General features: G+C 34.4%; 37 protein-coding genes and 1 pseudogene. 11 read left to right on the top strand and 27 right to left on the bottom strand.

Annotated features, from left to right (window positions below):
* The 5 genes from ACTF54_RS12660 to ACTF54_RS12680 all read right to left on the bottom strand — a co-directional run.
* Positions 1-226: hypothetical protein (locus ACTF54_RS12660; RefSeq protein ID WP_438969510.1), on the bottom strand; the 226-nt coding region annotated here is incomplete at its 3' end.
* Between the two features lie 195 nt (positions 227-421).
* Entirely contained in the window at positions 422-1504 is a 1083-nt protein-coding gene (locus tag ACTF54_RS12665; protein WP_438969511.1) for a hypothetical protein, read from the bottom strand.
* A gap of 686 nt (positions 1505-2190) precedes the next feature.
* A complete protein-coding gene (locus ACTF54_RS12670; RefSeq protein ID WP_438969512.1) occupies positions 2191-2508 on the bottom strand; it encodes a helix-turn-helix domain-containing protein in 318 nt (105 codons plus the stop codon).
* Positions 2505-2852 carry a type II toxin-antitoxin system RelE/ParE family toxin gene (locus ACTF54_RS12675; RefSeq protein ID WP_438969513.1) on the bottom strand — a complete coding sequence of 116 codons (348 nt, stop codon included), beginning with the start codon at positions 2850-2852 and terminating at the stop codon, positions 2505-2507. Before ACTF54_RS12675 ends, ACTF54_RS12670 begins: the two co-directional genes overlap by 4 nt.
* Positions 2853-3092: 240 nt before the next feature.
* A complete protein-coding gene (locus ACTF54_RS12680; RefSeq protein WP_347195224.1) occupies positions 3093-4835 on the bottom strand; it encodes a sodium:solute symporter family protein in 1743 nt (580 codons plus the stop codon).
* 116 nt (positions 4836-4951) lie between these two features.
* Here ACTF54_RS12680 and pfkA point away from each other — a divergent pair, with 116 nt between their 5' ends.
* From pfkA to ACTF54_RS12695, 3 genes are all read left to right on the top strand, one after another.
* Positions 4952-5938, top strand: a complete 987-nt coding sequence (gene pfkA, locus ACTF54_RS12685; RefSeq protein WP_438969514.1) for a 6-phosphofructokinase — start codon at positions 4952-4954, stop codon at positions 5936-5938.
* Positions 5939-6074: 136 nt separating this feature from the next.
* On the top strand, positions 6075-7079 hold the full coding sequence (gene gap, locus ACTF54_RS12690; protein ID WP_347195225.1) for a type I glyceraldehyde-3-phosphate dehydrogenase: 1005 nt from the start codon (positions 6075-6077) through the stop codon (positions 7077-7079).
* Positions 7080-7148: 69 nt separating this feature from the next.
* Positions 7149-8012, top strand: coding sequence for a BadF/BadG/BcrA/BcrD ATPase family protein (locus ACTF54_RS12695; RefSeq protein ID WP_438969515.1), 864 nt, complete (start codon positions 7149-7151; stop codon positions 8010-8012).
* Positions 8013-8083: 71 nt separating this feature from the next.
* Here the strand turns inward: ACTF54_RS12695 and ACTF54_RS12700 are convergent, their stop codons facing one another.
* The 9 genes from ACTF54_RS12700 to ACTF54_RS12740 form a co-directional block, all read right to left on the bottom strand.
* The gene (locus ACTF54_RS12700) at positions 8084-8602 is read right to left on the bottom strand and encodes a CIA30 family protein (protein ID WP_347195227.1); all 519 of its coding nucleotides are present in this window, start codon (positions 8600-8602) and stop codon (positions 8084-8086) included.
* A gap of 116 nt (positions 8603-8718) precedes the next feature.
* A complete protein-coding gene (locus ACTF54_RS12705) occupies positions 8719-9420 on the bottom strand; it encodes a hypothetical protein (protein WP_438969516.1) in 702 nt (233 codons plus the stop codon).
* 79 nt (positions 9421-9499) lie between these two features.
* A complete protein-coding gene (locus tag ACTF54_RS12710) occupies positions 9500-11665 on the bottom strand; it encodes a DUF349 domain-containing protein (protein ID WP_347195229.1) in 2166 nt (721 codons plus the stop codon).
* Between the two features lie 64 nt (positions 11666-11729).
* Positions 11730-12521 carry a shikimate dehydrogenase family protein gene (locus ACTF54_RS12715; protein WP_438969517.1) on the bottom strand — a complete coding sequence of 264 codons (792 nt, stop codon included), beginning with the start codon at positions 12519-12521 and terminating at the stop codon, positions 11730-11732.
* Complete coding sequence (locus tag ACTF54_RS12720) at positions 12496-13515, bottom strand: DUF368 domain-containing protein (RefSeq protein WP_438969518.1); 1020 nt, start codon at positions 13513-13515, stop codon at positions 12496-12498. The genes ACTF54_RS12715 and ACTF54_RS12720 overlap by 26 nt, the downstream gene beginning before the upstream one ends.
* On the bottom strand, positions 13516-14475 hold the full coding sequence (locus ACTF54_RS12725) for a DUF368 domain-containing protein (RefSeq protein ID WP_347195232.1): 960 nt from the start codon (positions 14473-14475) through the stop codon (positions 13516-13518).
* Between the two features lie 68 nt (positions 14476-14543).
* Positions 14544-15815, bottom strand: a complete 1272-nt coding sequence (locus ACTF54_RS12730) for an adenylosuccinate synthase (protein WP_438969519.1) — start codon at positions 15813-15815, stop codon at positions 14544-14546.
* A 2-nt stretch (positions 15816-15817) separates the two neighbouring features.
* On the bottom strand, positions 15818-16282 hold the full coding sequence (locus tag ACTF54_RS12735; RefSeq protein ID WP_347195234.1) for a Fur family transcriptional regulator: 465 nt from the start codon (positions 16280-16282) through the stop codon (positions 15818-15820).
* A gap of 4 nt (positions 16283-16286) precedes the next feature.
* Positions 16287-18488: a RelA/SpoT family protein gene (locus ACTF54_RS12740; protein ID WP_347202368.1), complete on the bottom strand. Its 2202-nt coding sequence runs from the start codon at positions 18486-18488 to the stop codon at positions 16287-16289.
* A gap of 342 nt (positions 18489-18830) precedes the next feature.
* Here ACTF54_RS12740 and ACTF54_RS12745 point away from each other — a divergent pair, with 342 nt between their 5' ends.
* On the top strand, positions 18831-21275 hold the full coding sequence (locus tag ACTF54_RS12745; RefSeq protein WP_438969520.1) for a zinc-dependent metalloprotease: 2445 nt from the start codon (positions 18831-18833) through the stop codon (positions 21273-21275).
* 156 nt (positions 21276-21431) lie between these two features.
* Here ACTF54_RS12745 and ACTF54_RS12750 read toward each other — a convergent pair.
* The 5 genes and pseudogenes from ACTF54_RS12750 to ACTF54_RS12770 form a co-directional block, all read right to left on the bottom strand.
* A pseudogene (locus tag ACTF54_RS12750) lies at positions 21432-22169 on the bottom strand (transposase).
* A 207-nt stretch (positions 22170-22376) separates the two neighbouring features.
* On the bottom strand, positions 22377-23105 hold the full coding sequence (locus ACTF54_RS12755; protein ID WP_347196817.1) for a head GIN domain-containing protein: 729 nt from the start codon (positions 23103-23105) through the stop codon (positions 22377-22379).
* Positions 23106-23144: 39 nt separating this feature from the next.
* A complete protein-coding gene (locus tag ACTF54_RS12760) occupies positions 23145-24242 on the bottom strand; it encodes a hypothetical protein (protein ID WP_347196816.1) in 1098 nt (365 codons plus the stop codon).
* Complete coding sequence (locus ACTF54_RS12765) at positions 24226-24804, bottom strand: hypothetical protein (RefSeq protein WP_438969521.1); 579 nt, start codon at positions 24802-24804, stop codon at positions 24226-24228. The genes ACTF54_RS12760 and ACTF54_RS12765 overlap by 17 nt, the downstream gene beginning before the upstream one ends.
* Positions 24805-24812: 8 nt before the next feature.
* Positions 24813-25403, bottom strand: a complete 591-nt coding sequence (locus ACTF54_RS12770) for an RNA polymerase sigma factor (protein WP_438969522.1) — start codon at positions 25401-25403, stop codon at positions 24813-24815.
* 231 nt (positions 25404-25634) lie between these two features.
* On the opposite strand from ACTF54_RS12770, the gene lon reads away from it, so the two are divergent.
* Positions 25635-28088, top strand: coding sequence for an endopeptidase La (gene lon / locus ACTF54_RS12775; protein ID WP_347196818.1), 2454 nt, complete (start codon positions 25635-25637; stop codon positions 28086-28088).
* A 488-nt stretch (positions 28089-28576) separates the two neighbouring features.
* Here lon and ACTF54_RS12780 read toward each other — a convergent pair whose 3' ends face one another.
* The 8 genes from ACTF54_RS12780 to dnaK form a co-directional block, all read right to left on the bottom strand.
* Positions 28577-29011: a hypothetical protein gene (locus tag ACTF54_RS12780; protein ID WP_347197112.1), complete on the bottom strand. Its 435-nt coding sequence runs from the start codon at positions 29009-29011 to the stop codon at positions 28577-28579.
* A 57-nt stretch (positions 29012-29068) separates the two neighbouring features.
* A complete protein-coding gene (locus tag ACTF54_RS12785) occupies positions 29069-30904 on the bottom strand; it encodes an ABC transporter ATP-binding protein (protein WP_438969523.1) in 1836 nt (611 codons plus the stop codon).
* Between the two features lie 87 nt (positions 30905-30991).
* On the bottom strand, positions 30992-31894 hold the full coding sequence (locus ACTF54_RS12790; protein WP_438969524.1) for an aldo/keto reductase: 903 nt from the start codon (positions 31892-31894) through the stop codon (positions 30992-30994).
* Between the two features lie 232 nt (positions 31895-32126).
* Positions 32127-32846 (bottom strand): 3-ketoacyl-ACP reductase, encoded by a 720-nt coding sequence (locus ACTF54_RS12795; RefSeq protein WP_438969525.1) that lies wholly within the window; start codon positions 32844-32846, stop codon positions 32127-32129.
* Between the two features lie 45 nt (positions 32847-32891).
* The gene (locus tag ACTF54_RS12800) at positions 32892-33413 is read right to left on the bottom strand and encodes a hypothetical protein (RefSeq protein WP_347197108.1); all 522 of its coding nucleotides are present in this window, start codon (positions 33411-33413) and stop codon (positions 32892-32894) included.
* Positions 33414-33447: 34 nt separating this feature from the next.
* Entirely contained in the window at positions 33448-33987 is a 540-nt protein-coding gene (locus ACTF54_RS12805) for a hypothetical protein (RefSeq protein ID WP_438969526.1), read from the bottom strand.
* A gap of 288 nt (positions 33988-34275) precedes the next feature.
* Positions 34276-36576, bottom strand: a complete 2301-nt coding sequence (gene katG / locus ACTF54_RS12810; protein WP_438969527.1) for a catalase/peroxidase HPI — start codon at positions 36574-36576, stop codon at positions 34276-34278.
* A gap of 497 nt (positions 36577-37073) precedes the next feature.
* Complete coding sequence (gene dnaK, locus ACTF54_RS12815; protein WP_347197105.1) at positions 37074-38969, bottom strand: molecular chaperone DnaK; 1896 nt, start codon at positions 38967-38969, stop codon at positions 37074-37076.
* Between the two features lie 331 nt (positions 38970-39300).
* Here dnaK and ACTF54_RS12820 point away from each other — a divergent pair, with 331 nt between their 5' ends.
* From ACTF54_RS12820 to ACTF54_RS12845, 6 genes are all read left to right on the top strand, one after another.
* Positions 39301-40746: an L-serine ammonia-lyase gene (locus tag ACTF54_RS12820; protein WP_438969528.1), complete on the top strand. Its 1446-nt coding sequence runs from the start codon at positions 39301-39303 to the stop codon at positions 40744-40746.
* A gap of 129 nt (positions 40747-40875) precedes the next feature.
* The gene (locus ACTF54_RS12825; RefSeq protein ID WP_438969529.1) at positions 40876-41385 is read left to right on the top strand and encodes a PH domain-containing protein; all 510 of its coding nucleotides are present in this window, start codon (positions 40876-40878) and stop codon (positions 41383-41385) included.
* Positions 41378-42955 (top strand): PH domain-containing protein, encoded by a 1578-nt coding sequence (locus ACTF54_RS12830; RefSeq protein ID WP_438969530.1) that lies wholly within the window; start codon positions 41378-41380, stop codon positions 42953-42955. Before ACTF54_RS12825 ends, ACTF54_RS12830 begins: the two co-directional genes overlap by 8 nt.
* Positions 42956-43777: 822 nt before the next feature.
* Positions 43778-44251 (top strand): MarR family winged helix-turn-helix transcriptional regulator, encoded by a 474-nt coding sequence (locus tag ACTF54_RS12835; protein ID WP_347202074.1) that lies wholly within the window; start codon positions 43778-43780, stop codon positions 44249-44251.
* A gap of 12 nt (positions 44252-44263) precedes the next feature.
* A complete protein-coding gene (locus ACTF54_RS12840; RefSeq protein WP_347197100.1) occupies positions 44264-44896 on the top strand; it encodes an NAD(P)H-dependent oxidoreductase in 633 nt (210 codons plus the stop codon).
* Positions 44897-45019: 123 nt separating this feature from the next.
* A complete protein-coding gene (locus tag ACTF54_RS12845) occupies positions 45020-45697 on the top strand; it encodes a type 1 glutamine amidotransferase domain-containing protein (RefSeq protein ID WP_347197099.1) in 678 nt (225 codons plus the stop codon).
* Positions 45698-45850: the final 153 nt, after the last annotated feature.

Below are 45850 nucleotides of genomic sequence, written 5' to 3' on the forward strand. Positions count from 1 at the left end.
TTACTCTTATTTTCTCTCTTAATAGTTCAATTTTTTCATCAAGTAAAGTTTCGTCATTTTCTTTGAAAGAATTCCTAATTGCACTTAAACAGCTAATCCAATAATCGCCTCCAGAACTTTCTTCCGATTTCTTTTTTTCTTTCTTGAGATTGTGAACAAAAGTTAATTTAGTTCGTTTATTTTTTCCTCGAAATTCGATTAAGTTCTTTACTGTTACTTTTTTCATTTCAAACGATTTATTTTATTCAGTTCTTCATTCAGCGGAATCTTGGTTTAAATTGCAGGTAACGGTCTCGTATAACCGTCAGTTACGGGCTTAAAGTTACTATTTTTCGGTTAAGCACTGACGCTCGCAATTCCGAGTGGATTCGGACGTAGTCGAATCCGCCGTAATTGCGGTTATACATTGTTGTATGTAGTTTTATTTTTTCTTATTCAAATCTGTTAAACTGGTATATAGTATTTCATCATAGTTTTTATAGAGCCTAAGCATCAAGCTTTTAGAACTTGTCGTTTCGACATTATTTTCTATCATATAAAGATGCTCTCCGTTTTGAAATCGATAATCAAAACCAGAACCATATTTCGTTTGTTGTTCAACCTCTCCATTATACAAAACTAAACTTGGTCTTTCATTTGCGGTTTTTGGTTTGTTCCAAGACATATATCTTATAGTGCCATCCTTCAGTCTGTCTACTTTAATTAGAAACTTTTTATTTTCCGCTTTTACAATATTTTTTTTAAACTCATTATTATACGTAATTCGTTTATCTTGTATCTTAAATTTATAATATTCTTTACCATTACTTGCATAGAAACTACTATTCGAGACCCAATATGCTTTAACAAAAGATCTAAAATTAAATTTATATTTTTCTTCTATTTCCCAATCTGTTTTAAGAATTGGATATATTTTCTTATCCATTATTTGATACAAAGAAATTCCTTCAACAAAAGCTGGGCTATAAATGAAATTTAAGTTTGGCGAAAATATAAGTTCATCTCCGTCAACGTAGGTAATTGCTCCGTTATCTAAATTAATTACTTTATTACTTAATGTGGGCACCTCAAACCATTCTTCTGATATAACACAACTATTTAGCTTTTTTATGAAGCCACTATAATATATATTAAGAAGTTCATCATCACCATCTAAACAAGTTTTTACGGTCTTAATTGGTGTCTCGACAGTATAACAAGATTCAGTCAAATTTACCTGAGAAGGAATTATAGTTTTGTCTAATAATTGAGTAGTTTGAATTTTTCTTGCTTCTTCATAATCCGCCTTTTTTATCTTCGTTAAGATTATATCATAATTTTCGTTTCCTCTAATCAATAAATCAAAATTTTTATTATTTGGTTTGATTGTGTCTACAGTCTGTTTATAATAGAGTGAAGTTTTTGATTTTATTTCGAGGCTATCTTTAATGTTATTAAATATTCGATATTCTTTAAATGAAATACTAAGTAATAAAAGATTAAGAATTATAGTCGTAAATTTCATTTTTAGGTGTTTATTTTAATTACATACAACGTGATCGGATATGACAAGTGGCGGTTCTTTTCACAACGATTGTTAACCGCTATTTGTTATATCCATAGTTGTGTTATGTAAATATACCTAATTCTTGCAGCACCCCATTAAACATTAGAAAGCATATTTACGCAGTTGTCCGCATCGAAAATTAAAGAAACACCTTTGATCTCTATTTTATTATTATTGACTATATCGTTTCACGGCTCGATATGGTCAGTTATAAGGAAATAGAAAAATATAAGCTGGGATTTAATAGATAAAATGATACACTACCACGAAAAGTAAGCCTAATGTTTGCATATCTGCTTCCATAAGTCTAACTTTTATCTCAAGTTTTTTGAGCTTTACTTAGCTCATTTAAGAGTGAACTCTTATTCGACGTGTCGCTAAACTTGATAAAAATATGATCTGATATCATCTTTTTTTTCGTGATACCTACTATCAGTTTATTAATCTCAGCATCCTTTTAATATCCTTAAGATCAAAGTGTCTACTACGATCGGATTATTGAACACAACGTTGTTGTGTAAGGAAAGTTGCGTGTTTTAAGCAATAAAGTTAGTAAATAAAACACAAACCAAGAAAATCCGCGAGGATTTTCGTAAGTAGGCTTTTACCAGCAATTTTTTTTACACGGTGTTGGGTGTAGTGCTTTATTCAGTTGCTAAATCCATTTTTTGATTTAACAATTCTACATTAAAATTAATTTTTGCATTTAAAGCTCTAAAAACTTTCAAAATTGTCTCAAATCTTGCGTCAGTTAAATTGTTCTCAATTTTTGAAATTTGAGCTTTTTTTACGCCAATAAGTTCTCCAAGTTGTGTTTGCGTTAATTTTCGGTCTTTTCTTGCTTGTTTAATTGCTTCTCCAATTAAGTCAAGTCGTAATTCGTTTTCATAAGAATCTCTTTTAGAAGTTCCTTTTTTTCCAATGTATTTATCTTTTACTTCGTCGAGTGTATATGTTTTCATTTTTTCTTGTTTTTATATTCAAAGTACTTTTTCATTAATTCGGTTGCTTTGTCAATTTCCTTTTTTGGTGTTTTTTGAGTTTTCTTTATTATTCCGTGTGTTGCAATAACAATTGTTATTTTCTTGTCAGTTTTGTCCCAAAATGCAAAAAGTCGATATTGTTTCTTATTAAATAATGTCCGAAATTCCCATATATCTGAAGTCAGTTTTTTAAAAAGTGTATTATCGGATTTGACTTTTGCTTTGTCAATATTGAAAAGTATTTTTTCTCTTGCCTTTTCGTCCAATTCATCAAGAAATTCAAAAACTTCTTTTAGAAACTCAACTTTAAATTTTTCTGTCATTCATATTTGTTTGTTGCAAAGATATAAGTTTCCTTTTTAGTAAACAAATTTATTTTTATGACGGATTTTTTTTGCATTACACCCAACTTGTTATATCTACCCAAATATACTTTTTATCCCTTAAAAATTTACGGGATAAACGCATATTTCTGTTGTTATTATCCTTTTATGATTCGTATACTGTGTAGCGTTAAAATTTATTTTTAGATGGTACTTTCTCTCTTTCGCGAAAGCGAAACTCTAAAACAACTTTTTCCTCATTCCTAATATTCCTGCTGTGCAAGCTATAAAAACGGTGAGCAATGCTAGACCTATTCCCAGCTCGCCATAAAGCAGTTTACCAGTGGCAAATAACAAACTGTAAATACCTACAATGCCTAGAAGAAAACCAATGGTTTTAAACTGGAAGTTATAAAACTTTGATTCTTGTCCAAATATGGCTGCATGAAAGGTGTCAATGGTATTGAGCTCACTTTTTTCAGTCAGGTAAGTGACCACTAACCAAGCAATACTGGTGATAAGTACGTTCATACATATCATTTCCCAATTTTGTAATTCACCTAATAGCTGATTTTCTAGGCCTAGAAGCTCGCTAGAATTAATAAAGAAAACTACAGCCATGGTAAAAGAAACTGCCATCGCAGTAATTTCTGACCATGGATTGATGCGGTACCAGAACCATCTTAATATAAATAGCAATCCAGATCCTGCGCCTATTTGTATGATGAGATCAAAGGCAAATTTTGCTTCTTCTAAAACAAAGGAAAGTAGAGCAGCAGCTGCCATCATGGCTATCATAGAAAGTCTACCTATAATAACTTTTTGAGTTTCGCTAGCTTCTTTATTAATAAAACGCGCATAAAAATCATTTACTACATAACTAGAACCCCAATTTAAATGGGTAGAAATAGTACTCATAAAAGCAGCTACTAATGAAGTCACGACCAGACCTAATAATCCTGCTGGTAAATAGGTGAGCATGGCTGGATAACTTAAATCATCTTTAATAAAACTTGCGTCTAGATCTGGAAAAGCGGTGGCTAGCGATTCTAGATTAGGGTAAATGATCAAAGAAGCTAGTCCTATGATAATCCATGGCCATGGTCTAAGTGCATAATGTGCTAGATTAAAGAAAAGTACAGCCCATGTGGCATTTTTTTCATCTTTTGCAGCGAGCATACGTTGTGCAATATAGCCACCGCCGCCTGGCTCTGCACCAGGATACCAGGTGCTCCACCATTGTACGGCGATAGGGACGATAAAGATTCCCATCAATAAGTCTGTGTTAGAAAAATCTGGAAAAAAATCTAGTTTATCTTGAACGTTAGGATGTGTAATAAGGTTTGCCATTCCATTAATTTCTGGAAGGTCTAGTATGTACCAGGTCGCCCAGATAGAACCTACCATAGCAATGATAAACTGGACAAAATCTGTAATAAGCACGCCTTTTAAACCGCCTAATAAAGAATAAGCTAATGTGACAAGAGACGCATAGGTTAATGTGGTGGCAGCACTAAAACCAAACATTACATGTCCTATTTTAATGGCGGCCAGACAAACGGTTGCCATAATAATGATGTTAAAGACTACACCTAGATAAATGGCTCTAAAACCACGTAGGAATGCAGCACTTTTACCGCTATAGCGCATCTCGTAGAATTCAAGATCTGTAGTAATGCCGCTGCGGCGCCATAATCTGGCATAGAAAAAAACCGTAAGCATACCAGTAAGTAAAAATGCCCACCAGACCCAATTACCAGAAACACCATCAGAACGTACGAGTCCAGCCACCAGATTAGGCGTGTCTGCAGCAAAAGTGGTGGCGACCATGGAAACACCTAATAACCACCATGGCATGTTTCTACCAGATAAATAAAAGGAAGAACTGTTTGCAGAGCTCTTTTTTGACACAATAATTCCTATGGCGAGTGAGACCAAAAAGAAGGCAATGATGATGCAAATGTCTATGAATTCTAATTTCATAAATAAAAGTTATTAACGATAACGTTTGAATTTTCTTGAAAAGCTAAATATAGAATAAATCACTACTTACAATGGCAAAACTTTAATAGATTAGCATGGTTATTATTAAAAACGCAATGAATAGCAATATAAATAAAATAGGTGTCATGACTTCTGGAGGCGATTCTCCAGGAATGAATGCTGCCATAAGAGCGGTAGTTCGTACCTGTGCATTTCATAAAATTGAGTGTGTTGGGATTTACCGTGGTTATCAAGGTTTAATAGAAGGAGATTTCAAAGAAATGAACGCGCGTAGTGTGAATAATATCATCAATAAAGGTGGTACGATTCTTAAAAGTGCGAGATCAAATGAATTTAGGACTAAGGAAGGTCGTAATGCCGCTTTCGCGAAAGCAAAAGAAGAAGGACTAGATGCTATTGTAGTAATAGGTGGTGATGGTAGTTTTACTGGAGCCATGATATTCTCGCAAGAATTCAATATTCCAGTAATGGGAATACCAGGAACTATCGATAACGATATCTACGGAACTACACATACATTAGGTTACGACACTGCTTTAAATACGGTGGTAGAATGTATTGATAAAATACGTGATACAGCCAGTTCACATAACCGTTTGTTTTTTGTGGAAGTAATGGGTCGTGATGTAGGTCACATTGCATTAAACGCAGGAGTAGGAGCAGGAGCAGAGGAAATTCTAATCCCAGAAGAAGATTTAGGAAAAGATCGATTACTCGAAAGCTTAAAAAGGTCTCGTTTATCTGGAAAATCTTCCAGTATCGTCGTTGTAGCCGAAGGTGATAAAACAGGAGATAACGTTTTTGAACTAAAAGATTATGTAGAATCAAATCTACCAGAATATGAAGTACGTGTTTCAGTATTAGGTCACATGCAGCGAGGTGGTTCTCCATCTTGTTTTGATAGAGTACTTGCTAGCCGTATGGGCGTAAAAGCGGTAGAAAGCTTACTGGAAGGAAAAACCAATTATATGGTGGGAATAAAAGACACTAAAATGGTTCTTTGTCCTATTGATCTTGCAGTTAAAGGAAAAACAGACATCGACCTAGAATTATTGCGTGTTAGTGATATTATGACTACTTAATGAAAGTAAGAATATCAATTCAGGAATTTGGATTGATGTTAATAGTAAAAGAAGTAATTGAAAAGCTTTGTAATAAAACAATCAACCGCTGTAATCATGCAGCAATTCATATTAATAAAAGTAAAACAAGAATAAGATGAGTAAAAAATTAAGATTAGGAATCAACGGATTTGGACGTATAGGACGTATCGTTTTTAGAGCTACGTTGAAGAGAGAAAATGTAGAAGTAGTAGCGATCAATGACCTAGTGGACGTTGAGCAATTAGCTTATTTGTTAGAGTACGATTCTGTTCATGGTCGTTACGGTGGTACTATAGAGATTAAAGATGGCAATCTAATTATAGATGGTGTTACAGTAAGAGTAACTAGCGAGCGCGATCCTAAGAATTTGAAATGGAACGAAGTAGATGTAGATGTGGTTGCAGATTGTACAGGTATCTTTACAGATCTTGATAATGCACAAGCCCATATCGATGCAGGAGCAAAGAAAGTAGTGATATCTGCTCCATCAAAAACAGCTCCTATGTTTGTAATGGGTGTTAATGATGCTGAATTGACAGCCGATCATACGATAGTTTCAAATGCATCTTGTACTACTAACTGTCTGGCGCCTATGGCAAAGATTCTTAATGATAACTTTGGTATTAAAGAGGCATTAATGACTACAGTACATGCTGCAACAGCAACACAACAAACTGTTGATGCACCTAGTAAGAAGAATTACCGTTTAGGCCGTAGTGCCATGAATAACATTATTCCAGCAACAACTGGTGCTGCTGTGGCAGTAACAAAAGTAATACCAGAATTAGTTGGTAAATTAACTGGTATGGCCTTCCGTGTTCCTACGGTAGATGTATCGGTTGTAGATTTAACCGTAAAATTAGAAAAGGAAACCAATCTTGAAGAAATCAACGCTGCCTTTAAAGCGGCTTCTACAGGAGCGATGAAAGGTGTTGTGGGATATACTGATGAGGCTGTGGTATCTCAAGACTTTGTAAGCGACGATCGCACAAGTATCTATGATGCTGGAGCAGCTATAGAATTGAACTCTACGTTCTTTAAGTTAGTAAGCTGGTATGATAACGAATTTGGTTACTCTAACAAATTAGTAGATCTAGCAGAAAAAGTTAATTCTTTATAGTCATATCAAAAGCGTTGTGATCCATTACATCACAGCGCTTTTATTTTTCACAAACCTTAATTAACCTTTATGATTCTTATAACAGATAGTGGTTCGACAAAATCTGATTGGATTGCTCTCGATGATAATGGAGATCAATTATTTAAAACACGTACTCGTGGGATGAATCCTGCGATACTTTCTACAGAACAATTGCAAGAACGTATTCTTGAGAGTGAAGAATTAGTATCTCATAAAGATCAAATAAAAGAAGTATTCTTTTATGGTGCAGGCTGTGGTACAGAAGCACCGAGGAAAAACCTCGAATTACTTTTAGCTAGCTATTTTTCTAATAGTAGTGTTATGGTTAAGGAAGATACTGCAGCAGCAGTTTATGCAGCAGTAGGCGATGAGCCTGGTGTAGTATGCATTTTAGGAACTGGTTCTAATTGTTGTTTTTCTGATGGTCAAAATATTGAACAGCGTGTAGTCTCTCTGGGATATACACTTATGGACGAGGCTAGTGGAAACTGGTACGGAAAAAATCTTCTAAGAGATTATGGTTTTAGAAATATGCCTAAAGATTTGATGAAGAAGTTTGAAGATTCTTATAATATGGATCCAGATTACATTAAATTCAATTTGTACAAACAACCAAATCCAAACGCATTTCTAGCTCACCACGCAGAATTCATTTTTCAAAACCTTGAAGAACGTTATATCAAAAAATTATTGAGAAAAGGCTTGCGTAAGTTTTCTCGTAATATGATTTTACAATTTAGTGAAGAGATCAAATCTCATGAAGTTCACTTTGTGGGTAGTATTGCTCATTTTGCACAGGCTAGAATTAAGCAAGTCGCTGCAGAATTTGGATATGAAGTAGGTAATATTGTAAGGAGACCTATTGAAGGCTTAGTAGATTACCATAGAAACAAATTAAAAGCTTCCTTTTAATTTCACTTATCTAGCATATTGAAAAGCCGTTTCAGGTAATTGAAACGGCTTTTTTTATTCTATAATTTATTTTAATAAAATTGTATGTATTCTATTTCTAAGTTAAAACTTCCAGTAGATTTCCTAGTCACATAAAAATTATATCTTAAAATATGATTTAGTACACTGGGATTGAGATCTTGTTTAAGGTTTTTTCCAAATTGTATATGTTGAAAGTTTTCGAACTTTAAATCTACTACGTTCCATTGATCAGGTATTGCTTGTATCAAGCAACTACATTTTTCATCTTGCCAGCCCTGGTTATATTCCATTTGAAAGGAATAGGTATTTTTATCAGGTTTTAATTTTATTTTTAGTCCTTTATATCCACTAATGTCTTGATCTAATTTATTTGATCTTAAACAACTCCAAGAAGAATTATTTAGGTTTTTGATAGTTCCACTGTATTTAATAACTGATTCTCGTTGCTCCATCAAACTTAACGATCTTCCTCCAATTAGATGATCATCAAACGTATTCCATTTAAATCGTGACTCATCTTCACCAAACAATATCGTAGATGGTATATATTTTATTATTTTTCTGAACATCGATTAATTTTAAAATACGTACTAATTTGATCCATAAGCTAATATAGTGCAAATTAACAAATATAATTAGCTCAATTATTTAGAGATAATTTTTTATGATAAATTCATCTCATTTATTAGTCTCTTTGCTCTATAGTTTTGATTTCTTGTGTTTTAGGATCTTTAAAAAAGTAGACTGAAAATTTTTTATCATCTATTCTATACTCCATTAAATATTTTAAATTCTTTATTTTTCTAAAGTCTATATTATTGATACGCCATTGCGGATAGCCTCCCAAAATAATATTTCTATCAGTAATTTTATAGTCCGTTACGGCTTTTTTATAAAGTGTCCATGGATTTTGAGGATTCAAAGAAAGGATAAGTTGATGAATCTTTGGAAATCGATGAATTATTTCTTCCCATATGGGTACCGTATCAAAAACACTTGCATGTGACTGATTCAAAATTATTTCATTGTTTATTAAAAAGTCATCTGATTTTTTAATGGTTAAACAATAGTTGGATGAATCCTTGATGACCTTTTCTTCATTTAAAAAGAAAAGTAAAATTTCGTCACCAACAATAAAAGTTCCTACTAAAGGTAAAGATTCCTTTTTTTTATTCTTTGGTACAGTTAGACTATTTTTTAATTCTATGGATGAATGGTTAACGGTATCAATTTTATAAGTAGTAGCAGGAACAACATAAGGTGTCAGTGAATTAATTATGCTTTGTATATCAACTTCTTTAACTGTAAAGTTTTCAGCTTTACTAGTCATTAAGGTTTCATAATATTTTATGGGTTTTCCTAGAATTCTTTCAAGATACTTAAACATGGTTCATTTAATTAGTTGTTAAAGCTAAAAAAAGCGCTGAAGTAAATCAGCGCTTTTTAAAAATTATTTGATGGAAACCTTACTCGGGCTTTTCAACATCTTCATTCTCACTAGCTACTTCACTCTCGGCAGCAGCTGCAGCAGCGTCATCTTCTTCCTTCTTTAGCTGTCTTTGAAGAATGTTTAATTGCTTTTGCTTTTCTTTAATAACGTCCAGTTCCTTATTTAACTCTGCAATATTCTTTTTAGTTTGAACTAAAAATGGATTTTTATCATCCTTTGCATTAATAAATTGAAGATTGTTGTCTAATTGTCTTACTTCGTCTTGAATCTCGTCACGTCTTTTTCTTAAGTAGAAACGTTCATTTTTGAAGTCACTTTCATTACCATTTTTCAAGCTAGCTAATTTGTTTTGATATTTCAACATCTCAGCATCTACAGCGCCTAGTCCGGCTGCTTTCAACTTTGCGTGAAGTAACTTTTCAAACTTTTCTTGGATCATACGTTTGCTATAAGGTACACGACCTATAGCTGCCCAGTCTGCCATATGTTTTTCAACATCAGCTAGCATCGCCTTCTTATCATCTTGAGGGATCATTTCTTTTAATGCATCATAGACTTTCATCTTTTTGTCAAAGTTTTCTACCTCTTCTTTACTATCTTCTTTTTTCTGAGCTGTTTTCTTCTCAAAGAAACCATTACAAGCCTTCTGGAAGCGTTTCCAGATCTTGTCACTATCTTTTCTAGGAACATGACCTATTTCCTTCCATTCTGCTTGAATGCGTTTCATTATTTGAAGTCCTTCGGCAAAGTTTTCATTGTCTTGATGCTCTTCAGCAATAGCAATCAATTTCATTTTTGCATCAAGATTATCCTGTTGCTCTTTTTTAAGCCCTTTATAATAATCATTTTTTGCTTTATTGAATTCCCTGGTTACCGTTCTAAATTGATTCCACAATTCATTATTTATAGCTTTAGGAGCAGGACCGGTAGAAGTAAACAATTCTCTTAAAACATTAATTTCTTCTAACCTATCTTGCCATTCTTTATGATTCTTTGCACCTGCGGCTGTAATCTTTGCAATTTCTGCAACTATATTTTCTTTAACCAGCTGGTTGTGTGCACTCTTTTTATCACGCTCATCATAATAAGCTTGTCGTTTATCATGAATGACTTTAGTTGCAGCACTAAACTCATCCCAAATAGGATCTCGTTCTTCTTTTGCTACTGGTCCAGCATCTTCTTTCCACATGCGGTGAAGTTCTTGTAATTCTCTAAGAGCTTTATGTATGTTTTCTTCTGCACCTAATTCAACAGCACGAGCAATAATCTTCTTTCTAAATTCTAGATTACGCTCAAAATCTTTATCTCTTAGTTCTTTACTAAGGTCTATGTAGTCATAAAAATTTTGAGTTGCCAGGCGGTAATCTTCCCACGTAATGTTATATGCATCATGAGGTATGTTTCCTGTTGCCTTCCACTGGTCTTGAAGACTATGAAACTTCTTGAAGGTAGTTCCAATATTTTCTTCTTGATTGATCAATTGCTTAATTCCTTCTATAATATCACGGCGCTTGGCAAGATTTTCTTCTTGCTGTTTACGCTTGTCTCTTTGAAATTGACCTTTTTGTTTTCTATATAAAGAATGTAAGTCATAAAACTCTGTTGCATGCGCATTTTTATATTCAAATTGTGGTGCAAGAGCATCATCACTAGGCGGATTTTCTTCTGTAAATTTTTCTAGAGCTTCTTTCTTTGCATCAGCATCTGCCGTTTCAAAGGCTTTCTTGATATCTTCTGCCTGTGTTCTAAAGCTATTGATAGGAAATTCTTGCATTAAATACCTTAACTCTTTAACTAGAGTAGGCATATCCATAGAGTTATAATCCTTCTCTGGTATTTCTTTTACGCTATCATCTTCTGGCTCATTATCATCTTCATCTTCATCTTCATCTACTTCTACAATAGTGTCTTCCTGTTTTTCAACGGTTTCTTTTTCTTCAACTATAGCGTCTTCATGTGTGGTGGACTCATCTTCTACTTTCTCAGTAGTTTTATTAGTTCCTTCCTTAACAGGTTCGTCTTTTTCACCATCACTATCTGTAGTTTCTTGGCCTTCTAGTGATTGTTTCACTGCAGACTCTTCTACCATAGCGTTTTCTAGAGCATCTTGTGCTTCCTTATTCACAGGATTAATATCTTGTGATTTTCCGTCTGCATTGTGCAGGTTGTCATTCTTTTCCATTTTCTATTTTTTAATAGGATGGCAATATAATTAGTTTCTTGCTCAACCACAATTCTATTATAGCTTACTTATTCCAAAGTTCCCATGCTTTTTCTGCCTGATGTACTAGCATTTGATAACCATTAGTCACTTTTGCTCCTTGCTGTTGTCCTAATTTCATGAATAAAGTGAGAGAAGGATTGTAAACTAGGTCATATAAAATGTGTGATTCATTTATCAATTCGTAAGGTAAATCTGGTTTCAAATGCACATCAGGAATGACTCCTAAAGGTGTGGTGTTAATAATGAGACTTACCATATCCATCACTTCTTTATTGATCGATTTGTAGTCTATCGTAAATTCATCTTTAGGATTTCTACTAACAAACAAATACGGAATTTTTAAAGCCTCAAGGGTATAAGCGATAGCTTTAGAAGCACCACCAGTTCCCAGAATCAAGGCATTTTTTTTAATAGGCAAGTAGGACTCTAAACTTTTCCCAAAACCATAACAATCCGTATTGTGACCGGTCCAGATATTATCTTCTATAGTAATGGTATTTATCGCACCTATAACTTTAGCTTCTTCACTTAGTTCATCCACTATTTCAAGTACATCTTGTTTGTATGGAATAGTTACGTTAAGACCTCTGATAATTTCATTTTTACCATTAGTTGTTCTTAGATGTTTGTTATAGGTGACGCTTTCGCGAAAGCGGGATAACAAAAAATCCCTACTCATTTCAAAGTTTTTATAACTGTGATCATCTAACTTTAATTTTTCAAATTTCTCATTAAAATAAGCTCTTGAAAAACTATAATCCAGTCGCTCACCTATCAATCCAAAAACACTAGATGGGATTTGCTTTGTTTCCATAATGATCTAATATATAAACACTTAAAAACCCTATAAGGATCATGAAAAGTGCGATCCACGTATGTGAGTCTGTTATTTCTGGCCAGTAACGGCTGTAATTTTCTAAGATTTTATTTCCGCTTTTATCAAGAGCAAAAAGCCCTGATTCTGTAAGTTGAAATACTTCCTTTTTCCATGGCCATACGACACCTAGTGAACCAGTTATAAAACCTATAATCACGGCATTAGTCTCGTTGCGATAATGTTTTATAGTCCATCCTAAAAGATGTGATAAACTAATTAATCCGACTATAGATCCTAACACAAAAGCAGTAAGAATACTTAACATTTGCATATGACCAGGATCATTCCACCAGGAGAAATCCAATTGCATAACGGCGATCATGGTATCAAAAAAAGCGTTGATACTATCTACTAATAGAAGTACATAATTACCTAAGAGGATCAAGATAAAGCTACCACTTAAACCAGGTATGGTCATTCCTGAAATACTTACCATTCCACAAAAGAATACAAAAATAAGGTTAGGATTTTCAGTTGCAGGATCGAGTAGGGAAGTGCCTACTCCTATAGTAATCCCTGCGATCAGTATAAAAATATTATTACGCGTCCATTCTCCATAACTTCTAGATATGTAATAAATAGAACCTAGTATCATACCAAAAAATAGCGCCCATACTAGAATAGGATAATATTGAATTAATATATCAAAGCCTTTGCTTACTGTAAAATAACTTAAAGCTTCTCCTAGAATTAGTAAACCTAAAAATTTTCCATTGATATAAGAGAAAAAGCTATCAAATCTGCCAGAAATTAATAGTTTAAAAGCTTTAAGATTTAGTTTTTGTAAGGAGTAAATAAACTCTTCATAGAATCCACCTACATAGGCTACTACGCCGCCACTAATGCCAGGAACTTTGTTTGCAGTTCCCATAGCTATTCCCTTTAGGATAAGGAATAATTTATCAGTAAAACTTCTAGTGGCTTGACGCAATTATACTTGTTTTTTATGGGCCCATTTTTCAAGAGCAAGGATCAAAACAAATCCTGTGACAGTAAGTAAACATACATACAGTATTTGTGGATCACCCTTAAAATCAAACGGTGATATACTTTTTTCTAAAAATGGAACTTCGATTCCGTGACTATTAGTTCGATATTTTATGATATCCTTCCACGGCCATAATTTATTTAATGAACCGATCATAAAACCTGTTAATAAAGCCAAGGTTAAGTTTTTTTGATTTTCAAATAACCATGTCAAAACACGAGAAAATACTTTAAGACCTATCACACAGCCTATAGCAAATAGCAATAAATTGCTTAAATACGTCCATGCTAGAGACCAATTCCCTTCTATTACAGCTTCTAAAAGACCAGAAATAGAGCCTAAAACTGTTTTGTAACTACCTAGTAGTAACAATAAAAATGCTCCAGAAACACCAGGTAAAATCATAGCAATGATAGCAATGAAACCAGAAAATAGGATATACCACCAGTTATCTGGAGATCCCAAAGGTTCTGCAACGGTTATGTAATAAGAAATTAAGGTTCCAACTATAATTGCTATAATAACAGCTACATTCCATTTAGAAATTTGTTTACCTATGTACAAAACGCTCGCTAGGACTAGTCCAAAAAAGAAGGACCATAATAAAACAGGATAGGTTTGTAATAGATAGGTAAGCAGTTTGGATAGACTTAAAATACTGATTGCAATACCAAAGAGTAAGGAAAGTAAGAAACCTAGATTATATTTTATAAAAGTAACTTTGATCCCTACTTTAAAAAGGTCTTTTAGTAATTGAAAGTCAAGGCCATCAATAGTTTTTATAAGTTCTTCATAAATCCCTGTGATAAAAGCAATGGTACCGCCAGAAACTCCAGGAACAACATCTGCCGCGCCCATGAGCATTCCTTTAATAACAACGGTTATATTCTTTCTTAATGGCATATTACTATTATTTAAACATCAAATCCCAAGCTTTTGAACTTGGGATTTGTAATTTAGTTACTTGAGTCTTATCTGTGAATGGTCTGTGTTCTATCTGGACCAACACTTACGACTTTGATAGGAATCTCTAATTCCTTTTCTAAAAAGTCAATATAAGCATTCAATTCCTTAGGAAATTGAGAAGCTTCTCTCATTTTAGTAAGATCCTCTTTCCAGCAATCAAACTCAGAATAAATAGGTGTCACGTTTTCAGGCTCAATGTTGTATGGTAAATGCGTGATCTCTTTGCCTTTATATTTATAAGCGGTGCATACTTTTAATTTGTCAAAACCAGACAGTACATCACCTTTCATCATCATTAGTTGGGTTACACCATTTACCTGGCATGTGTATTTAAGAGCAACTAGATCTAACCATCCACATCTACGTGCACGTCCAGTTACAGCGCCAAATTCATGACCTACTTTTGCCATTTCTGCACCTACTTCATCAAATAGTTCTGTAGGGAACGGACCACTTCCTACACGAGTAGTATATGCTTTAAAGATACCATATACTTCACCTATTTGATTAGGTGCTACTCCTAAACCTGTACAAGCTCCTGCAGCAGTGGTATTAGAAGAAGTTACAAATGGATAAGTCCCAAAGTCAATATCAAGTAAAGATCCTTGAGCACCTTCTGCAAGTATGCTTTTACCGTTTTTTTGCGCTTGTTGTAAATATTCTTCAGAATCAATAAAAGTCAATTCTTTCAAAATCTCAACAGCTTTGAAAAACTCTTCCTCCATTTCTGGAAGATTGTATTGTATATCTACATTGTGAAAAGCGATAAGCTCTTCATGTTTATTAGCAAGTGCACGGTATTTTGTTTTCCAAGAGTCCAGTTCTAAATCTCCAACTCTAATACCGTTGCGACCAGTTTTATCCATATACGTAGGACCTATTCCTTTGAGAGTAGAACCTATTTTTGCTTTACCTTTTGAAGCCTCAGAAGCTGCATCTAACAATCTATGGGTAGGAAGAATTACATGAGCTTTTCTGGAGAGAATCAATTTACTTTTGTAATCAATATCAAATTGCTTCAACCCATCTAATTCTTGAATAAAAACCACAGGATCGATTACAACACCGTTACCGATTACGTTTATGGATTTATCATGAAATATTCCTGAAGGAATTGTTCTCAAAACGTGCTTTATTCCGTCAAATTCTAAAGTATGTCCAGCGTTAGGTCCACCTTGAAACCTTGCGATGATATCGTAATTTGAAGTAAGTACGTCAACTATTTTACCTTTTCCCTCGTCGCCCCATTGAAGACCGAGCAATAAATCTACTGCCATGTTTACTGTTTTTCAGTTTTGTTTTTAACGCCGTAAAAGTATAAAGAATGATTGGTAATCTTAACATCAAAAACCTCTTCAATTGTCTTTTTTATTGACTCTATTCTTGGGTCACAAAATTCAATAACTTCGTGCGAATCTGTGAGAATCAAATGATCGTGTTGTCTGTCAAAATAAGACTTCTCATAATGTGATTGATTTTGACCAAATTGATGTCTTCTAACTAGTTTACACTCTAATAATAATTCAATCGTGTTGTAAAGAGTAGCGCGACTTACACGGTAGTTTTGTTCCTTCATTTTGATGTATAAAGACTCTACATCAAAGTGCTCTTCGCTAGCATAAATTTCATCTAAAATAGCATAGCGTTCTGGCGTTTTACGATGCTTCTTTTCACTCAAAAATTGAGTGAATACATTCCTTACCGTTTCTTGTTCTTTTTCAAGGGTGTTAATAATTTCACTCATATATTTAAGATCTGGTTACCTTATCGATACCATTTAATTTATTAAGGTTCTGAATTAATGAAGTCAGTAAATTTTTATTAGGTACAATAACGGTAATTTCTCCTGTAAAAATACCGTGATTACTATTAAAAGAAATATTTCTAATATTTACGTGCATATTTTCAGATATCAGTCCTGTCACTTCTTGTACAAGTCCCATTCTATCAATTCCTGTCAACTTCAACTCTGCTTTGTATTCTCTTTGGGTAGAATCAATCCACTTTGCACTGATGATTCTATAAGCAAACTTACTTTGTAGGCTTATCGCATTAGGACAATTATTCTTATGAACCTTTATTCCTTCACTAACAGTAGTGAAACCAAAAACAGAATCTCCTTCAATAGGATTACAGCACTTGGAAAGTGTATAATCTAATGTCGCCCCTTCTTTACCAAAAACAATGGCGTCGTAATTTTCTGTTACTTCTTCCTTATGGATATCAGGGTTATCCTTAGGTTTACGCATTTTACTCTTGATAAAAGAGTATAAAGCATTACTTCTACTATTAGCATATTCTTTTATACCTTTATTATCAATAGTTCCATTTCCAACTCTATAAAAAAGATCATGACTGGTCTTAAGTTTAAAAAAGGTAACCATTTGATTAACTGTTGTTTCATCAAGAGATATTTTTTGAGATTTTAATTTTCTCAATAAAACCTCTTTACCATCAAGAGCTATTATTTTTTGATCTTCTTTTAAGGCACTTTTAATTTTTGACCGTGCTCTTGCTGTTGTTGCATAATCTAACCAGTTCTTTGTAGGCTTTTGATTATCAGAAGTAATGATATCTACTTGATCACCACTCTTTAATTCATGAGATAATGGCACTAACTTTCCATTTACTCTTGCACCACGTGTGTGCATACCTACTTCTGTGTGAATGGCAAAAGCAAAATCTAGTGGAGTAGAAGCTTTAGGAAGTGATTTTAATTCACCGGTAGGCGTGAATACAAAAATCTCTTTACTATATAAATTAAGTTTAAACTGCTCTACAAAATCGACAGCATTACCATCTTGATTTTCCAGTGCTTCTTGCAACCTATTAAGCCATTCTTCCAGACCGTCTTCTTTACTGCCTTGTTTGTATTTATAATGCGCTGCATAACCTTTTTCGGCGATTTCATGCATGCGTTCAGATCTTATTTGTACTTCTACCCATCTACCATCTGGTCCCATAACCGTGATATGTAAGGCTTCATAACCAGTAGATTTAGGAGAACTGATCCAGTCTCTCAATCGTACCGGATTAGGAGTAAAGTGATCTGTAACTACAGAGTATATCTTCCATGCTAGAAATTTCTCATTTGCACGATCACTTCTAAAAATAATACGGACAGCAAACTTGTCATAAACCTCATCAAAAGAGACATTTTGTTTTAGCATCTTGCGACGGATAGAAAAAACAGATTTAGGTCTTCCAGAAATTTTATATTCTAATCCTTCTCGCTGTAAACTATCATCAATCACAGAGCTGAAATCCTCAATATATTTCTTTTGCTCTTCTTTACTTTCTACAATAGACTGTTGGATATCGTTAAAAACCTCTGGTTCGGTATATTTTAAACCTAGATCTTCAAGCTCTGTTTTTATGTTATACAATCCCAATCGGTGCGCGATAGGGGCATAGATATAAAGTGTTTCACTAGCAATTTTCACCTGTTTATAATCCGGCATGCTATCCATGGTTTGCATATTGTGCAAACGATCTGCTATTTTAATGATAATCACACGTATATCATCATTAAGAGTCAGTAGCATCTTACGGAAATTCTCTGCTTGTTGAGAAATATCTGCATCCTTTTTAAGATGGGCAATTTTAGTTAGTCCATCTACAATTCTAGCAATGGTTTCACCAAAAAGTTGTTCTATGTCTGACAATGTATAAGAAGTATCCTCTACAACGTCGTGTAGCAGTGCAGCGGCAATCGCGGTAGCATCTAAACCTATTTGCTTCGCAACAATCTTTGCAACAGCTATAGGATGAAAAATATACGCTTCACCAGATTTACGACGTTGTGGTGCATGTGCTTCTACAGCGACATCAAAAGCCTTTCTAATCAGCTTTTTATCCACGTCTGTAAGCATCTGATAGCTTATTTTTAAAAGGTCTTTATAGCCTTTGGCTATTCTCTTATTTTCCTCTATAGTCTCTACTTCGGTCATATAAAGTAAAGTTACGCTACTTTGTCGATATGAGCAATAATTTTAAGAATTCAAAAGGCTATTTTTATTCCGCTTCCGCGAAAGCAAGAGAAAAAGCATTTATTACCTCTTTTTTGTATTATAAATGATTTATGGACTTTTCATTATTGATGTATTGCTCTACGGTATTTTACTTCATCATATTCAAACTTAAATACAACTTGTATGATTACCAATACTAAAAATAGTTTTTTAAATTGATTATTAAGGATTCTCTTAGAGTTTTGTTAAGCTTTTATGAGCATTAAAAAATCTATCTTTTAATTTTCTATTTTGTGGCAATCAATTAAGAAAATTAATCCAATGAAAAGAACCATTTTCGCAAGTGTTTTACTTTCTACAACCTTGTTACTAGGTAGTTGTAAAACCACTCAAAAAGCTGTAGCTCAAAAAGAAAAACAATCAACAGAAGCCTCAAGCAAAAAAAAGTCAAAATTTAAAAGCTACAACAAGGTAATTACAAAAGACGCAATTACTGATGAAGGATTGTTTAAAACGCATCAAGTAGATGATAATTTTTTCTACGAGATTCCAAACAACTTACTTGAAAAAGATATGTTATGGGTCACGCGTATTGCGCAAATACCTTCTAATCTAGGTGGTGGATACATGAATGCTGGTAGTAAAACTAACCAGCAATTAGTGGCTTGGGAGCGTTTTCAAGATAAAATTTTAATTAAAGTAAAATCATATTCTGAAGTAGCTTTGGATGAAAATGCAGCGATTAATAACTCTGTAAAAGTTAATAACTACGAACCTACCATATATGCCTTTGACATTAAGGCATTCAGTCAGGATTCTACGGCTGTAGTTATTGATGTAACAAAATTTCTAAGCTCTGATGTTCCTTCAATTAGTGGTTTAAGTCCAGGATTAAGAAGAGCCTATAAAGTAAGAAGCCTGGATAGAGATAGAAGTTTTATCAATTCTGTAAAATCATTTCCAGAAAACATAGAGGTTAAACAAGATTTTACATTTACCGCAGCAGAGCCACCATCAAATAGATCAGTAGGTTCTATAAGTATGCAAGTAAATCAATCCATGATTTTATTGCCAGAGGTTCCTATGACACCTAGACTATTTGATTCTAGAGTAGGCTTTTTTACGGTTAATCAAATTGATTATTCTAGTAAAGCATTAAAAGCAGACGAGAAAACCTATATACGCAGATGGAGGTTAGAACCTAAGGATCCAGAAGCCTATGCTCGTGGTGAACTAGTAGAACCGGTAAAACCTATTGTTTATTATCTGGATCCAGGAACTCCTGAAAGCTTAAAAGAATATATCAAACAAGGAATTGAAGACTGGCAAAAACCATTTGAAACGGCAGGATTTAAAAATGCAATTATAGCGAGAGATGCACCTTCAAAAGAGGAAGATCCAGATTTTAGTCCAGAAGATATACGTTATTCTGTGGTACGTTATGTAGCCAGCACAACTCGTAATGCGGTAGGACCATCCGTAAGCGATCCACGTAGTGGAGAAATCATAGAAAGTGATATTATCTGGTACCACAATCATTTAAGATCTTATAGAAATAGATATTTACTAGAAACCGGAGCGGCAAATCCTAGTGCAAGAACACTGGATACAGAAGAAAAGGAAATAGGAGAGATGATGCGTCAGGTGATTGCACATGAAGTAGGTCATGCCTTAGGGTTTCCTCACAACATGGCAGCTAGTTATGCTTATGATGTAGAAGATTATAGAGATGGTGATTTTACTCAAGAAAATGGTATCGCAGCTAGTTTAATGGATTATGCTCGATACAATTACATTGCACAACCTGGAGATGAAAATATAAGATTTGTACGTCAGATGGGTCCTTACGACCATTATGCAACTAATTGGGGTTACCGTGTAATTCCTAATGCAACTACACCAGAGTCTGAAGTAAACACCTTAAACAGCTGGATCATGGAAAAAGCTGACGATCCTAAATATAAGTTTGGACAACAAAGAAGTCGTTTTGATCCACAATCTCAAACAGAATCTATAGGTAATGATCCAGTGAAGGCGAGTACGTATGGAATGAAGAATTTAAAAATAGTTGCAAAGAATTTATCAGATTGGACCTCAGAACAAACTGATAATTATGAAGATCTAGGTGAGTTATATGGTGAGTTATTAGGAGTATGGTCTAGATATGTAGGTCATGTGGTAACCAATGTAGGTGGCGTTAATGAAGACCTTAAAAAGCCTACTCAATCTGGAACTGTTTACAATGTTGTAGACAAGAAAACCCAAAAAGAATCAGTACAATGGATCAAAGAAAATGTGTTTGATACTCCTAATTGGTTGATCGATAAAAACATCGTTCAGAATATCAATCCAGATGGTTATTTTGATGTACTTAGATCGGTACAAACACGTCATTTAAATAGTTTGTTAAGTTTTGACCGTATCGGTAGATTGATCAATTCAGAAACTGTTGGTAGTAATTACTACAGTGCATTAGAGATGATGCAAGATGTAAGAAAAGGTATTTTTACGTCTCGTAAAGTAGATATTTATAAGAGAAATCTTCAAAGAGCTTATGTCGACAGACTGGAATATTTAATGACAGAAGATCCTAGCCGTAGCAGTTTTAACATCAATCAAAGTGATTTGAGAGCTTTAGTTAGAGGAGAGTTGAAAACGCTACAATCTACGTTGCCTAGTAGAAGAAATTCTTCTTCAAACCAAGTAAATAGATACCACTATGAAGATCTTTTGGCACGTGTAGATGTAGTCTTGAATCCACGATAAGAAAGAGGTTGTCCAGTCCTAAATAACCGATACGTAAAGCATTAAAATTATTATTTAAATCTCAATGAAGCTAGCTTCATTGAGATTTTTTTGGACACTATCCCCTAAACAGTGTAAGTTAAAACAGCTTGGGTTTGACTTTAAATGAGTTTATAATTAGCCCCTTTCTTTATAAATGGTTAGCAACTGATAGAGTACAATACTCGAGTTTTTGATGGGCATAGACCATTTTTTAGTCGCTTCCCTTACTGCCCATTATATAGATTTCATAACGGCATCATCTGTTGGAAAGGATAATTTGTTTTTGCTGTATTTTCTGATTTCTTAAGGGAACTCAAAGAAAACGGTAAGGTCTTTCCAGTTGTCATAGCATCTTTTGACAGCGTAAGAGTACTTGTCTTCCCATTTATCTGCAAAGTCTTTTAGAGCAGCTTTTGCGGCTTGTTTTGTAGGCGCGTTATAAATCTGCTTCATATCTCAGTAAAAAGCTTTCATATTAGTAAGCACATTCACTTTTACCATTCCTACAAAACCCTACAGCTGTGTAAACGATTTTATGAATCACTTTAGAGTTGCACCTTAAAGACAATACAATAGCTTTCATACCAACTAGATATACCGGCTCCAAAGGTCTCTTCTGCTAGGCAACAAATATGGGGTTAAATGAGGCATCACGATCTCTGGAAACTTTAATCTCTGACTCACCAAAGATAGTCCTCACCTTTTTAGTGCCGTATCCTTTACGTTTATTGTAAGTTGGACTTTGTTTCATGTGTTTAAATAGTCTAAGTGAGCATCAAGCTAGCCTTTTAGCATTTTTTCAATACCTCGCTTTTGAAGTTGCTTTAAGAAATCAGTGAGTTCATCTCCCGTTTTGAACTGTTTAAAAAAAATCGTCCTTGAATAAACCTTATTGGTTCATATCTGTGTGAAATTTAAAATAAAAAAGGCTTGGGTCATCACCTAAGCCTTTTTTAACTACTTATACAGTTAATGAGATACTACCAAAATAACCTTTTGTAATTGTAAAAGAATAAAAATTCCCAAATTAACTTATTGATTTAGGAATTTTATTTTTCATCAAACTTTTGATATTATTCTTTACATTTTTGTGATTTCCCCACTACCCATGATGTTTTTCTTTACTTCACTAGTAGTACCTTTATATCGTAAATCTCCGGAACCTACGATAGAGGCTTTCAATTTTCCACCGGTACAGTAAACAGATACGTCGCCACTTCCTGCGATGGAGGCATCTACATGATTTGCTTTTAGATCAAAACCACTGATCCCACCACTTCCTGCAACGCTTGCATCTAGATATTCTGTACGACCACTTATTTTTACATCTCCACTTCCTGCAATGCTTACATCAAGCTTTTCAGATTCTACAGCGACTGCTATATCGCCACTTCCTGCAACAGAAATTTGCATATCCCTAGATTTTAAAGTCATATTACTTTTTATATCACCACTTCCTGCCATACTCAAACTAAATATTTTTTCCACTGGAACCCTTACTTTAATTCCCTTTCGCGTATTGATATTATATCCATCTTCAATTCCTATTTCTAATTTATTACCGTTAACTTCTATTTCTAGATGTTCCATAATATTAGACTCTGCCTGGACAGTTATAGTTCCTTCTTTTCCTTTAACCAATGTAATATCAATACTATTACTACCGGATATTTTATCATAATCACTCGTGTTAAAAGTTTTTGAGATCACTTCTCCATTGCCTTTCACGCGTTTATTGCTTTTCCACCATTGCGCATTAACATTGTTAAAGCCTAGTAGTATAACTAGAAGTACGATTGTATTCTTCATATTTTTGATTTTAATAGTTAGTTGTTGATTGAAAATAAATTAGTTTCTCTTAAGACTTACACCGCCAAAACTAGATCTAATGTTAATGGTAGTAAGCGCATCTTTATTGCCGTAATATCCAGAACGTTGCTTATCTGTGGTATCATTTTCTGATCGAGTAATCGTAAGATCATCAGATAGTTTAATACTTGCAAATTCTGTATCAATGTCAAATTTAAAAGAAGCATTAGGGTGGAATCCTACTTTTATACCTGTATATTCTGATTTAATTGCAGCTGTCAGTATATCAGCACTTAATTCATTAATATGAATGGAACCAAAATCTGTATTCAAATCAACACTTTTTTGAATAGTCCCTATCTTAATAGTAGAGTAATCACCACGTCCTATTATTTTTATTACAGCATCTACCTGTATAGTAGAAAAATCTCCATTAAAATCTAATTTTTTTACATCTTCAAATTTTGCTTTAGTATAATCGCCTTTGTAATCTACTTTTTCTGATCCATATAATTCAAAACTGCTGAAATCTGCTCTAATAGTTCCTGATTTCATATAATCAATATGTGAATTATTAGTGTAATCAAATCTCAGCTCATTATTATTGCCCAAAAGTTGACCAATATCTAATCTGCCAAAATCACATCTGATTTTTGCATTTCCTTCTAATCGATCTAGTACTATTGTTCCATAATCGTTAGTGATGTCTAATGTAGCCGTAATAGGCATCTTAACGATATAATTGATCTTCATATTAGAATTATTACTAGAATCACTATTAAATAATGTGTTCCATAAACTACCGTTACTAGAAGATTTTTGTTCAGCATCAGTTCTAGCACTTACTTTAGAAGCTGAAGCATTAAAATCTACGTCTATCTCTCGTAACTGGCGATCCACACGCTCTTCATTATTGCCACTTACTTCCACGGTAACATCTATAGATACGGTAGGCTGATCCCATGTGGTTATGGTCACATTACCAAATTCGTTCTGTATATCCACCATACAGTTTTTGTTTACCGTAAAAGATTTATTGAGTTTTTTAGACTTGGTATATTTTCCATAACCAGGACCTGCGGCAATTAGTGCTGGTAGTAAAAACAGCAATATGCTAAATTTATATAATTGTTTCATTGTCTTGTTCTTTAAAATTCTTCAGTTGTTCAATTTGCTCTAAAGCAGTTTCTAATAAATCGATTCTATTTTGAAAATTTTGAATCATTGCAGCGATCACTGCTTTACTATCATTATTTATTTTAAAGTCTGCCTTGATCGACTTGTAATCTGCTTCTAGCTTATTCAACGCATTTTTTGCATCAATTATAATACGTTCTGTATCTGGTGATTGTTCTTTATTTAATTTTTCTAATTCTAGATGGATCGTATTAGTAAAGAAATCTTGAGCCTGCGCCATTTCTGGTGAGACACTAGAAAGACCATCATTCATAGTGGTTTTGATAGTGAAATTAAATCCAGCAATGCCTATTAAAAGTGCCAGTCCGGCCACTAGCGACCATTTCAACCAAGAGTTCATAGAAATGACCTTTTTATCTTCATCTGTTCTATCAAGATCATGTTTATCTATGATACTTACATCTTCTTCACCAGCAGCATTTAACTTTTCTAAAAACCTACTTCTATGGCCACTAGGCAATGATTCTGTATTAAAATCTTGTTCTGCAAACCAATCTTTCATGTGCTTTTTCATATCAGTTGCATTTTATTTCTCAAACTCTCTTTTGCCCTAGAAATGGTCGTTCTACACATCGCGTTAGAAATTCCCATAATCTGGCTTATTTCTTCATTATCCATACCTTCAATTAAGCTCAATGTTAAAACCTGTCTGTAATTATCTTTAAGAAGGTTCATTACTTGAAGTACTTTTTTTGCTGTCATTCCAGCTGCCTCCATATCAATTTGCTCATCTACTTGATTCTCCATTTCATAAGCAACATCATCATAAGCAACTTTAGGCATTCTCTTTTCTTTCTTTAAATGTGTCAGGCTATTATTGACAACTATTCTTTTTAACCAACTGCCGAATGTTGCTTCTCGGTTCCATTGCTTCATTTTAGCAAACGCGGTGATCATACTTTCTTGCATAATATCTTCGGCTTGTGTTGTGTCTTTTACGATTCTTAATGCAACATGGTACATACCTATTGCATATTGATCATAGACGCGCATTTGTGCCTTGCGATCACCTCTTTCACAGAGGTTATAAAGTTCTATTTCGGTTATGGTTAAGGTCACTTGGTTAGTGTTACGCTTTAAAGATGCAATTAATTCCATCATGTTACACTTAATGGCAAGGAATTTGAATTTTTATATAAATAGTATTTGTTAGCAGGTGTAAAAACCTTCTAGTTGACGAGTTAGTAGGTTGTTTAACGTGTTGATATGTAATATGTTGATTGTTTAAATTCCGCTTTCGCGAAAGTGATACACTTATCAAGCTCGTTCAAAAAATAAAATTAAAAAATTAATGCCATCCGTCTATATGACATTGTGGCGACTGAAAAAGATATGTTTAAACCAAAGAAATTTTCAATAGACAACTTGTCACTTCAAGAATTTGATCAAGACGCGGAATTTATTCCTCTTTTGAGCAGTGAAGACGAGGAAGAAATGAATAACGAAAGTGTGCCTGAAACCTTGCCTATATTACCATTGCGCAATATGGTTTTATTTCCAGGTGTTGTAATCCCTATTACTGCAGGACGTGATAGATCTATAAAATTATTACAAGACGCAAATAAAAAAGGTATTGCAATAGGTGTTGTTGCACAAAATAATGAAGAGGTAGAAGAACCTTCATTCGAAGATTTACATAAGACTGGTGTGGTTGCAAAAATCCTGAAGACATTTAAAATGCCAGATGGAAATACCACAGTCATCATTCAAGGTAAAAAACGCTTTGAAATGGGTGAAATCGTTACAGAGCAACCTTTCATTACGGCAGTAGCAAAAGACACCCCAGATGTAAGACCTATTAAAAATGATCCTGAATTTAAGGCTATCATTGAAAAAATTAAGGAGTTAGCTTTAGAAATAATTAAAGAAAGTCCTAACATTCCTACAGAGGCTTCTTTTGCCATCAAAAATATAGAGTCTGATTCTTTCCTTGTGAATTTTGTTTCTTCAAACATGAATTTGAAAGTAGAGGAGAAGCAAAAAGTTCTTGAAATCAATGACTTGAAAGAAAGAGCATTAGAAACCTTGCGCTTTATGAATATAGAGCGTCAGAAACTGGAGCTTAAGAATGATATTCAGTCTAAAGTACAGACAGATATCAATAAGCAACAACGTGAGTATTTCTTGCACCAGCAAATGAAAACTATTCAGGATGAATTAGGCGGCGTTTCTTCTCATCAAGAACTGGACGAAATGCGCCAGCGTGCAAAAAAGAAGAAATGGGACGATAAGGTAAAGGAGCATTTTGAAAAGGAACTTTCTAAGATGCAGAGAATGAATCCGCAAGTAGCGGAATACTCCATACAGCGCAATTATTTAGATCTTATCCTTGATTTGCCTTGGAACGAGTTTTCTAAAGACAACTTTGATCTAAAACGTGCGATGAAAATTCTAGATCGTGATCATTACGGTCTAGAAGAAGTAAAGAAACGTATCATAGAGTATCTAGCTGTTTTAAAACTGCGTAATGATATGAAATCTCCTATTTTGTGTCTTTATGGACCTCCAGGAGTTGGTAAAACTTCATTAGGTAAATCTGTTGCAGAGGCTTTAGGAAGAGAATATGTACGTATTTCTCTAGGTGGATTGCGTGACGAAGCAGAAATACGTGGACATCGTAAAACCTATATAGGTGCGATGCCAGGACGTATTATACAAAGCATCAAAAAAGCAAAAACTTCTAATCCTGTTTTTGTACTGGATGAAATCGATAAGTTAAGCAGCTCGCATAATGGTGATCCATCAAGTGCAATGCTAGAGGTTCTTGATCCAGAGCAAAACAACGCTTTTTATGATAATTTCCTAGAAATGGGATTTGATTTAAGTAAAGTCATGTTTATCGCCACTAGTAATAGCTTAAACACTATACAACCAGCATTGCGCGATCGTATGGAAATTATTAATGTAACCGGTTATACGATTGAGGAAAAGGTTGAAATAGGTAAACAACATTTACTGCCTAAGCAGCTGAAAGAGCATGGTCTGGATAAGTCTCATATTAAAGTGGGAAAGCCACAAATAGAGAAAATTGTAGAAGGTTACACACGTGAAAGTGGTGTCAGATCTTTAGACAAGCAAATCGCAAAAATGGTGCGTTATGCAGCCAAAAGCATTGCGATGGAAGAAGAATACGACCTTAAAGTGACAAATGATACAGTTATCAACGTCCTAGGAGCTCCTAAAATGGAGCGTGATAAGTACGAAAATAACGAGGTTGCTGGTGTAGTTACAGGATTAGCTTGGACTAGAGTAGGAGGCGATATTCTTTTTATAGAATCCATTCTTTCAAAAGGAAAAGGAAACCTTACGATTACTGGTAATCTAGGAAAAGTAATGAAGGAAAGTGCTACCATCGCAATGGAGTACATCAAATCAAATGCTGATGAATTAGGAATAGACAGTTCTATATTTAATAATTACAACGTGCATATTCATGTTCCAGAAGGCGCAACACCTAAGGACGGACCTAGTGCAGGTGTAACGATGTTAACTTCTCTAGTTTCTCTGTTTACTCAAAGAAAGGTAAAGAAAAGTATCGCGATGACTGGAGAAATTACACTTAGAGGTAAGGTATTGCCTGTAGGTGGGATCAAAGAAAAAATTCTTGCTGCAAAGCGTGCACGAATTAAAGAAATCCTTCTTTGTGAGCAAAACCGTCGAGACATTGAAGAAATCAAGGCAGATTATTTAAAAGGTCTTACATTTCATTATGTAAGTGATATGAGTAATGTGTTAGAACTGGCGCTTACTAAGCAAAAAGTAAAGAATGCAAAGAAATTAAGTTAATATCTCAATTTCAAAATCATAAAAAAAGCTCGAGAAATCATTCTCGAGCTTTTTTGATTTAGACTATTTCAACAACTGTTAAATCAGATGGATCGATTATTTTTAAAGCGATATTAAATAATTCTTAAGATGAGTACAAAATATCAGACCAGCATTTCTCTTTGAAAACAGAAAAAAGTAAAGAAGCGACAGCGATGATCGCCAAGTGTTTGCTTTGATTTTTTTCATTAAAGAATTTTAGTAGAAATTTTCCAGTATTGCAAAACCCCTTATTTAATTCGTAGACGAATTAAATTTTCCCCTTTGAAAAAGGGAAACGCTTTTTTACCCTTATGTTTTAATCTGTTGTATTCAGATTTTGCTTTGAACCTGGCTAGAATAAAATAATTTCCCAGTCCAGGATTTCCATACAGCGGAAGGAAAAAAAGCATAAGAGCGACAGCGATGGTTGCAAAGGGTTTGCCACCAAGTTTTAACTTAATTAAAAACTACAACTTACTGTAATCTACTATCAATTTCTTGTACCATTTTCCTAAATCGGTTGGTATTTCTTCATATTTTTTCACTAATTCACCTGCTAGCCTTGAAGTAGCGCGACCTTTTAAAGATAAATTAGCACTTAAATAACCTTGAAATTTACCAGCATCATCCATAATTTTTGGTGCTTTGTTAGAAACGGTATTCCATGGTGAAAATGGATTGTTTGCATCTCCATAGTTATTCAAATCATTCCATATTGAGGTATTACTAAAGCTGCTGCCATAATCACCAAAAGCATTCCAGATAGATTTACTATCAAAACGAGAACAATCTAAACAGCCTAAATACACCGTATAGTCATCGCCTCCGTAAAGATGTAGATTTTGCGCTGTGGTGCTATAAGCGGTAGTTAATAATCCAATGATTAAAAATAATTGTTTCATAATTATAATTTTTAGAACAACAACTTCCTAAAAAAAAGCTGGAACAAGTTGAATTCTTTATTGATAACCTGCAGCCTGTAAATTAAATAATTGCTCATAAAGTTGAGGAGCTGCCATTAATTCTTCATGCGTGCCTATTTCTGCAACGATTCCATCTTCTAGAACAAGAATACGATCTGCCATTCTAACGGTAGAGAATCGATGAGAAATAATAATACTGGTTTTTCCTTTAGTAAGTCCTATAAAACGTTCAAAAACGTCGTATTCAGCTTGTGCATCTAGTGCGCTGGTAGGCTCATCAAGCACAATAACATCTGCATCTTTCATATAAGCACGGGCAAGAGCTACTTTTTGCCATTGTCCACCACTCAATTCTTGGCCTTTTGCAAAACGTCTTCCTAGTTGTTGATCAATGCCACCTGTCATCACGGCAACCACTTGATCTGCTAGACTGCGTTGTGCAGCATCATTAATCATAGGATCATTTGCAATCTCGTCTATATTTCCTACCGCGATATTCTCTCTTAAGCTAAATTCATATTTGAAGAAGTCTTGAAAAATCACACCGAAACGTTTTCTATATTCTTGTTTATTAAATTGAGATATATTGATACCATCTAGAAGTATTTCTCCTTTTGTAGGTTCATAGAATCTTAATATCAATTTGATCAAAGTGGTTTTTCCAGCACCGTTTTGACCTACGAAAGCTATTTTTTCACCAGCTTTAATTTTAAAACTAATACCTTTTAAAACTTCTGTATCACTACCGTTGTAACTAAAATGAACATCTCTAATCTCAAAACCATCTTTTATCTCTGCCGGAATAGGAGTGTAGGCGGTTGTTTCATCCGTCACTTCAATATCTAAGAAATCAAAATAATCTCTTAAGTAAAGTGAGCTTTCTGAAATAGAAGTGAACCTAGAGAAAAAGCTTTGAAGGTTATTTCTTAACCTATTAAATGATCCAGAAAGAAAAGTCAATTCACCGATGGTTAAAACACCAGTAATTACCTTAAAAATGATAAAGATATAAGCACCGTAATAAGAAAGTATTCCCAAAACATTAAATAACGAACCATAAATACTTTGTTTGATAGATAGCTTTTTATTGATCTCATAATAATTGCCCGATAGCTTTTTAAATCTAGCAGCAATGTAATCGGTCAGTCCAAAAAGCTTTACTTCTTTTGCCGTTTGATTATTAGCACCTATAAACCGTAAATAGTCTAATTCTCGACGTTCGGCTGTCCAGCTGCGTGCTACAGAATAGCGGTGCGTGCTGTATTTTGCCTCATTTATAAAAGAAGGAATAATGCTTAAAACTAAAAGTATGATAAGCAAGGGTTCAAAATAAATCAAACCTGCAATCAAAGAAGCTATAGAAATGATACTTTGTACCTGACTCAAAGAAGCACTCATCAATCCTACACGACCACTAGTTTGTTGTCTAGCACGTTCTAATTTGTCGTAAAAATCAGGATCTTCTAACTGTTCTAAAGTCAGCTCATTTGTTTTTCTAATAATTTTCTCAGATGAAGCATTAGAATATAAATCACCTATTAAACCATCGGTAAGGTTGATCAATCTATTTAATAAATCTGCAATAACAGCGACACTTAATTCTATGGCAACGTACTTCCATAGTTGCGATAAATCCTGTTCTTCTAAAGATATTTGTAAAATTACTTCATCAATAATTAATTTTCCTACCCATAATAAAACCACCGGACTAATAGCGGTAAGTAATCTCGCTGTAAAGTTGGTCACAAAGAGTTTAGGACTTACGCGCCAGATTTCTTTGAAAAATCTAGGTAAGGTTTTTAATGCACTAAAGGAAAACGTTTTTCCTTTTTTGCTTTGTTCTTTTATGGATGCAGGTACTCTTCTAGCCACGTGTTTTATTTATATTTCAAAGGTACGATCTGGGGATTTAGTTTGTTGGGATCTCGCTTTCGCGAAAGCGGAATTATTAATAATTCATTAAGGCAATTCCTTACCTAAAGCCGCAATGTAAATTTGAAACCATTGTTCCAAAGACATTTTGATATCTAGTGAGGCAACAGCCGTTTTGATACGTTCTATTTTTCCAGTTCCTAGAATAGGAATAATTTGAGATGGATGCATCAATAACCACTGGTAAATGACTTTATCCAGTTGTGATTCCCCTATTTCTTGTGCTACTTTTTTGATAGCTTTTAAAGCTCTAGTTCCTTTATCAGTTTTAGGATGTAGTAACTCGCCACCAGCAAGAGGTGACCAGGCCATAGGAACTATTTTTTTACTGATAAGGTAATCTAGGTTTTGGTTCTCAAAATGCTCTAAACTGTATGGTGATATTTCAATTTGATTAGTCACTAACGGCTCATTTACATAGGTCTGTAATGACTCTAATTGCAAAGGAAGGAAGTTAGAAACGCCAAAATGATTTACTTTACCGCTAGACTTTAAACGATCAAAAGCTTTTGCCACTTCTTCTGGATTAAAAAAAGGCGATGGTCTATGAAGTAACAAAACGTCTAGGTAATCTGTTTCTAAATTTTTAAGCGATTCCTCTGCCTGAGAAATAATATAGGAGGCGCTGTAATCATAATATTTTACCTCTCTATCAGGAAACTTATCTGTGGTTAGTTTGATACCACATTTAGAAACCAGCTGCATTTGATCGCGCAACGCAGATTGATTTTTCATCACCTTTCCAAAGACAGCCTCACATTCATGGTTTCCATAAATATCTGCATGATCAAAAGTGGTGACGCCAGATTCGATAGATTCTTTGATGAAAGAAAGTAATTCTTGATCTGTTTTCTCCCAATCTAACAAACGCCACATTCCCAATACGATTCTTGAAAATTCTAAGTCTGTAGCTAGTTGTATCTTTTGCATTCCTTTTTTTTACAAAGTTAGGGTTATCCGTTTTGCCGGCAAATCACTTATCTTAAATTTAATGGATTGGTGATTTCTATTTTAAGTTGATTGTTTCCGCTTTCGCGAAAGCGAGAACCTTATAAAATATATAACTAAATCATGATCACTTATTAGTTCATTACATCTCAAGTGGAATGAGTTTTAAAAAAACAGTATTAAGAACTTGGCGCGCTATATTACAATTCACGTTTTAAGGATTTGTAGACCATAAAGCAGCACTTTTTAACATGGCTCTTTTAGGTAGTTTTAATCCTGCAACAATTAACTGTGCAAAGTCTTCTGGTTGTAAAACACTGTCTTCAGATTCTTTGTCAGCAATTCCTAGATCTACTGCCATATCTGTTGCTATGGTACTAGGTGTTAGTGTGCAAACCCTAATATTGTTTTTGCGTACTTCTTTCATCAAGGATTCTGACATACCAATAACGGCAAATTTTGATGCAGAGTACGCCGATGTACTCGCATTACCACTTAATCCAGCGGTAGACGAGACGTTAATAATCTCACCATGATTTTGTTCTATCAAATAGGGTAGCACTTCTTTAGTGACATAATACATTCCCATAACGTTAGTTTGTATGATCTGACTCCATTGCTCTACTGGCATTTCATTTAAGGTTCCAAATGCTGCCATACCAGCGTTGTTTACTAGAATATCTACACCACCTAAATCGGTAACTAATGTTTTGATATGTTGTTGCACTTCATCATAATTACCGATGTCAAATACGGCATAGGTAGCTTTAACACCTATTTCTTGTAACTCTTTTACCGTTGTTTGTAATGCTTTTTCATTTCTACCGGTGACGGCAACATCTATTCCTTCTTTGGCAAATGCTATTGCAGTAGCTTTTCCTAATCCACGGCTACCACCGGTTATGATGGCTTTTTTATTTTTTAAATCTTGCATGCTATTTTTATTCTTTGATAATTTTGAAGAAATCAAATATGTCTTCTATTTTAATTGTTTTTTTAAATCGTCCATCTCAAGAATGTAAGGATCTGTTCCTAACATAATGAAGTCTACTCTTAGTGTAAAGAGTATATCTTTTTGAGTTTTATCTTTAAATATCAATAAACATTCAAAACCTGGCTGACTTAATTTAAAAAGACCTTTTGATTTGTACAGTAAGTCTACAAATTTAATTTTTTTCCAGTTGATGTTATGCTTATTTGCCTCGGCCATTATTGCATCGTGATCTTCTTTCAATAATTTATTGTAATCAGCTCTTTTTATAGACTTAACGATGGCTTTATTTTCTTCTGACATTCCTAATTCTAGAGCATCTGCAGATTTTCTCAGCAGTTCTATGGGAACCATATTATCTTTAAAAATAGTAAGTGTAAACGTATCTCTATCACTTATTTGATCAATCATTTCAGACACTTGCGCTTTCATTTTATCAACCGTTTCATTTTGTGAAACAGCAAATTGAAAGAAGAACAATAGAATTAGGGTAGTGGTGAGTTTTTGCATTTTAGGTATTGAGTTAAAAAAGTTTCTAGTTTACTTAATGACGTTTAATATCTAATTCTAAGAATACTTCTTGAGTTCCATGAAATTCGTCAGAATATGAAATCTTTATATCATAAGTAATACCATAAAGGTTGAGGATTTTGTCTAGTTGTTGTTGTTTGTTCCTAGCTGCGGCAGTCGCTTGTTTATATTTATTTAATGTCTTGATAGAGATTCCAAAAAAAGGAATGCAAGAAAGAGTAAGTAGTAACGGTAGAATTAATACATGCGAACTTTTCTCAAAATCGTTTATATGAAAACCGAGACCACAACCAGTTGCAATTAGTAATAAACCAACGCCTATGTAAAATATAAAATGGTAATAGGTTTTGAATCTAGATCGCCGGTATTGATCTAACTCTAAATGAATATCCTTTATTCTTAATTCTAATACTTTCTTTAAAGATATTTTAGAGCAAGTTTTATAAAATTGAGGTTTTTGGTACGTCAATCCACAACGGATTCCAGTTTTAAAATCTGTGATTTTATGATCACATAGGTCACAATGTTCCGTTATAAATGTATGGCTTGACATTAAAATTAACCTTTTGCTATTAAATTAAAAATATTCTATTTTCTCTAAAACAAATTGATTTGTAAATCATATTTATTTTATAATTCTGTTGTCGACTATAAATATACCTCTCATTTATTCTATAACAGTTAGACTTAAGATATAATTGAATTATTACTTAAATGTAATTGGTAATGAACAAGTAAAGAATAACTATATACTTTCTTAACTATTTTAAAATTTAAAAAATAAAAAAATCCTCAAACTAATTATTTGAGGATTTTAAAGCTTGCTTGAAAATTATGAATATTACATCAAATCAAAACGATCTAAGTGCATCACCTTACTCCATGCGGCTACAAAATCGTTTACAAAACGTTCCTTAGCATCACCACTGGCGTAAACTTCTGATATGGCTCTTAATTCAGAGTTAGAACCAAATATTAAATCTACACGCGTCGCATCCCATTTTTTATTTGTGGTGTTGCGTTCTACGATATTGAAAAGATTCTTGTTACCTTCTATAGGCTTCCAGCTGTACTCCATACTCAATAGATTTTTAAAGAAATCATTAGATAATACTCCAGCATTATCTGTCATGATTCCAGTATTAGATCCATCATAATTAGCACCTAACGCTCTCATTCCACCTACTAAAACGGTCATTTCTGGCGCACTTAAGGTTAATTGTTGTGCTTTATCAATTAGCAATTGTTCTGGTGTAAGTGTGTATTCTTTTTGCTGGAAATTTGTAAATCCATCGGCTAGTGGTGCTAATAAATTAATTCCTTCAACATCTGTTTGTGCTTGTGTTGCATCTGTTCTTCCGGCTGTAAAAGGTACGGTAATCGTGTAGCCAGCTTTTTGTGCAGCTTCTTCAACAGCAACGTTACCACCTAACACGATAAGATCTGCCATAGATATTTTTTTACTTCCAGTATCAAATCCCTTTTTAATATCTGTATAAACTTGTAACACTTTTTTCAATTGTTCTGGATTATTAGATGCCCAACTTACTTGCGGCTCTAATTGGATTCTTGCACCATTTGCGCCACCACGACGGTCACCATGACGATACGTAGAAGCAGCATTCCATGCCGTAGTTACTAATTCATTAGTGGTTAAACCAGACGCTTCTATTTTCCTTTTCAGTGTGTTGATATCAGAAGCGGTTGCTAGGTTGTAATCTCTCGCTGGTACTGGATCTTGCCATTTAAATTGCTCTTTAGGAACTTCTGGTCCTAAATACGTGGAACTAGGCCCCATGTCTCTGTGAGTTAGTTTGAACCACGCTTTCGCAAAAGCGGCATCAAATTCCTTAGGATTTTCATAGAACCTCTTAGATATTTTTAAGTATTCTGGATCTTTGATCATCGATAAATCTGTCACCAACATAGTAGGAGCGACCTCTTTATTCTTATCAAACGCGTGCGGATACATTTTTTCTGGATTCACAGCTTCATACTGGTGTGCGCCACCAGGACTTTTAGTCAGTTTCCACTCGTGCTCAAATAAACTTTTAAAATAACCAATTCCCCATTGTGTAGGTGTGTTGGTCCAGGTTACTTCTAGACCAGAAGTTACAGCGTCTGGACCTTTACCAGTTTTATAACTACTTTTCCATCCCATTCCTTGCTCCTCAATGGCAGCGCCTTCTGGAGCAGCACCTAGATTTTCACCGCTAGCTGCACCATGTGTTTTTCCTAATGTGTGTCCACCAGCGATAAGCGCAACAGTTTCTTCATCATTCATTCCCATACGTCCAAAAGTCTGACGTATATCATGTGCAGCAAGTACTGGATCTGGATTACCGTTAGGTCCTTCTGGATTTACATAAATCAGTCCCATTTGTACTGCAGCAAGTGGCATTTCTAATTCTCTATCTTCATTATAACGTTCATCACCTAACATTTCACCTTCAGATCCCCAATATACATTGTTTTGTGGTTCCCAAGTATCTTCACGACCACCAGCAAATCCTAGTGTTTCAAAGCCCATCGTTTCCAAAGAAACGTTTCCTGCTAGAATCATTAAATCTGCCCAAGAGATTTTCTGACCGTATTTTTGTTTTACCGGCCATAATAGTCTGCGTGCTTTATCTAGGTTTGCGTTATCAGGCCAGCTGTTTTGTGGTGCAAAACGTTGTTTTCCTTCACGTGTGCCGCCGCGACCATCACCAGTTCTATAAGTACCAGCACTGTGCCATGCCATTCTTATAAATAAGCCTCCATAATTGCCAAAATCTGCTGGCCACCATTCTTTTGAATCTGTTAGTGCTAATTCAATATCTTTTTTAAGAGCATCATAATCTAGACTCTCAAACTCTTCTTTATAATTAAACTCTTCTCCCAGCGGATTAGACATGTCGCTGTTTTGACGCAGGACGCTTAAGTCTAAAGAATTAGGCCACCATTGCTGATTAGTCTTTCCTTCACTTTTTGTCATGGATCCGCCTGACTTTGTACTTCCAAAACCTAGGGGACATTCTGCTTTACTTTCTGTAGCAGCAGCCTCACCAATTTTGTTCATGTGAAACGTATAGTAATATCCACCAAATAGCGCGGTTAACGCTAGTAATGTAATACTAGAATAAAGTAATATGTTTTTCATCTTTTAAATATTTGATGACAAATTTAATATAGTATAAATCTATTATTTAGAATTAAGCATCAGTATTATCTATCAACATATTATTTATAATTATTTCTTCCGTTTTAGTTCATGACCAGCGCTTGATTTTAATAGGATATCAAAACAGTTGCTTATGTTTTATGATAGTTATAAACCATTTAAAATAAACATTCATGTTATCGTGTTTTCATATTTTATTAAGTTGCGCTTTTGCGAAAGCGTAGTGCAATGATTTCATTAATTATGAGTTTCTATATACAATCGATACGTCCTTATTGTCCAACTTATAAGGTTCTAAAACTTGTCAGTATCTATTTATAACCTTCATCTTTATAGGGTTAGAAAAAAAGGTTGTGTTTATTAAAAAAAAAATGGAAACAAAAAAGGCTCTGAAATAAATCAGAGCCTTTCTTACTTTATAGAGATCCCAAGTCTGCGCTAGCGCTTGTTTGGGATAAGCAAAACTAATGTCCTGCTTACTTCACTTCTTCAAAGTCTACATCTTCTACATCGCTTGTGTCGTCAGCAGCTTGTCCAGCGCCAGCATCACCTGCAGGTTGTCCACCTTCTTGTTGTGCTTTTGCCATTTCTTCTGTTACACCAGTCCAAACTTTATTCAGTTTTTCTAATGCTGGATCAATTGCAGAAAGTTCTTTAGTTTCAAAAGCAGCTTTTAATTCGTTAAGCGCTTCTTCAATAGGAGCTTTCTTATCTGCTGGTAATTTGTCACCAAATTCTTCTAGTTGAGTTTCCGTTTGGAAAATCATTTGATCAGCAGCATTTAACTTATCAGCTGTTTCTTTAGCTTTCTTATCAGACTCAGCATTTGCAGCTGCATCAGCTTTCATTTTCTCGATTTCTTCTTCAGATAAACCAGAAGAAGCCTCGATACGGATATCTTGTTTCTTTCCAGTTGCTTTATCTTCAGCACTTACCTTGATAATCCCGTTAGCATCGATATCAAAAGTTACTTCAATTTGTGGAGTACCTCTTCTTGCTGGTGGAATGTCAGATAAATGGAATCTACCGATAGTTTTGTTATCTGCAGCCATAGAGCGTTCTCCTTGGATTACGTGAATCTCAACACTTGGTTGATTATCTGCAGCCGTAGAGAATACTTGAGACTTTTTAGTAGGGATGGTTGTGTTAGACTCAATTAATTTAGTCATCACACCACCCATAGTTTCAATTCCTAAAGAAAGTGGCGTTACATCTAATAAAAGAACATCTTTTACATCACCTGTAAGAACACCACCTTGGATCGCAGCACCGATTGCCACAACTTCATCAGGGTTTACACCTTTTGATGGAGTTTTTCCAAAGAATTTCTCCACTGCTTCTTGTACAGCAGGAATACGAGTTGATCCACCTACTAAAATGATTTCATCGATATCACCTGTAGAAAGTCCAGCGTTTTTCAATGCTGTCTGACATGGCTCGATAGTTCTCTTTACAAGGTCTGAGATTAATTTTTCAAAAGCAGATTTTGTAAGCGTTTTTACAAGGTGCTTAGGTCCTGAAGCCGTTGCTGTTACATAAGGCAAGTTGATTTCAGTTTGTGCACTTGAAGAAAGCTCGATTTTTGCTTTTTCAGCCGCTTCTTTAAGACGCTGTAAAGCCATAGGGTCTTTTCTAAGATCTATATCTTCAGCACTCTTAAATTCGTCTGCTAACCAATCAATGATTTTCTCATCTACATCATCACCACCTAAGTGAGTATCTCCATCAGTTGCAAGAACTTCAAATACACCATCACCTAATTCTAGGATAGAAACGTCATGTGTTCCACCACCAAAATCAAATACTACAATCTTCTGATCGGTATCTTTTTTATCCATACCATAAGCTAGTGCCGCAGCAGTAGGCTCATTAATGATGCGCTCTACTTTAAGACCAGCAATCTCACCAGCTTCTTTAGTAGCCTGACGTTGAGAATCGTTAAAGTAAGCAGGTACAGTAATAACAGCACCTGTTACTTCTTGTCCTAGATAATCTTCAGCAGTTTTCTTCATTTTTTGAAGAATCATTGCACTTAATTCTTGTGGCGTATATAAACGACCATCAATATCCACACGTGGTGTATCGTTGTCACCTTTTACCACACTATAAGGAACACGTCCAGCCTCGTTAGAAACCTCACTGAACTTGTTACCCATAAAACGCTTTACAGATGCAACCGTTTTTGTTGGATTTGTAACCGCTTGTCTTTTTGCAGGATCACCTACTTTGATCTCACCACCTTCAACAAAAGCGATTACAGATGGAGTAGTTCTTTTTCCTTCAGCATTAGGAATTACTACAGGCTCGCTTCCTTCCATTACAGAAACACAGCTGTTTGTTGTACCTAAGTCTATTCCGATTATTTTACTCATTATAAATGTATTTTAATTTTTATTCAATTTACTTACGTTCTGCATAAGTCAATGTTTGTGCCATGACAATCATAGTGACACGATGTCATTTTTACTGTCATATTTATATTTTATGTAGCACGTCATGAAAAGTGACTATTTAAATTTCGCTTTCGCGAAAGCGAGATAATGGTAACAAAAATTAGTTGTGAAGAATAGCAATTGATAGCAGATACAAGGTTAAGAATTGAAATGATGATTATCATAATCTTTAATGTGCCCTAACTATATATTCTTTAAAATACCATTATATTTGACGTTGGTTTTTTGAAACTCAATTACTAAAATTTCTATGTCTACAACCACCCCAAAAATTGAAGCAATAAGCGTATTTGATATGCTTAAAATAGGAGTAGGACCTTCTAGTTCTCATACTTTAGGTCCATGGCGTGCCGCGCGAGATTTTTTGGTAAAACTGAGAAATAAGAATAGGTTGCCTTTAGTAAAATCCATCGAGGTAGATCTTTATGGTTCACTTTCATTAACAGGTAAAGGTCATGCGACAGATTTAGCCTGTATTTTAGGACTTACAAATGCAGATCCTGTTACTTGCTCGATTCAAGAAATTCCTGAAATTATAGATTATATCACAACTCAAAAAGTGTTGCAACTGGATGGCGTTTATTTGATTGACTTTGATCCTAAAACGCAAATTCATTTTCATCGTAACTTTCTACCATATCATCCTAACGGAATTCGGTTCAAGGCTACTTTAGAAGATGGTAAAACAGTTTTTGAAACCTATTACAGTATTGGTGGTGGTTTTTTTGTTCAAAAAGAACGTAAAAGATCTGCAAAACAAGTGGCTCTTTTTGAGTGTTTCCCGAGACCTATTGAGAAAGCAGCAGAGCTACTTGCTTACTGTAATCGGGATGGTAAAACTGTTTCACAAGTCGTACTTGAAAACGAAGAGTACCTTCATGATCCTGTAGAAATAGATCAAAAATTTAAAGAAATTTGGGATGTGATGTTGGACTCTATGTATACAGGTTGTCATACAGAGGGAATTTTGCCAGGTGGACTTAAAGTAAGAAGACGCGCATTTGATACGCATGCTAGATTGCAAAAAGGTAAGCCTTATGAAAATAAAGAAGAATGGATTGAAGCTATACGTAATACAGAGGTAAAGTTTAGAGAAATTTTGAAATGGGTTTCTTGTTTTGCACTAGCTGTAAATGAAGTAAATGCATCTTTAGGAAGAGTAGTGACTGCGCCTACTAATGGAAGTGCTGGCGTTCTACCTGCAGTAATGATGTATTACATGACTATTGAAAATCACGATGCAAATTTTCAAGATGTAAAGAGGTTTTTACTCGTTGCCGGAGAAATAGGGGCATTATTTAAAAAAGGTGCTACCATAAGTGCGGCGATGGGCGGTTGTCAGGCAGAAATAGGAGTGAGCAGCGCCATGGCAGCAGGAGCCTTGACAGAACTGATGGGTGGATCACCTGCACAAGTTCTTATGGCTAGTGAGATCGCAATGGAACATCATCTAGGATTAACTTGTGACCCAATAGGCGGATTGGTTCAAATTCCTTGTATAGAGCGCAACGCCATGGGAGCAATTAAAGCTATTAACGCTTGTGAAATGGCTCTTGATAATGAAGCCAAAAATGCAAAAGTTCCTCTGGATAAAGTGATTGAAACTATGTGGCAAACTGCTCAAGACATGAATACTAAATATAAAGAAACTTCGGAAGGTGGACTAGCAGTTAATGTAGCCTTATCAGATTGCTAGTTAATGAAGACGGATACGATAGATATATTTTGTGGGAATCTTTTTTCTTAATAACTACAATTAACATAAAGTTCGATTTTTAAATAAGAAAAAGGGGAACATTAGTTATTTTTATGCAACTAATATAGCATGATGACTAACGATCAAATTCTCGCTACTGGTTTGCCAGGCATAGAAGAAACCCATTTCCAAAAACACCCAAAGCGCTTTTTAAACAAAAAGTTAATTTCTAAGGTGTTGTTTTTCATACCTTTATTAATAGGTGTAGGCGTGCTTTATTTCTTAGTAGAAGAGGTCCCATGGTTATGGCAACTGGCTTTAGGTTTATGGTTTCTTTTGTTTCTGACCGTAATTTTTCTTTCTTATAAAGAGTACTTTGTAAGAGGATATGTCCTTAGAGAACAAGATATTACATATAGGAAAGGATGGTTGTTTCACAGTCAGATTACGGTTCCTTTTAATAGAATACAACATACAGAGATCAATCACGGTCCAGTAGATAGGCTTTTTAAACTGTGTGAATTAGACATCTTTACTGCTGGTGGTAGTGCTAGCGATTTAAGCATCAGTGGTCTAGATCCTGCAGATGCAGCAAAGTTAAAGGAATACATTTCTGGAAAACTTTCCACCTATGCTTGATTTATCGACACCACAACGTCAAAGTAAGAAGATTATCATCTTTTACCTTTTGAAAAGTATCAAGAGTTTGCTGCTTTATTTTTTATTTGCTGCAATAGGTAGTAACTCTATGGGGAATTACGGATGGTACATGACGGCATTTATAACATTTATAGCTGTCATTTCTTTAATATCACCAGTTCTTAAATACATCTATTTCACTTTTCATATTGAAGAAGATGAGTTAATCATTCAAAAAGGACTTTTGCAAAAAGAGCGCAAATCTATTCCGTTAGATCGTATTCAGTCTATCAATATCAATCAAAGTGTTGTGCAGCGTATTTTGGGAATCGTTTCGTTAGAAGTAGAAACCGCAGGATCCAAGGCAAAAGAATTAGAAATTCCTGGTCTAGATAGATTTTTTGCCAGTCAATTTAAAGATGTACTTCAAGAACGTAAAGAAGAAATTATAGAAGAAATTGCCCCTATCACTTCAGATATTGATGATTCTGCAATCACTAATCAAAGTGAACGGATAACTGAGAATGATGAAGCCGGTTATATTGTACAAGAAAAAATTAGATCAAATGGAATTAAAAAAGACACTACTGAAACTCTAATTCTTAGATTGGGAATCTTAGACATACTAAAAGTCGGTCTAACTCAAAACCATTTAAGAAGCGGTGGACTTGCCATAGGTGTTGCTTTTGGGAGTTGGTATAAAGTAAATGATATTGTAGAAGAGTATTTTAGTGAATGGGTGGAACAGTTTTCATGGGAAAATGTTATCTCAGGAACATCATTAAGTATAGCGTTAATAGCCATTGTTGTCTTCATGTTTTTCTCTGTCATTATAAGTGTTGCATTAGCCTTTAATAAATTTTGGGGCTTTAGCATTGTAAAAAAAGGAACCGATCTAGAGGTTCAAATGGGTTTGTTTAATAAAAAAGAGATTAAGATACCTTTAAGTAAAGTTCAAATTCTTGAGTTCCATTCTAATCCGTTAAGGAAGTTACTAGGCTTTCAAACCGCTCAAATCTATCAGGCGCAATCCACAGATAATAAGTTAGGAAGTGTTTCTGTACCAGCTTGTAAAGAAGTACATAGAAAAATGTTACAACATTTAATTTTCAAGCAATCCATAGAGAAAACACAGCAGGAATTAAAGTGCAACCCATATTCTCATGCACGATTTAGATTTTATATTCTTTCTGTATTCTTCTTTCCATTACTTGCTGTAGGTATTTATTTTGAACTATATCTAGGTATAGCACCTTTAATTATCTTATTTATATTCCTGATTTTTATGGCTTTTATGTACGGTAAACATAGTAAAGTAATAAAGGATGATGATTTTGTAGTTTTTAGAAAAGGATGGTTATTTCCGCAAACTATCATTTCACCTATATTTAAAACCCAAGCAGTAGAAAAGTGGCGCAGTGTTTTTTTAAAGCGTAGGAGAGAAGCTCATTTTAAATTACACACCGCTGCAGGATCAAGAGGATTGCGTTATTTAAAAGTAGACGAACTGAATGAATTGATTACTTCTGTAAATAATGAGGTAATTTACAGCAATGAAAAATGGATGTAATCACTGTGATACTACTTTAAAACCTCTTTACGATATCTAATCCGTATGAAAGTAAGTTTATTTCAGAAACTTCACTATTATAAAAATTGATGTTGTTTTTACTATAATCAACAATGGCCTGTAATGCTATGTTAGTATTTAAATTATACTCTACACCAGAGTGGCCAGTCTAAAGCCTAATCCGTAATTATTTGCAACTATTTCATTTCTGATTAAAATCACATTATTAATTCCCAATTCTCCAAACAATCTGACTTTACCTTGCCACACATAATACCTAAGACTTACAGGTATTTCTATAAATCTATAATCAATAAGTTATGGCTTTGGGTTTGTAATAAATGTACATAAAGAGCAGTTGTTAATCCCGGTAAAGTCTCTATTTGCATAGTTAATAGAGGTGATTACAGAAAATCTATCAGTATGTTGATATTCCAGTTGCGCACTTATCTTAAAGTTAAACTGATCATAATCGGCAAAATAGGAGGTAAAAGAGCCGAATTGAACAAATGAAGTATTTTGGTTACTCTCTAAACTTATATGCAAGCCTAATCGCCATCTATTGCTCTTGTTTTGTGAAGATCATCTATAGGGGTTACCTAGTAGTACAGCAATTAATACAAATAAAAATTTCATTCTTGTTTTCAACTTAGATTCAAAATTAAGTTGATGGTTGCGTTAAAAACTACTTAATAACCAATTGATTTGATTTTTGAATATGATTTTCGCTTTCGCGAAAGCGGAACACTCCAATTCAATTCAATAGGTAAACTTTCACATTTCTTAAACATAAATAATTTTTTATCATCCTACATTTGTATCGTGCACGATATAAATAAACATTTCCCGAAAGAGAACCAATTAAAACTGGAAAGCCAAGTTTGTTTTCCTCTTTATTCTGCTTCTCGATTGATGACTAAGGCTTATAAACCTTACCTAGATAAAATGGGTATTACCTATCCTCAATATCTAGTGTTGCTCATTCTTTGGGAAACAGATGCTATTGCAATAAGTGAAATAACAGACAAATTACTTCTTAATACCAATACGGTTTCTCCCTTATTAAAGCGTATGGAAAAATCACAGCTTATTGAGCGCAACAAGTGTTGTAAAGATGAGCGTAGTATACTTATATCATTAACAAAAAAAGGATTAGAGCTTAAAAACGAAGCTAATAAAGTGCCTGAAAAATTATTGCAGGTACTAATAAATAGTAATATAGCATTGTCTGATATCATTCATTTAAAAGAAACTCTGGATGAATGGATTAATGTACTGAACGAAAACAAGAAATAAAAATAGAATTGCATGGATTTATTAGAAAGATTGAACTGGCGTTATGCTGCAAAAGCAATGAACGGTGAAAAAGTACCACAAGAAAAAATAGATAGAATCCTTGAGGCGGCAAGGCTAGCGGCTACTTCAAGTGGTTTACAGCCGTTTGAAATCTTTGTTATCACAAATCAAGAAGTTAAAGAAAAAATTAGACCAGTTGCCTGGAATCAATCTACTGTAACAGATTGCTCTCATTTATTAGTTTTTGCTGCATGGGATACCTATACAGAAAAGCGTATTAATGAAGCTTTTGATTTAGTAAATGAAGTACGCGGTTTTAAAAATGAAGGTTGGGAAGCATATCGTCAGAAACTTCTAGGAATGTATCCACAGCAGGATAAGGAAGTGAGCTTTGAACATGCCTCTAAACAGGCTTATATCGCTTTTACACACGCTATGATCGCTGCTGCTTTTGAAGAGGTTGACGCAACACCAATGGAAGGGTTTGATGCAAAAGAAGTTGATGAAATTTTAGGGTTAAGAGAAAAAGGATTACGCAGTTCTGTTTTACTACCTGTAGGATATAGAAAACAATCTGAGGACTGGCTAGTCGACCTAGTGAAGGTTAGAAAGAGTAAAGAAACATTAATTACAGAGATTGATTAATTACGCTTTTTTAAATGAAACAATTTAAAAAATTGAGTGCGTTATTATTTGCCTTTGTAATGACAAAATGAAGATGTAACTAGCGCATTTATAGAGATTAATAATAATTTAAAAGAAAATAAAATGAAAGTATTATTTGTATTAACATCACATGATGAATTAGGAGAAACAGGTAAAAAGACTGGTTTTTGGGTAGAAGAATTTGCAGGTCCTTATTATACTTTAAAAGATAAAGGTGTGGATATTACTCTTGCAACTCCTCAAGGAGGACAGGCACCTATAGATCCTTCTAGTGATACAGAAGATGCAGCAACAGAATACACTAAGCGATTTGATAAAGACGCAGAAGCTCAAGAAAGAATTCATACGACTCATAAATTAACAGATTTGGACGCTGAGGATTACGATGCGGTATTCTATCCAGGTGGACACGGTCCGTTATGGGATCTAGCTAATGACGCTACTTCTATAAAATTGATCGAGACATTTAATAGTCAAGATAAACCAGTTGGTTTTGTATGTCACGCACCAGGAGTATTGAAAAGTGTAAAAGGAACAGATGGAAAACCTTTAGTAAATGGTAAAAAAGTAACCGGTTTTACTAATTCTGAGGAAGAAGCAGTACAATTAACTGACGTGGTACCATTTCTCGTAGAAGATATGCTACAAGAAAATGGTGGTATTTATTCTAAAGCTGCTGACTGGTCTGAATATGCATTACAAGATGGTAATTTAATTACGGGACAGAATCCAGCATCTTCTGTAAAAGTAGCAGAGTTGTTGTTTGCAGCAGTGAAATAAAATTGAAGTCTATATATTGAAACTCCCCAATTAATCAATAGTTGTGGAGTTTTTGTTTAGATCATTTTGCAGAATCCGCATGTATTAAGATAGAATATTTGCAGGAAAAATTTAATGGTAGTATCTCACTACCTGTGTAAGTAGTTAAAAAAG

Source organism: Nonlabens sp., from assembly GCF_965657255.1.
GTDB lineage: Bacteria > Bacteroidota > Bacteroidia > Flavobacteriales > Flavobacteriaceae > Nonlabens.

What these genes read in the sequence shown, in the direction of transcription:
- ACTF54_RS12760 (WP_347196816.1), bottom strand. Translation starts at nt 24,242, where the DNA reads ATGAAACAATTATATAAATTTAGCATATTGCTGTTTTTACTACCAGCA.
- ACTF54_RS12730 (WP_438969519.1), bottom strand. Translation starts at nt 15,815, where the DNA reads ATGGCAGTAGATTTATTGCTCGGTCTTCAATGGGGCGACGAGGGAAAA.
- ACTF54_RS12845 (WP_347197099.1), top strand. Translation starts at nt 45,020, where the DNA reads ATGAAAGTATTATTTGTATTAACATCACATGATGAATTAGGAGAAACA.
- ACTF54_RS12745 (WP_438969520.1), top strand. Translation starts at nt 18,831, where the DNA reads ATGAAAAGAACCATTTTCGCAAGTGTTTTACTTTCTACAACCTTGTTA.
- ACTF54_RS12705 (WP_438969516.1), bottom strand. Translation starts at nt 9,420, where the DNA reads ATGTTTAAGTATCTTGAAAGAATTCTAGGAAAACCCATAAAATATTAT.
- ACTF54_RS12675 (WP_438969513.1), bottom strand. Translation starts at nt 2,852, where the DNA reads ATGACAGAAAAATTTAAAGTTGAGTTTCTAAAAGAAGTTTTTGAATTT.
- ACTF54_RS12840 (WP_347197100.1), top strand. Translation starts at nt 44,264, where the DNA reads ATGGATTTATTAGAAAGATTGAACTGGCGTTATGCTGCAAAAGCAATG.
- ACTF54_RS12755 (WP_347196817.1), bottom strand. Translation starts at nt 23,105, where the DNA reads ATGAAGAATACAATCGTACTTCTAGTTATACTACTAGGCTTTAACAAT.
- ACTF54_RS12795 (WP_438969525.1), bottom strand. Translation starts at nt 32,846, where the DNA reads ATGCAAGATTTAAAAAATAAAAAAGCCATCATAACCGGTGGTAGCCGT.
- ACTF54_RS12710 (WP_347195229.1), bottom strand. Translation starts at nt 11,665, where the DNA reads ATGGAAAAGAATGACAACCTGCACAATGCAGACGGAAAATCACAAGAT.
- ACTF54_RS12665 (WP_438969511.1), bottom strand. Translation starts at nt 1,504, where the DNA reads ATGAAATTTACGACTATAATTCTTAATCTTTTATTACTTAGTATTTCA.
- ACTF54_RS12830 (WP_438969530.1), top strand. Translation starts at nt 41,378, where the DNA reads ATGCTTGATTTATCGACACCACAACGTCAAAGTAAGAAGATTATCATC.
- pfkA (WP_438969514.1), top strand. Translation starts at nt 4,952, where the DNA reads ATGAATAGCAATATAAATAAAATAGGTGTCATGACTTCTGGAGGCGAT.
- ACTF54_RS12805 (WP_438969526.1), bottom strand. Translation starts at nt 33,987, where the DNA reads ATGTCAAGCCATACATTTATAACGGAACATTGTGACCTATGTGATCAT.
- ACTF54_RS12820 (WP_438969528.1), top strand. Translation starts at nt 39,301, where the DNA reads ATGTCTACAACCACCCCAAAAATTGAAGCAATAAGCGTATTTGATATG.
- ACTF54_RS12700 (WP_347195227.1), bottom strand. Translation starts at nt 8,602, where the DNA reads ATGTTCAGAAAAATAATAAAATATATACCATCTACGATATTGTTTGGT.
- ACTF54_RS12735 (WP_347195234.1), bottom strand. Translation starts at nt 16,282, where the DNA reads ATGAGTGAAATTATTAACACCCTTGAAAAAGAACAAGAAACGGTAAGG.
- ACTF54_RS12670 (WP_438969512.1), bottom strand. Translation starts at nt 2,508, where the DNA reads ATGAAAACATATACACTCGACGAAGTAAAAGATAAATACATTGGAAAA.
- ACTF54_RS12740 (WP_347202368.1), bottom strand. Translation starts at nt 18,488, where the DNA reads ATGACCGAAGTAGAGACTATAGAGGAAAATAAGAGAATAGCCAAAGGC.
- ACTF54_RS12800 (WP_347197108.1), bottom strand. Translation starts at nt 33,413, where the DNA reads ATGCAAAAACTCACCACTACCCTAATTCTATTGTTCTTCTTTCAATTT.
- ACTF54_RS12680 (WP_347195224.1), bottom strand. Translation starts at nt 4,835, where the DNA reads ATGAAATTAGAATTCATAGACATTTGCATCATCATTGCCTTCTTTTTG.
- lon (WP_347196818.1), top strand. Translation starts at nt 25,635, where the DNA reads ATGTTTAAACCAAAGAAATTTTCAATAGACAACTTGTCACTTCAAGAA.
- ACTF54_RS12780 (WP_347197112.1), bottom strand. Translation starts at nt 29,011, where the DNA reads ATGAAACAATTATTTTTAATCATTGGATTATTAACTACCGCTTATAGC.
- ACTF54_RS12770 (WP_438969522.1), bottom strand. Translation starts at nt 25,403, where the DNA reads ATGATGGAATTAATTGCATCTTTAAAGCGTAACACTAACCAAGTGACC.
- ACTF54_RS12715 (WP_438969517.1), bottom strand. Translation starts at nt 12,521, where the DNA reads ATGGAAACAAAGCAAATCCCATCTAGTGTTTTTGGATTGATAGGTGAG.
- ACTF54_RS12765 (WP_438969521.1), bottom strand. Translation starts at nt 24,804, where the DNA reads ATGAAAGATTGGTTTGCAGAACAAGATTTTAATACAGAATCATTGCCT.
- ACTF54_RS12825 (WP_438969529.1), top strand. Translation starts at nt 40,876, where the DNA reads ATGATGACTAACGATCAAATTCTCGCTACTGGTTTGCCAGGCATAGAA.
- gap (WP_347195225.1), top strand. Translation starts at nt 6,075, where the DNA reads ATGAGTAAAAAATTAAGATTAGGAATCAACGGATTTGGACGTATAGGA.
- ACTF54_RS12725 (WP_347195232.1), bottom strand. Translation starts at nt 14,475, where the DNA reads ATGCCATTAAGAAAGAATATAACCGTTGTTATTAAAGGAATGCTCATG.
- dnaK (WP_347197105.1), bottom strand. Translation starts at nt 38,969, where the DNA reads ATGAGTAAAATAATCGGAATAGACTTAGGTACAACAAACAGCTGTGTT.
- ACTF54_RS12790 (WP_438969524.1), bottom strand. Translation starts at nt 31,894, where the DNA reads ATGCAAAAGATACAACTAGCTACAGACTTAGAATTTTCAAGAATCGTA.
- ACTF54_RS12695 (WP_438969515.1), top strand. Translation starts at nt 7,149, where the DNA reads ATGATTCTTATAACAGATAGTGGTTCGACAAAATCTGATTGGATTGCT.
- katG (WP_438969527.1), bottom strand. Translation starts at nt 36,576, where the DNA reads ATGAAAAACATATTACTTTATTCTAGTATTACATTACTAGCGTTAACC.